The following is a 57,671-nucleotide window of genomic DNA, read 5'->3' on the forward strand; positions in this document are numbered from 1 at the left end:
ATGACTGCGTGTTAGGTTTTCACCAATCGCTTCTGTCTCGCAAGGCGTACTCAGGTCGCCAACAGCCCTTTATCCTTTGACGTGCTTTCGCCATCGGCGGGACGTACCCTCTTGGAACTGTTCCCTTACGTTTAAGGCGTTTACGATCTCCACTCACTAGAACTCACAGTCTTTGACGAAGCACATTCCCTTTGCCTCTGTCTTCCCTCTTTTGGAGTGGAAGCAGGTTATGCGACTTGATTTTTTTTCCACGGCCTTGAACTGCTCCAAAAAAAAAAACTCCGCGCATACTCATCTGAGCTTTATCCTCCAGACTGTTACCAGCTTTCATCGGCTCAGACTTATTCACTACTACGGAATGATCCGCCATCTCGCAGTTCGTCGATTTGGCTTTCCCCTTCGGGTTATACCTCGCCTACCTCACACGCGTTAGCGTAGAGGAAACTACGAGACTTCCCTCAGTTATCTGCGCATTCTGTTCCATCCATCCTGACCCTAATCACGTCGATGAGTCTTACAGGTCGTATCCCTTTCGTGCTTTCCTGTAAGATATGCCAAGGCATAGATTTCCCCGTTTTATCGGCGGGTCACCCAGCATCTCCGCCACCTCTGGTTCACTGCATTCCGGGCTGGACTTTGCCTGCAGGCCCTTCGGATTCCCCCTCGCGGGGGACACCCTGCCAATCCTTCTCCTATTAGAGGTAGGATCTCTGCTTCGGCTACGGCACTTTAAAGGGTAAAGTTACCGAGTGGATTTGAACCACTTAGATTGCGCGACTGTGAGGCGCACGAAAAAAAAGCACCCCAAAGGGTGCTTTTCAATCCAACTATCTGTGCTAACTCGCACTCACTTTCCGATACTTGAGGAAGCTGCCAATCCGCCACACGCAAATGTACAAATACGCCATAACCATCGTTAACACAGCGAATTCCGAGGGATCCAAACCTTTGAAATACTGAGATAATATCAATCGGACCGCGATAACGGCAATGATGACATATTTGAAATTGGGGTTAGGCTTCGAATAGACTAAACCATCCTCCCGCTTCTCATACCTTGTGTGGTACAGCATAATACTGCCTAATGCCACGCCGAGGACGCCTGCACACAGCAACTCCCAAATAGCTGGTATATGAAAAGGATGATCCGGTACATGTGTCAAAGAGTTAATACTAAGCCCAAATACAATGAGCAGCAGGAAGACAGGAATGAGCATGCCTCTCCCTTTGTTGCGAATTGGTTTGGCTTTCCCTCGCGTTCTAAGCCAAATAACTAAAATGATAACTACTGCACCGATTCCATAACCGATGAGTGTTTCAGCATTCATATCCTAGTGCCCCTTTCGATAACAAGTTCTACAGAAATTATACGGTTACTCGTTAGGATTTACCTCCGTCTTAAGACCGACACTACGCAATCCGATATGAGAAAAACTTCTATCGAAGTCCTTCGAGGATGAGCGACCGCGTTTCAAAGGTGGTTTTTATCGCCAATAAGAATTTGTTCTTCCGAGCATCGGAAACTTATCAATTCTTATGTGGTAAAAAATTGGAAAAAGCACCCCTCAGGGTGCCTGTTTAAGTAGCTGTATGTAGCTTTTCCAGATTACGATTGAAACATTTGCTTCACTAACTCTTTGTTCCGCTTCTTAAAGGCTTGATTATGCGAAGAGACCATCCCGAACTTCTCTGCTGTAGGCTGAATGTACTGTTTTGCTTTATTTACCGCATTCGCCGCGTCTTGGAAGGCTCCCGCGATCAGATGAACTTTGCCTGGATGATTAAGAATGTCCCCAGCTGCATATAGTCCTGGCACAGAGGATTCACTGTTCGCGTTACCCGCGATATAGTAATTCTCCGCTCGCGCGATCTCGATTTCACTATTCTCCAGCAAGGTCGTGTCACGATCATAGCCATGGTTGATAATCACTTCGTCCACCAACACAGATGAAATCTCGCCTGTTTCATGATTCGTCAGCTCAACGCGTTCAATCGATGCGTCCTCACCAGCAGCAAATAGCTTCGTAATGGAGCTATTCAAGTGACAGATCACGGAACTGTTCTGTAGCTGCTTCACTTGGGCTTCGTGTCCAGTCAGCTGCTCTTTGCGATAGCTGAGAATGACTTGCTTGGCGACAGGCTCCAATTCATTCGCCCAGTCGACAGCCGAGTTGCCGCCACCTGAAATGACGACAGTCTTGTTCTTGAAGCGTCCAAGCGATTTCACCGTGTAGTTCAAATTCGAAACTTCGTAGCGCTCTGCACCTTCAATCTCTAGCTTTTTCGGGTTAAGGATGCCAGAGCCGACAGCGACGATCACGGTTTTGGAGTAATGAAGCTGACCTGATGTCGTGCGCAGGACGAAGATATCCTCTTCGTTTTTAGCGATAGCTTCAACTTTCTCATTCAGCACCACTTCAGGGCTAAACGTAAGTCCTTGCTCTACAAGCTGATTGATCAGCTTCGCTCCTGGCGTCGGCGTGACGCCACCTACGTCCCAAATCATTTTTTCGGGGTATACATGTATTTTGCCGCCGAGGTGCGGTTGAAATTCAATGATTTTGGTCTTCATTTCACGGAGTCCACTATAGAATGCCGAGTACAAACCCGCTGGTCCCCCGCCAATAACCGTGACATCAAACAACTCGTTCTGTTCCATGCTCATTCCACTCCTTAAGTCACCAATTGCGATTGAGAATCATTATTAATGAATGATACTGCGTTTTGATGATTTTATCAACTGAAAAAATGCTGAACACGGTTGAACGTGATACTACCAGCCGTATTACCTGTCACAAAGAGTGCAGTGAACATCCTAGTCGCTCGAGCTGCAATCGTCGCAACGCAAAAACGCCCAGACACCAACAGTGTCTAAGCGTTCCTCTCTTTCTACACAGGGATCCGCACGCGAAATGTGCTGCCAACCCCCTGCTGACTCTCTACCTGGATCGTCCCTTGCGCGGCATCCACCAGGTTCTTCGCGATGGCTAGTCCCAGCCCATGACCGCCAACCTGCCGGGTCCGAGCCTTATCCTGCCGGTAAAACCGATCAAAAACACGCGGAAGCGCCTCCGGCGCAATCCCCATTCCGTTATCCCTTACATCTAGCGTAAGATAACGAACTCCCTTATCCACCTTGTCCGCTAGGATAATGTGCACGTCTCCACCATCCAGCGTATATTTAATCGCATTATCGATAAGAATCACGAGTAATTGTGTCAATTTACCTCGATCCCACTCCACGTTCAGCTGGTCAGGCACATGCAGCTGCAGCGTCAAGCCTCTGGACTGCGCTGCGGGCAGCAGCTTCGCTATTACGCTTTCGGCGGCTGCTTTCACCTGGAAAACTGTCAGCTCTAACACGAACTCGTCAGCATCCGACCGAGCCAGCTGCAAGAGCTCGCTGGTCAGCTTCGTGATGGCGTTGACCTCATCTTTCATGCCCTTCAACACGTTATTCGTGAAGGGATTGGCCTCATCCGCATCGAGCTGCAGCGCCTCTATGGAGGTAAGCATGACGCTGAGCGGGGTACGAAGCTCATGCGAAGCATCGGCAACGAATTCGCGTTGCCGCTCATACGCTTGGGCAATCGGAATGATCGCTCTACGCGCCATCCGATGACTGAACCACAGCGCGAGCACGAAGAAGAGCAACGCCATTCCTAGCATCAGGATGAGCAATAAGCGAAAAAGCTGATGCTGAAAGGTAACCTCCTTCCCCACATATAAGGTACCAATCAACTGTCCGTTCTTCTTAAGTTCCCGAGTGGTCACTAGAAACCGGGCATCCTCCCCGTTCAGCGGCCGACCTTGCACATCTACCGAGGGTTGATCGAACGTCTGCAATGTCGCTTGCTGAGTCCGCTTTCCCTTAAACTGACCTTTCGCGATGAAAGCCATCATCTGCTCTCGCAGTTCCGGCTGTGTCTCATCACCTAATTGCACATTGCCTGTATCGGATATGAGGTAATAGAACGATTGATCCGCGCTGATCGAGAAAGCATCCTCCACCGAGCGTGGCGGCTGACGCTTCGGGTTGGTGTCCCCATCCACCCACTTCTGCAAAACCTGCAGCTCACTATTCGTTAACTCCGTCAGACGGGAGCGTTGATCGCTCCAAATGAACACATACAGCAACGCATACACAATAACTACAAATAGCCCGAGAAAAATCATCAGCACACCGCTATATTGCAGCGTAAGTTTATTGCGTGTCTGGTCAAATAAATTCCCTTCAGACAGGCGCTTATCCAGCCAGTTCTTGTTACGCTTCAATTTTATACCCTACGCCTCTCACGCTCTGAATGAGCTCCCGTGCATCGGAAGACTCCAGCTTCTTACGAATTAATTTGACGATCGCGTCGATCGATTTTAAATTCACATCAGCATCTAAGCCCCATACTTTATCTAAAATAACCTCACGCGTAAGCGTCCGCCCCTTATTCTGCAGCAGCAGGTCTAGAATCTGAAATTCACGCGGAGACAACTGAATCTCTTGTCCGCCCTGCCGAACAATCTGATTCGTCCGCTGCAGCTCCAGCTCTCCCATGCGCACAACGTCGTCCTGCAAAGGAACGAAGCTTCTGCGCATTAACGCCCGCAAGCGTGCCAACAGCTCGTCCATTTCAAAAGGCTTCACAAGATAATCATCCGCTCCCGCATCCAGTCCATCAACCCGATCTCGCAGCCCATCTTTGGCTGTCAGCATAAGAATAGCTCCGCGATATCCAGCCTGACGCAGCCTAGCACAGGTGTCACGCCCATCTCCCTCAGGCATCATCCAATCGAGAATGACCACATCATAGCTGGAGGCTGTGGCGTAGTCGAAGGCATCGTTCCCCGTTTGCACCCAATCGACGCTGCAGCCTGTCTTCTTTTTCAACATATACGTCGTTAGCTCGCCTAATTTCACGTCATCTTCCGCTAATAAAAGCTTCATCTCCCGCCACCTTCTCTCATTCGCTCTATTACTTTCAAGTATAATCTATCGCCTTCGGGCTTTCACCGTAATTTCACCAAGTGGGGGTAAGATAGGTCTCATGGAACAACAAATCTACGAAAACGAAGGGAAGATCCCCATGAAAACAAAAATGAAAATCATTCTAGCAAGCGCATTTTCCGTTGTATTAGCAGGCAGCAGCGTAATTGCTTTAAGCGCGAATAGCCAAGTATTCGCTGCAACCGACACAACGCAAACGTCTGCCCCGCAGGATAAGCCAGCTAAGCCGAAACCAAGACAAGGAGAAGCCGGCAAGCCAGGCGACCCTCGCGTTAATGGTCACAATCCGCCTCCGCATAACCGTGATGGTGTGGATTGCCTGGGGCAAGAAGAAGGAGCTCCACCAACAACTCCTGCCAACTCTGCTCCTTCAACTGGTGAAGCAACTAGCGGAATTACGAATCCTTCTACCTATTCCGTCGTGATATCAGGTGGTCTCACCACAGATCCTCAGGACAAAGGACGGCCCGTTGTGCTGATTGCCGCCGCTCTTGGCGTACCTACCGAGGTGTTTCGAGAAGCTTTTAGCGGAGTGACGCCATCTGGGTTAGACAGCCAACCGAGTCATGAACTCGCACAGCGCAACAAAGCCGCTTTAATGAAGGTACTTGGGCCTTACGGCATCACCAATGAGCGTCTGGATGAGGTGTCTAACTTCTACCGTTACAACGGGAGTCGAACAGCTACTTGGCAAAAGACCTCCGCAACCGCAACAGCCATCGTCACTGAAGGTGTGGTGACTGGCGTTACGATCACAAATCCGGGAGCCGGCTATTCCTCCACGCCAACAGTTACCATTACCGGGCCTACTGGCACCGTGACGGCTAAAGCCGTGGTGACGTATACGCAAGATTTTAAGACAAATGGCAGCATCACCTCGATTACCCTCGATTAAATGAGAAGGAGCTTGTCACAGATCAACTGTGGCGAGCTCCTTTTCTCGTTAATATTTGGCACAACTGGAACCATTCATTCTCATAACTGCCTTGTTTCCAAACGAAGAATGGTAGTATCATAGGGAGATACTTAAATTAACCAGAGGTAAATTAAATCATGAAAATGAGAGATTGGGACATTAATTTAAAAATCCGCCTCGGCGGAGAAACCGCTTTTAACGTTATTTTTTGGGCATTCTTTCCGTTCTTATCGATCTACTTCGCCAATTCGTTCGGTAAAGGTTGGACGGGTATTCTTCTTGTCTTATCGCAGGCGCTTTCTGTGTTCGGCAATTTACTCGGCGGCTACAGCGCAGATCGGTTCGGGCGCAAAAGAATGATGGTGATTGCCGCTTTGGGACAAGCGCTCGGTTATGGCATCTTCGCACTGGCCGCTTCTCCATGGCTGGCCATGCCAGTTATGAGCTTTATCGGCTTCAGTTTCGCCAGCTTTTGCGGATCATTGTATTGGCCTGCCAGCCAAGCTATGGTGGCGGATGTGGTGGATGAGGAGCATCGTTCGAGCGTGTTCGCTATCTTTTATACAACCGCAAACATGGCTGTTGTTGTAGGACCTCTACTCGGCTCCCTCCTCTATAAGGATAATCCGTATCTCGTACTGGCCGCAGCTGCTGTGGTTTGCGTACTACTCGCACTCATGATGGCACGACGCTTACACGAAACGCTGCCAAAGCAGCTTGCGGATCGCCATCGCGCACAGGGGGACACCCCTTGGTACCATGCCATCGCGGTGCAGCTGCGCGACTACAAAATCATCGCCACGGACCGCGTATTCCTGCTGTTCGTCATCGCTGGCGTGCTGCTTTCGCAGACCTTCATGCAGCTGGACTTACTTTTTCCCGTCTTCTTGGAAGAAACAATGCCACTCACGACGATCTTCTCCTACAATGACTGGGATCTCCAGCTCACGGGTAAACAACTGTTCGGCTTGATCGTCTCCGAGAACGGTCTATTCGTCGCCATTTTTACGGTCATCGTGACCAAATGGATGCTCGCGTACCGCGATCGCTATGTGTTCATCGGCGGAGCCCTCTTCTATGCGCTGGGCATGGTGATGTTCTGCCAGATGTCTACCTTCTGGGGATTAACCATCGCCATAGCTGTCTTCACGCTTGCTGAGCTCATGTCCGCAGGACCACAGCAAGCTTTCGTGTCCAGACTGGCGCCGGACCATATTCGCGGCCAATATTTTGCTGCCTCGAGCTTGCGTTATACACTCGGGCGCACCATAGCACCGCTATCGATCCCGATCAGCTCGTGGATCGGCTTTACTTGGACGTTCATCTTGTTGGCGGCACTTGCTGTATTGTCGGCAGCCATCTATAACATGATGTTTAATCAGTATGATAAGCAGACTGCGGTGCAGTAGGTTGGAAGTTGGAAAAAGCACCCGTGAGGGTGCTTTTTCTTCAACATGTGCATGGTTATGGTATCTGAGGTGGTGGAGAAAAGGGCTACATCTTACTCGTCTGATCAAATAACTGGAAAATAGGTAGTTAATTTCGACGATTTTCTCTATAAATTAACTTTAACTGGAAAACATACAGTTATTTTCGCTCCGATCTCACTTTTCCGACGGAATGGATACATTTAGATGTAGAAAATCCAGCTATTCATCTCAATGTGCAAAAAATCTAGAAATTAGATGGAGAAAATCCATCTAAACAAAGCCCCTTGACCCGCAGCAATTTAACGCTCACAAGCTACGCCATCCCCGTCCCCATCCAGCTTCGCACTGTAGCCAGGCTCACCTTTTTGGATATTATACGCACCAGCCGCGTTGGCCTCCTTACAGGAGTTGTAAATCGCCGATGGTTTCGAAGTCGTTGTTGTCGCCGGTTGCGACGTAGTCACGGGTTTCGGAGTTGTCGTTGTGGTTGCTGACTTCGGCGATGCCGTAGCGCCCCCTTTCACCACACCCTCATGATACCCATCCTCTTGTGCATAATTTTCTACGCTCCAGATGTTCAGAGCCTTCTGCTGAGCCTTCTTCTGAATCTCACGGAACTGATCGACATATTTCACGTTCGGCGGGTAAATGTACGCGACTCTGGCGTAGCCATTTTCGAGCAGGAGTTCGTTGAACATGTGATCCCCAATGTAGAGATAGCACAGTAAACGTCCATATTTATCCCGCTCCGACACATCCAATTCCAGCTGGACGTCTTTACCCGTGAGCATCGTTTTTGCATAGTTGGACGCATCCAATGCAAAAGGCTGAACCGGCTTCTCCGGGTCTACGCTCTCCGGCGTGTCCACTAGGAGGAGACGGATCGTCTCTTCTTTGACTTGGCCACCTTCAGCAAATGACACTTTCATGGTGTCGCCATCAACGACGCGGACAACCTTAGCGGGTATACGCTTGCTGTTCTCCTTAGTCGATGACGCTGATCCTGAAGTAGCTGAGGTCGAAGACTTGCTGCCTTGTGCAGCCGCGTGACTATTCTCTACCTCGGAAGCGCTGCAAGCCGTTGCCAGCAGCATAAGTAGGCTGAGTCCAGCAGCCACGATCTTTCTTTGCACGTTTATCATGAAATCCTCCCAATGATGACTGTTTCTATCTGTCTATGAAAGTATAGCAGACTTCAGACCAGGATGAATTCCAATGCATGAAAAAAAACGGCTTGCGCTGTCGTATCGTACTGGATTTGCCCATTAGGCCACTTATGCACAGAGATACTCTTCTAGACCAATACGCTTACAAAATCACATCATACTTCACATAGATCTGGTGTCTAATACTCTCTCTTAGACTATCTAGCATATGCATTCTTTCGGATTCCAGTTCCAGAAACTCAAAGTTCTGTATATTGTTTAAAGCTTCAAGACGATGCTTCGCCATCCAAATTTCTTCCACTTGTCTGCGCGTTTGCACTTTTTGTCTGCTAGCCATCGTAATCATCTCTACATCTCTCCATGTCTACTTGTCATTTGTTATTGCTGTTGTGACTAGCATACGATGGAGATGTGTCAGACAGATGTCAGGATGTTATTTTTACTAACGTCAGCGTAAAGGTCGAACCTCGCTCGCTACTCTCACGTAAAAATAGCTGCCCTCGCTGCGCTTGGGCTAACATTAAGCTGTAAGGCAAGCCTAAACCTAGGCCTCTCACCTTATGTTTTTTCACGCCTCCACGATAAAATCTTTCGAAAATAAACGGCTGCTCCTCCTCCGGAACGCCCTTCCCTTGATCGGTCACATCGATGCCGACATGGCTAGAGCTATAATCGTAAAGAGAAATCTGTAAGGCGCCACGGCTGGCTCCGGCATGTAAGCTGTTGTTCAACAAATTAATGAGAATCTGCTGGATGCGGCCTGAATCACCTTCGATCTGAATGGTATCTCTCACGCTCTGCACCTGGATGTCCAGCTTCTGATGCTCCTCCTGGGCGATTTGCCACTGATGCACAACTTCTCGTGTAAAAGCATTCAACTCGATCTGCTCGTTCGTAATACGAAGCGCACCTGTTGCAAAGCCATTAAAATCAAGCAAATCTTCGACCATGTGGTGCATGCGCTGCGCTTCTTTCAAGGAAAGCTGAATGAATTCCTCGCTTTCAGCGCCATCAACTACTTTATCCTGAACGGCCTGGAGGAGACCGCTAATTGACGCAACGGGCGTCTTCAGTTCATGGGTAACACCTGCCAGTAGCAGTGTGCGGAGCGATTCCAATTGCTTCAATCGACTCGACATATCCTGAAAGGTTGCAATTAATTGTGCAACTTCCTGCTCTTTGCTGTTGCTTTTGAACGTCACATCATAGTTGCCCCGCATTAATTGCTCCGCTGCATCTGCGACTTCTTTAATAGGCTTGACGAGACGCCGAGTAAGCATATAAATGACGAACCAGCCTAACACAGCACCGCCTGTTAAGAGTGCGTACAGCATGCCGTAATCGACTTTAACATTCGTAACTACCTCAGACGGGATACTGACATAAATGGCGCCAATTATCTTGTCTTCAAATAAAATTGGTGCCGAAAACATAAAAATACTCCGGCCCATTTCCCCTTTTTCCTTCACATAGGTGGAGCTTTCCGGCAGAAGTCCATCGCGCATCTCTTTCGGAAGTAAGGGCATTCCGCTAGGTCCGTCGGGCCCTCCTTCGTCGCGCGGTTGACCCCTAGGATTCGGAAATCCCCCTTCCATGTCTCTTGGAAGAACCTCCTCTCGAGGACCACCACCTGGTGGTGGATCAAAACCTGGAGGCGGGGGAAATACGACGCGATGATCCGCTGCTTTTATATGAGCTTTCACCGGATTTTTGAACTCTAGATCCCGCTGATTACTACGAAGTACTTCATAAATCTCGTCTGTAGGAATAAATTCGCCATTGCTAGTAACAACCTCTTCGGCCATACGTTCCATAATGTGCTGAATGGACTGGATGCGATTTTGTTGCGTGATATACTCCGTCCATTGCACAGCGATAAATCCAATCACCATGATGCCGATTAGCAGGGAAATCAAATACGTACGGGACCAAACTTGCAACAACGATAGTTGCTTCTTACTTGTCATTGACATAGAACTGATACCCCAATCGATGCATCGTTCTGATTTCGCCTTCGCTCGGCGGCCAGTTTTCGAGCGCTTTTCGCACCCTTTTGACTACAAGATCCACAGCCCTGTCGCTCCCGTCATAGTCGATGCCCCACACACTATCGAGCAGATGCTCACGTGTAAACACTTGATTCGGATTCTCTGCCAGCAGCATCAGAACAGATAAATCTCTCGGTGTAAGCAGCACCTTCGCTCCGTTCAAATACACCTCATGGGATTGAAAATCAATCTTCAATGAGCCGTAATGCCGAACATTCTTTCTTTCCATCACATTGGAAAACCGGCGTAACACCGCATTAACACGCGCCACAACCTCGGCTGCCACAAACGGTTTCGTTATATAATCATCCGCACCAAGATTCAAACCGGAGAGCTTCTGCTCTGTTTCGGACAGTGCCGTCAGCATGATTATGGGGCACGCGCTTTTTTCGCGAATATAGGTAAGGATCTCCCAGCCATCCATCCCTGGCAAATTGATATCGAGCAGCACTAGATGGGGTTGTTCCCTATCGAATACGTGGACAGCTTCTGCCCCATCATGCACCGTCACGACTTCGTAATGCTCCTTTTGCAGGTAGGCTGCTATGACTCTGGCGATCGCCATTTCATCTTCAACAACTAATACTTTTTTCAAAAGATTCTCTCCTCATCCAAAATAAACGGCTACACCTTCCTTACAGGACGTATCACAGTGTTTATGGAGAAATATAACCTACTTATTAAGTGAAACATATTATATTTGGCCAAAAATCAAGCTTTCAGCTCATCCTTTATTCCACACGAAGTAGGCGTATTCCTCGTTCTATGTCGAAGTATGTCGATGATCGAGCCCATTCGTCAGCTGAGTATATAGGAAGAAGATGTCAGGGAGATGTCAAGCATGTAAAGAAAAGTGCATAAATAACGGCTACGTCCTCTTAGGACGAGTAAATGGGGGATATTTAGCTGGTGGTGCGTGTTGGTGATGGTGCTGGCAGAGGCGATGGGAGGTTTGGATGGACACTTACGTTAATCATTGTATTAACTGGAAAATATGTAGGTAAAATCGCCCCATTTGTTCCAATTGACTAAAATGCATGAAATTAACTGTAGGTTATCCATCTAATGCGCGTTTGATCGGAAAATCCCGAAATATAACTGTATGAAATCCATTTATTTACATTGGAGCACAGTAGAAACACGGAACATCCAACCTCCAACTCATTAATCTGACTCGGCACCCGGAAATCATAAAAAGATGTAGATGAATACCTCTTTCCTATACACATCATCAAATGTATAATTGTACTAACAATTGAATAATATGATAAGGGGGAATTCCGATGAATAAGGTGATCGATATGGAGCGTAAAGTTACGAAATTCGGAAATAGTCTTGGTATCACTATGACGGAGGCATTGAGGCAAATAGGCCTTGAGCTAGGAGATGCCGTTCAAATTGCTGTAAATGAAGAAAATGGAGAGATCATTCTTAGGAAAGCCAATAAAGTTTCCCTGCCTGTAGGGATAAGTCCAGCCTTTATTGAGACATTATCCAACGTCATGGAGCGTTATGAGGATACACTAAAAGGTCTGAAGGATCGATAGTATGAATGCAATCCGTTATTTGTCCGTTAAAGAAGTTATCGCGATCAATGTAGCTCTTATCCAGAAATATAGCCCTGGGGAGGATATTGGCGTCAAAAGTACACCATTGTTAGAATCTGCTGTTTTACGTCCTCAATCTTCTGCCTTTAGTGAAGACGCTTATCCATCTGTTTTTGGCAAAGCTACCGCTCTATTCGAATCGTTAGGTCAAAATCATCCCTTCCAAAATGCAAATAAACGAACTGCCTTCACAGCTTTCGTCATTTTTCTAGAATTAAATGGATATAGCTTCGAAATGGATCAGAAAATTGCTGAGGATCTTACCGTCGATATGGTAAATCACCATTATTCCTTTCAAGAGCTTACTCAAGTTATCCGTGAGCATTGCCACTCCTTAGCGGAATAAATTTACAAACCAAAAAAGCACCCCTCAGGGTGCTTTTTCTTATGTTTACGGCGTTCCGCTTCGAAACGAAAGCGCCAAATCCAGCACATGCTCCGTTTCATTATAAGAGCCAATATCCAGCTTCCGATTGCCGTCAAAATCAGCGACCATAGCCCGTCGTTCCTTCCCTTTTGCCCAAGGGCCGAATTCGTTATCCAGCGGCTGAAAATGGTTCTCTCCCTCATTCTGGAATACCCGCCAAATGCCCGTCTCGGCCGTATAAGCAATTAATTCGCCTCGTCCGTCGCCATTCGTATCGCCGACCAGCAGTTGGTCGCTATCACCAAAGGAAACCCCGCCTGCCGTCTGGGGCTCAGAGAACCCCCCTTGCCCTTGATGATACATAATGGATACGCGCCGATCCTTATGTGAGACACACACGATATCATCATCTTCATCCGTATCCTGCATTGGGGCCGTGAAAATTTCTGTATCCTCGGGCAGCTTCGTATTTGACTCTGTATACGTTAACTGCTGATTTAACAAGTTAACTTGCACTAGTCCCTTGTCACCTTTGGCAATTAAACCCATGCTATGCCTAGATCGGAGCGCGCGAACAGAAGAAAGTCCCAATGGTAAAGCACCGATTGTGCGGACTGGCAGGAACTGTCGCTTATCCGCTATGGCCACCCGCACATTCCCCGTTTCAGTGTTATACGCGAGCAAATCTTGCTTCCCATCGCCATTCACATCGACAAGCAGAAGTGACTCATCGGGCGAAAACGTTTCTCTTAACCACACTTGTGAAGCTTCCTGCTGGCGATTTCGTGGCATATCGTAATTTCCCGGAATAACTAGAACACGATGCAGCTGGCGTACAACGACATCCGCATGTCCGCGGCCTGTAACATCACCAAGCATGACGTTTTGCAACCTCGTTCTAGGTGGCAGCATCACGCGATGCGCTGGGGTAAAAGGGACGATATCATGCAGGGACATCCAGCGATAGTCTAGCTTTTTGAAGCCAGTAAGCAATTTATGCAAGTAGGAGCTTGTGTTATCTCCCTCTTTATATTGATAGATGGGAATGCCATCCTTCTCTTCTGGATTTCCATCTCCGGCCATAACAGGCTCTAGGTGCGAGAATTCCAAAAACGGATGGAAGTAAAAGGAAGCGAGTCCATCGTCCTTCGCTGCCTTCTCCAACATCTGGTCGACCGATTGGGCATCGCTTATATAGCGATAGGGTGCAGGGATATAGACTGAGCCCAAACTATCTTGTCCGTACGTATTGATCGTATCATAGGCATTCATATCTTCACGGGCATTTTGAGCGTAGAGATCCGGTTGATACATAAGGCCGACGAAGGAACGAAACACGCCTTGCTGCTCATGGGTATCTTTATAGTGGGGGGACTCCCAGAACGCTGGGTGTAAATCCGCTCCGGCAAAGGCAGCCAAGCTTTCTTTCATCCGTTCCGCCGCATACGACAGCTCTTGCGTTTCCGGTGCATCTTTAATGTTAAATTCTGAGCCAATTCCAGAATTTTGTTCGCCATCTGAGCGATATGTCTCACCATATTGATGTCGGTATCCGTGCATACCCAATACGCCGCCTTGATGCTCTGCCTGTTGGAGTAGCTTAATGAATGCGCTTACTACTTCGTCTGGATTTGGGTCGTCGATCCCCTTTTCCTTCCAGACACCGTCATCTTGCAAGCTCATCCTTCTTGGAATCACAGCGACATGAAAAGGTACATGCTCAGACTCTAAATAGGTCATGACGGCCCGCAATTTCCCTAAGCCTTCGAGCGTGTTATAGTCCCCGCCAAGTCCGACATCCTCCAGTCGAATCATAGCATGACGCTTACCCATATTCGGAGAATTATTCGTCTCTGTAGTCGAAGGGATATATGCGGCAAGAGCAATGGCTGCAATAATACCACCGACAATTCCTATTCCGATTTGCTGCCATAATTTACGTTTCACGCTAGCCTGCTCCCCCATTATGTAAAACGTAGATTATATCTATGATTTCGACATTTTTCTCCTAAATTATATATGAATCTATGACTTCTTTCTATAAGAGTTTGAACAGGTGGCAAAATGAAATAAACCAGGACATTTTAGTTCGAAATTGCCGAATTAATTTCCCTGTCTGCCTCCTTACATGTCTATTAGTCCTAAATAACCCAACTAAATTGACCAAAACACTCTCACACAAGGAAACCGGGTAATTAGTTCGGCTAAATCGGACTATTGGCCTTCTTTCACAAGTAATCCTCGTTTTAGTTCGGCTAAATCGGACTAACGGAGCTTACAGCCCCTTTTTGCCTCTGCCACGCACCTGTTAGCTGATGATTTCGACGATCTTCTGCTTCTTTGTTTCACTTCTGGTAAGTTGGGTAAGAATAATAGTACATACAAACTCTTTACTTCCAGCTAATACTGCCATGACATACGCAACGTATGATGAAAATATCTTATTGTAACGGAGGCATCCGACGATGATAGCCAAAATAGGTTTCGTATTTTTCTGTATCGTGTCCCTATCGGTTCTAGGTGTTGCTGCCAAAGAGACTCAGCCCGATCAGCTTATGGATCAACGTACAGACAAACATATTATTCCTCCCTACTCACCAGCCCTTTATGACTCCACGGAACAATTCGAGTATGAATTCGAGTGGCAAAACGGGAAGATTATTGCGAATCCACAATAAGAGAATTCACCTACATAGACGTTAACTTGACTAGTTAACCCAAATAAACCCCCGACTCTGGCAGTCGGGGGTTCTACTAATAGATCAATTGTGGCGGATTCTATTCCTCACTCTTCCTACTCGTCATCCCGTACTTCTTCCCCCACTCTCCCATGCTCTCTAGGATCGGTATAAAGCTACGTCCTGCTTCCGTCAGTGAGTATTCAACCTTCGGAGGGACCTCCTGATAGACCTTCCGATGAACCATATCATCCTTTTCTAACTCTCTCAACTGCGACGTAAGTATGCCTTTGGATACCCCTGGCACCAATCGTTGCAGCTCACCAAATCTCTTCGTTTCCCTCAAATGCCACAGAATAAGGATTTTCCATTTCCCTGCAATGACATTTTGGGTTGCGGTAACGGGGCAAACTTCGATTTGTTCCTCTGGAATTTCTCCCTGAAACGTTGTCCGAGACATGCACAATCTCGCTCCTTCCTTGATGGTTCTATTTTTATGACTAGGTCACTTTATAATGACTACTTACATATTTCGAGCTACTATAATAATATATGACTATGCCGAATTATCCAACACCATTTTATATAAATAGGAGGACATTTAATATGTCAAAAATCATTGTTTCCGCAGCAACAGGTGAATTAGGGAAATTAGTCGTCAAGCATTTATTAGCAAGAGTTCCAGCAAGTGAGATTGCTGTGAGTGTTCGTCATATAGAGAAAGCTGCTGAAATTGCAGATTTAGGCATTGAAGTTCGATATGGTGATTGGGATGTTCCCGCATCACTGGAGCAAGCTTATGCGGATGCATCCAAGCTCTTGCTGATTTCTTCCCCACAAGATGAATCGATCAGTCGTGTTCGCAAACATGTTAGTGCGATTGAAGCCGCCAAAAAAGCTGGCGTTCCACACATTGTCTACACGAGTTTCGCCTTTGCGGATGTTGATGCTTTCGCCCCTCTGGCTAACGTACATCTAGCAACCGAATTCGCGCTGAAGGCATCGGGCATTCCAACAACCATCCTGCGCAATACGTGGTACCAGGAGCTTTACATGAACCCAAGCTTGCAAGCTTACATCGATAGCGGCAGCATCATAAATTCAGCAGATACAGGGAAAATTAATACAGCGACACGTGATGATTTAGCATTGGCTGCGGCAACTGTTCTGGCTGAAGACGGACATCAAGACCAAGTCTACGAGTTAGCCTCATCCGAATCATGGAGCTATGTGCAATTAGCCGACATTTTATCCCACGTATCTGGTAAAAAAGTAACTTATCAATCTGTCTCTGACGCTGACTCTTCCGCTGGTATGATTCAGGCTGGACTGCCTGAAGGATTAGTTCAGTTCTTAGTTGCCATTGACAGCAAAATGGCCGCAGGGACTGAAGGGCGCACCTCCACAGACCTCGAGAAGCTCATCGGGAAAAAACCGACTTCCATTCATGAAAGTATTGCGCTATTATTCAGTAAATAGTCGTTATATAACCCAATAAAGAGGTGAACCTCATGCAAGTTGAAATTTGGTCGGACTTCGCTTGTCCGTTCTGTTACATTGGCAAACGCCGCTTCGAGCAAGCTCTAGCAGGCTTTGCACACCGCGATCAGGTTGAAGTTATCTATCGCAGCTTCGAGCTAGACCGTCACGCACCCAAAAGCGTCCCGCATGACGTCTATGATATGCTCTCATCCCGCTACGGCATGAGCCGTCAGGAAGCCATCGCCATGAATGAGCAGATGCGTCGACAAGCTGCGGCAGATGGGCTCGACTTTCAATTCGATAGCCTCGTGCTGACGAACACATTCGATGCTCATCGTTTACGGTTATTTGCCGAGAAATATGGCCATGGCGCTGCGGTATCCGAGTTGTTATTCCGCGCCTATTTCACCGAATCTAAGAATATCAGCGACCACAATATCCTTGCTGACATCGCTGCAGCCGTTGGGATTGATCGGGAAGAAGCGATGTCCGTTCTCGCGAGTGATCAGTTCGCCGATTCGGTGCGGACCGAAGAAGAGAATGGCAGCCGCATGGGAATCCGCGGCGTTCCGTATTATGTCATTAACAGCAAACATGCCATATCCGGGGCCCAAGCAAGCGGCGTATACTTGAACGCGATGCAACAGCTCTGGGATGCTGAGCAGCCACCACAGGTTGTAGAATCAACCAGCGATGATGAGGCTTGTCTGGACGGCACATGTGTGGTCCCGAACAAACCATAAGTCGCGGCGTTAGCACTTATCACAAGAAGAAGCACCCTCGCGGGTGCTTCTTCTACTTTTATTATTTCGCTGTAACCTAGAATATTTGATTAGTGTGGCTCCGAGCGCGCTTCCATAATCAACTTCACTTTATTCAAGTCCTTTTGATTAGCCCTTTTCATCATCAAAGACATAAACGGAGAAAATAACGTGGAGAAGCCTGTCGGATTTCCTTTATTGCGCAAAGTCATCCGTGTGGTACGACTATTCACTGAATCCCACGTATACGTCGTTTCCATGGGAAAAGGGCCGTGGGCGGTACGCATCACAAGTTTATGACCAGGGCTATATTCCGCGACTTCATACACATAGGCTAGTTGTCTGCCCAAGAAGTTGGCTTTAAAAGCAATTTTTGACCCTACCTGGAGAGGTTTAGCTGTGTGCCATTCGGCCGAATTAATATTCACATACCATTCCGGTGCCTTATCTGGGTTAGCCGCATATTCCGATACTTGCTCACGAGGACAATTGATTGTTATTTCTGTGAAAACATCAACCATATTGACAACCTCCATTTTAATATAAAAAGCACGCCAACTATCAGCGCGCTTCTTCACTCAATTAAGCTAATAATTTCGCTATCGGCTCCCAATAATTCGTATACCAACCTGCTGCAAGATGCTCGCTTTGCTCTTCCGGGAAGGCAGAATGATCAAATAACAGCAACGTCTCAGAACCTTTCTCTTGAAGCTCGAATTTAACTAGCGAATACATACCTTCCGGCCAATTCGCTACACGCCACGCTTGTACAACACGTTTGTTCCGCACAAGCTCAATGTTACGACCGAGAATCATGCCTCCGAAGCAAGAGAAGGCCCCGCCTTCTTCTGTGCTAATCTCCGTAGGAGCTCCGCCGCTAGCTTTGCTGAACTGTTCGCTGCTCGTAAGAATTTCGTAGATACGTGCAGGGTCAGCTGTAAATGTCACTTCTTGACGAATCGTTCCACTCATCATTTCGCACCCCCTCTATTTTCTAATTAGCGTAATCATTTTTATGATATATGCCAATGCTTAATGCATAGCTTGCTCTGACCATGGATCGACACCTGGATCTTGGCCTTGTGCGATCGCTTGAATGCGAGGCATATAATGCGTCCATCCTTGTACATGCGAAGCAACTTCGGTTGCTGGCAAATCATAATGCGTCAATTCCAAAAGCGTCCCGTTATCTTTCGGTGTCAGTTTAAATTCAACCGTACTTGCCCCCGGTGGAACCATTTTCGATTTCTCCCAACCCCACGTCATCACGATTTTCTCATTCGGAACCAATTCCTTATATTCCCCCATCGCAATGTCACTGCCATTCACATCAATGCGATACTTGCCCCCGATACTTGGATCAAGCAATACGTGGCGTCCCATCCAACGAACTAATTTCTCAGGATCCGTAAAAAATAAAAACAACGTCTCCGGACGGCATTCGATAAAAATTTCTTTCTTAATCGTGTCACTGCTACTGATTTGCGTCATGTTTTCTCCTTTCCTCCTCTTCCGCGGCTTCTTTCAATCGCATCAAGCTGTCATCCCAGAAGCTCTCAATGTACAGCATCAACTCAGCAAACCCTTCCCTCCTTATGCCATAAAATCGTTTAGTTCCATCTCGTCTAACTACAACGAGTCCTGCTTCTTCCAGCACCTTCAGGTGCTGTGAAATGGCTGGTGCAGATACGTCAAAGTGTGACGCAATCGCGCTGGAGGTCAGTTCTCCATCACGGACAAGATGTAAAATATCTCTGCGCCTAGGCTCCGTTATCGCTTGAATGGCTTTATCTATCATGACGTTAATTTAGCACAGACTAAATTAAGTGTCAACTTAAATATGGTTTGTTGTACTGCTTCCTTATTTGATATATTCTGTACATGCGTACAAATAATAATCAGAGGAGCCATTCCAATGTCGACAGTGATCGGTACAAAAGAACATCCGTGGCCATTACAAACACCCCCACAAACCTCCGAATTTGAAATGTATAAAGATGAAAAAGATGGCAAAGATATCCTTGTTTGCACGGTAGGTAAAACCGTTCTGCATTACGACTACCGTTGCATTAATGACTTACACGCGATGCTCAAGCAGCATGGAGATTGGATTGAGCTGGGCAGCGCTGATGAGCAGAAGCCAGCCAAAGAAGGCACGGTTGAAGCTTGGGGGCGTTCTCCTGAAAACCCAATTGGTGGTTGGTATGGCTTGAAGAAAGGTTTACGCGGCAGATTCGGCATGTATGTCCCCCCATTAATGGAGGCACTCGGTCTTGCGGAAGTCGAACACAATCCAAGAAATAATCGGATGCGGGCGTTATAAAATACACAAGAGCTACTCCGACTTAAAGAAAGAGCCTGTCACTCTACTGAAGTGACAGGCTCTTCTAATTCTATTTATCGATTCTAGCGACAATGTTCGTATTTTTCCTATCTAACTTCAAAGAATACATATCGAGATCTGCGGCATGTAGTAAATCATCCAAGGTCCGTGCCTCGTCAGGATACACAGCCGTTCCGATCGACACGGATATTTCCAAATTGAACTCTCTCGAAGCTTGCTTTAATTCGTTCTGAATATGACGGATCAATACTTCTTTCTTGGACGCATCCGTAGTTGTAGAAAGAATCAAAAATTCATCCCCCGCCCACCGTGCGGCTAAATCCTTTTTCTGTAAATCGAGCAATAAAACATTCGCGATGCGCTGTAGCACTTGATCACCGATCTTGTGCCCGCGAGAGTCGTTAATTAATTTGAAATTATCTACATCAATGAAATATAAAATCAATTGCCCTTGTCTTCGCTCCACCGAAGTAATGAGCTTAGGAAAAGCCTCGAGGATGAATCTTCTGTTATACAGCGTCGTGAGGTTATCTTTTTCAGAGAGGAACTTCAATCGATCATACTGCGTGCCTAGCACCCAACTTGCCAATAAAATGAATACGCCAACGACAGGAAATTGAAGAGAGGGGAAATTATAATACAGCGTACCGTAGGCTCTTAAGGCTACAATCATGACTATAACGACCGAAATTATAACGATTCGTCCCGAGTAGTTCATCCCATTCACCATCATCCAATTTATGTATATATAGGTCTATAGTGACACACTTGTTCCATACATTTCAAGAAATATTTGGACTATACCGTCGAATTGGCTCGAAAACTATCACAATGAGAAAAACTTCTATCGAAGTCCTTCGAGGAAGAGCGACCGCGTTTCAAAGGTGGTTTTTATCGCCAATAAGAATTTGTTCTTCCGAGCCTCGGAAACTTATAAATTCTTATGTGGTCAAAAATTTGAAGCAAATCGCTTCAATTATATGGTAAAGTATTTGTATTCGACATTTTTTGATAACATCCAATACTTCTAACAGTCAGATGAGGTTCGAAATGGGTCTACTTTTGGATATGAAAACCATCCTGGTGACACTGGTCATCGGCCACCTATTTACAGCCGTGTTCATTATCGCTTACTGGCGTCAACATAAGAACGAAAGCACAATCAGATACTTTTTATATGGAAAATGCTTACAGGCTGCTGCGTGGGTGATCTTAATTCTTCGTGGCGGCCTTATGGATCCACTTACAATCTCTCTTGTGAACTCTTCACTTTTTATCGGTTATACCTTTGAAACTATTGCCGTGCTAAAAATTCAGAATATCCTGAGCAAGCTCGGACGAAATGTATATATTGCGCTGACCCTCTTCAACATTGCCGGCTTCCATTCCATCCTATTTTTCGACAATGACGAGAAGTTTAGAATTTCATTTACTTCCATAGCTATAGCTGCAGGACTCTTCCTACCAGCATACAAAATGATTCAACGACGAGCCGAATCCATGGTCAGCTATGTCCTCGGTTATCTTTATCTTACTATTCTCGTATTTCTTCTAATTCGTGCCTTCAGTGCCGTATTCTTCGATACATTGATCAGCTTTTATCATCTCAACGGGAATCAGAGCATGGTGCTGCTAGGCCAATATTTCGTCATGATTGCGGGAAATACGGGATTCATTCTCTTGATGAAAGAACAAACCGACCAAGCCCTTCTTCGGATGGCCAATTATGACGATTTAACGGGTGCATTGAACCGCAGATCGTTTATCACACGTACCAATCAATATCTTACCGCCTACGCGAAAATGCAGAAACCCATCACCCTGCTGCTGTTTGATATTGATAATTTCAAGTCCATCAATGATACATTCGGTCATGATACTGGCGATCAAGTACTTGTTGACCTCACGACACGAATGAAAGGGCAGCTCGGCGCTGATGATCTCTTCGCAAGATATGGCGGAGACGAATTTGCCATTGTCGTACCCGGCATGGATGAACGAGATTCCTCGCTTTATGCTGAGAAACTTAGACAGGCTGCAGAAGGCGCACAAGTTCCTGAATTACAACTCTCCTATACTATCAGTTTAGGAGTTCTCACGATCATTCCGGATGAGGGAACACATCTCGAGGAGCTTTACTCCACGTGTGACAAGGCCCTTTACCAAGCCAAGAGGAACGGCCGAAACGGTGTATTTCGCGGCTCTGTAGATAACCATTTGGTACATTCTCAGAAAAATTTATGTGAGTAGGCTGTCGCTATGATGCGGCGGCCTTTTGTTGTTTTCGTGCTCATCTCGAACTGCCTGGCCATGGTTTGTGACAAACTATCAAACAATCCCTATTTTGAACGTATCGACGACAATTTTCCTGATACTTTTCAACCCATTCTTGTTAATTTAATTCTAAGTCGCAAATAACCCTCACAGAGAGTAGGTAGGTAAGATGATTTCTCTAAATGATACGCCCATGTATTTAGCACAATTCGCGAAGCTAATCCAAATGGATGAACATCGGCTATTTCGTATATGTAAAGGGATCGAGGAAAACGGATATCAATTAAACCGAAACGAACACGGGCATATCGATCTAACGGAGAAGGATATTACGGTCGTGTTGAGTTTCTGTTTGTGATTTTCACACAACTATCGAACGGAATTTCAGACGGTGTTGGTAGCGTTGGTGGCGTTGGTGGCGTTTGAGGGGCCACGTACGCTACACATTTGTATTAACTGGAAAATATACAGCTATTTACGAGGAATTTCTTCGAAAACTCGATTTAACTGTAAAATATGTAGTTAAAACTGCCCCTTTTGGACAGATCAGCCAAACTGTATAAAATTAACTGTATTTTCTCCATCTAATAAGCTTTTGATCGGAAAATTCCGAAATATAACTGTATAAAATCCATCTATTTGCCTGGAGCACCGTATAGTTAAGAAACTCCCAACCCGCATATTGCCGCCTCATCATGTGAAACTTATACATGTTTATGTGGTAAGAAAAAACCCGCTCCATGAGCGGGTTTTTCCATCCTAGTGGTCTTTTGAATCTTAGGCTCCTTTAAGCTCCTTTAAGCTCCTTTAAACTCCTTTAAACTCCTTTAAGCTCCTTTAGGGTCCTTTGGGTCCTTTGGGTCCTTTGGGTCTATTGGATCTTTTGGATCTTTCGGTTTCTTAGGCTTCTTATCGTGATGCTTATCGGTATAATCGACTTTAGGCGCCTGCAATCCGCCTGCCAGGACAATCTCTCTGATGTCTTCACCGAGGTAGAAACTTAAATGCGGCGGCTGATTGTACGCCGTGTTCTGCCATGCAATTCCGTTTCTGTATACCGGGTCATGCATAAGTGTATAAATCCGGTACTCCGTAGGAATCGTTGTACTGAAGATCCTAAGTTCCGAGCTGTCTGTTGTAGGCAAAAGAACTTCTTCGCGCCAGTCTCCTAAGATATCGGCCTGTAAGGTCGGAGTCGCCTTCGTTCCATTGTTGCTGACTACGTCTGCGAAGCTTTTGAAGGGCTCCGATTTCTTCGTTACTGGATTAAACTTTGAAATGGATGTATTATCCAGTAATTCACTCAATAAATCCCCATCCCAGTAAAGGGCGAAATTCACAGATACGCCTGCCGTTCTAAAGCTATCCGCAACGACCTGCCCCTGTACGTTGTAAATGCCTCCGCCCGACGCTGGTGTGGTACCTCCTGTGCCCCAGAACTCAAAGCCTGGGCTTGCGGTAATATTGGCCGCCAAGCCGCGTCCAGTATCCACGTAACCATTGTAGGACATCAATGTTTCCCCTGTTGCAGCATCATGCAGTTCAACCGATGCAACAGATGGGACTTCATGTACCGCCATGACCTGCAAACCTTCACGGGCTGGGTCAAATGCCCCTACATGAAGCGCATCGCCATGCGAACCCTGTTCACGCTGCATCTCGCCATTCATTTCATAGAGGATGGTGCCGTCCTGATCCAGGGTCAACGAACCTGCGATAATTTCGTCGAAACCATCATTATCAACATCCGCTGTGGCCAGATTGTGGAAGCCTAGACCTGCCCCCCTGCCTGCTTGTGCGGAGTCGAAGGTCCACTCTTCTTTGAGCTTGCCATTCACTAAGCTATAGGCCACATACGTCGTCCGTTCATAATAGCCTCTGCCATAAATGGCGCTCGGTTTCTTACCGTCCAAATAAGCCAGCCCTGCAAGGAAGCGATCCGAACGATTATGCCAAGTGTCTCCCCATGAAGCTACATCACCCAACGGGAATGCATAATCAATGGTGTCGATCTCCTTACCCGTTTCACCCTTGAAAACGGAAATGTACTCTGGCCCCCCGAAAATATGGCCGAACTCATTTACCCATTTGCCATTATCCGCCGCATTGCCAATGACACTGATTACCTTGCTGCTGTCAAATTTCCCATCCGTTGTCCCATAGACGGTCGTTGCATCTGCCGTTTTAATGAGGAATTCGCTTTTGCCATCCCCATCATAATCGGCAATGATAAATTGATGATAATGCGCTCCTGATGTGAGGTTAAGCCCCATATTCATCCGCCACAATAGTGTGCCGTCCATTTTATAAGCATCAAAAACCGTCGGCCCCGTCATCGCGTTCTGTGAGCTGTCGATGGCGTTAGAAGGGTACCATTTCACAACAACTTCGTACTCACCATCACCGTCCAAATCTCCTACACCAGCGTCATTAACACTATACGTGTAGCTGCCAGTAGCCGTTGTTCCTCCTTCAGGCTTTTGCATAGGGATTGATAGATAATCGTTAGCTGCTGCTAATGTTTCCTCTCTGCCCTTTATTGCCTTTCCATTTACAAGTGTCTCCACTTCGTAGGCGTCACCTGGGACACCAGCTGTATCCACATAATTCGTAACAGACAATTGTGATGTATTCAGCTTTTGCCCGTTGCGGTAAATATTGAACTTCACATCGCGATCATACTCGTCTGCAAGCAGACGCCAGCTAACGAATATGCCCTCATTTGATTTCAATGCGATTATGCCTCTGTCCAGCCACTCTGTCTGTCTTGCCGTGTTTGGCGGTGTAAGACGGTTGTATACGTATTGGGTTGCATATCGACCAAAACCGTTTTCCAGACTCGCAGGAACCGCTAGTTCACCCTTGAACGTGTATACGCCCGCTTCATGCGGATTCCAAGGCTTGCCAACGTTAACCCACGAACTTACAGGCACGATTCCCTTACTATTATTTGCTAGGGTAACGCTAACCGATTGCGGTAAACCAATGGAATGGATATCCGACGTAGTTTGATCAACATACACCGTATGATAGGATAACTTATCTACTTTCGTAATTCGATTTTCTGGAATCGGCATATGATACACACCGAAGTTATCAAGGTACGTCGTCCAAGCGATATTATTGCCAGATGTCCGCATGCCCACCAATTTAACCGAAGCGACGGAACCGTCAAAAGCTACACCATTCAATGAAGACGTAAATTCTTGACTTGTGCCCGCAGCTTTATCGGTAAGCTTGAATTTGACAACCTCATTTTCCACATCAAGATTAATCCCTACCCTATACCACGCTTGAGGATTCGTAACACCCGTACTCGCGGCAGGCTGCTTTCCTGCAAAATATTGCAAAGGTGCGTTATTCGTATTGTTTACCGTAAATACCGTATTGCCCGTGCTATCGAGGATCCTAAACTCACCGCCGTTTTCACTAGGATTGCTCGCGGATTTATCATTCACCTTGCCAGGATACCAATCAAATTCAACAAGAATTTGGCTGCCTTTCACCGAAGTGCCGAAGCTCTTAGTCGCTACGCGCCCCCCGCTTTGGTTCGTCTGAGTGAACTGCAGCATGGGAGTGGTATTCCCCATCACTTCATATGTATTAATCGATACCGTAGCATTCGCTGTTACAAATCCCCAATTAATAGGGTCCGGCGCGACTGAATCACCGAAATCACTATAATAAACGCTATCGAGTTCAGTCCCGTTGTTACCAACAGCGGCGGACGCCACCAACCAGTTCGGTATTAAGAGAGCGCTTGCAAGAAGTAACGAAACGACTTTTCTCCATTGTCTGTTAGTTCGCATTGTTATTTTCACTCCTTCTGTTCGAGCTATGAGAGTATTGTGCATTCTCTCGGTAATTCCTCATCGTGCAAGGTTTTGCATATCCTAAGAATCACTTGCTGCCATCCGTCAGAACTGCTCCCTCTTCCCCCCTCGCCAAACAGAATCCAAAGCGTTGACCCCTACAGCTCATACCTGTTGGTATGATTGGCCCGTGTACTAACTGTAGGACTTGGCTAGCTGCGCCGTCTATTAGACATTTCTTTAAAAATGAAATTCTCTTGCAGGATACCATTTGGCAGATATATGACATTTTTGACTAAAGTTCTCTTTTCTTGATCTCGTATATAAAAAGGGTATAAAAGCATGAAAAAATAGACCTCTTAGCCATTTCGTTGGCAGGTGAGGTCTATTCCTTAGTAATCCCTAGCGACTACTTGGCATTCGCGAGCTCGATCATCTTACCTTGCGACTCTTTGAATATACGTACTAGGGATTGCACCTTATCAAACTCATAATCGCCAGGACCATAGTTGTCCATGAACATTTTCTTCAACAATTCCCCATAAAAGGTAACTCTCTGCTCAAGCAAATCATGCTCAATCTGAATGATTTCCTCAATAGAATGATTGCCAATGAATTCTTCTGTTTCATCAATAGGAGCGTCCCGCCTGCCCCCTCTACGTTCCGCAGGATTCAATCCCTCAGGCTCGCTCGATGGATCCAATTCAATCGATGTTCGTAAGCTCGATAATGCAATATTTTCTTTGGCCAGCATGATTTGAAAATATTTATTTTTGAATAAATCAATGATGACGAGTTTGCATAGCTCTCGATTTTGAAGGAGCATTCCGTCAAAGGGATGGATGGTCCAGTACCCATTTTTCAGAAAAAGATTTAACTTGAACAGTTCGCTGCCATAGATATATTCGATGTTAATATTTGAATCTGACATGATTTCAAAAGAGAATTCTAACATAGACGGACCTCCCCGAACGATACCCTTGTCTTACGCCATGACTTGGTTTATTTGCTTCCTACAACCCATCTTAAACCCCAGTTATAGGCTTGATCCATTTCGGGATGACCCTTAAAATGCCGTACAATTCGCTCAATACTCAACGTTTCATCCTTCACATTCTGAGACAAGGCGATGGCACACATCGGGAGATCGTTGTCGTGTTCATCGAGTTTAACAATGATGTCAGGTCCGCCATTTTGCTTTATCGTGACAATGCCATCCGCCTCAGACCATCTCGACACACCCTCGTATATGAAGGTAAAGATGAGTATGCGTTTGAAATTTGCCAGCTTGGTTCCATTAATTCGAATGTTCTCTCCCGTTTTAACCGAGCCAGTTCGATCATCACCATCGAGAGCTATATAAGGTTCACGCGTAAGCGATCCGAATGTGTTGCCTAGCGCCTGAACTAAACCTTTTCTGCCATCCTTAAGTTCATACAGACAAGCCAAATCAAGATCGATTCCGTTTGGTGAATCCACCCAGAAGGCGACGTCATCTTTTGGTTTTTGATTCCAGTTCAGGTTGATTAAGATTTCCCCTAGACCGCCCGATTTCTTCTCGAGGTTGATCTTATCCCCTTTTTTCGCCAATACAATCTTGGAAAGATTAATCTGTGGCTCTGGTTTCGGTTCTGGTTTCAGTTCTGGTTTCGGCGGCGCGATCTGAATGTCCGGTGCTTTCAACGTTGGCTCATCATTTACAACAACACCATAGCTTGCACATAGCGCTTTAAGGCCTCCAGCATATCCAGCACCGATTGCGCTGAACTTCCACTCACCGTTGTATCTATATAATTCTCCTATAACAATGGCCGATTCTACGGAGAACTGATTACCCAAGTCATAACGAAGTATTTCTTGCCCTGTTGCTCCATTCACGAAACGGAGATAGACGCTGCCCACCCCGCTGAAGTTTTGACGCCTGGCTTCACTTTCATAGATCGTCAGTGTAAAAGCAATCTTATCAACGGCCGTCAGCACACGTTTCAGATCGATATTCAGTTGTCTTTCATTTGTCTGCTTCTCGATGTATGTCATAAAGCTGTTACTCGGATTTCCGTAAAAAATAAGATCTTCATCACCACGAACCTTACTGTTCTGCGCAAGCAAAAAGGCCGAAGTATCGAGCTCAATTTCTTTGGGGGCCTGCCAACCGATAAAGACAGTTATATTGGAAAGTTCTGGGTGCGTTTTCGTTACATCTACCTTTTGTCCTTTGATTACAGCAACGACGGTCATGTTGACTTCACCCTTCTTCATAAAATATGTAAACCTAAGGGTGGCAACCAGAAGGCAACCACCCTTTACAAGCCAACATCTAACTCAAGCCATAGTTCGTTACTAGCGCAGCCAATCCGCCTGCGAAACCACTACCTACCGCTTGGAATTTCCAGTCGCCTCCATGACGATAAAATTCACAGAAGACGACCGCTGTTTCTATGGAAAAGTCTTCACCTAAATCATAGCGAAGAATCTCATTCTTATTCGCTTCATTCACTACTCTTACGAAGGCATGGCTCACTTGGCCAAAGTTTTGGGCACGTTGCTGCGCATCATGAATCGTAACGGTTATACCGATACGAGAGATCGCGGCAGGTATTTTGGAGAAATCGATCAAAATCTGCTCGTCATCACCATCGCCTTCCCCGGTGCGATTGTCACCTGTATGAGCAACAGCGCCATCATACGCTTTAAGGTTATTATAAAATACAAAATCAGCCGCTGATTTCGCTTTGCCATCTTCATGCAGAAGAAATGCGGAGGCATCGAGATCAAAATCTCCACCGCCATTATATCTATTGGTATCCCAGCCAAGTCCTACAATTATTTTGGTTAGACCTGGGTTCGTTTTGGTTAGGTCAATGCGTTGACCTTTGGATAAATCAATCGACATAGTTATCTCACCTTTCACATCATATATTGGACATGCCTATATAGAACAGTTTACCATATTTAAATAGATTTGTTACTCTGTGTAGAAGAAGCAAAAAAGAAGCATCCTCAACGAATGCCTCTTCTTGTTTGCAAAGGGATATAGCACGGTGTCGCGGATGTCGCGGACTACTTTTTAAGCGCATCTGCAATGGCAGGCAGGGATTTATCCGTTTAATTGAAGTATCCTAGGAAAATATAATCCGGATTGATCTTAGTTAAGCCTTCAAGGCTAAGCTGTGCGCCATCTCCATTCGCTTGCTCTGGTGGCTTCAGACCGAGCGGCTCGTAGTAATGACCGACATATTTGGTGCCTTGCAGCCACATCGTTTTCTCTCTAACCTGTGCGTAAGCAACGGTTCCTTCCACGCCTTTAATCCGATCCTTCGCTTGAGCAAACGCCGTGGTGAACTGCTCGATTGCTTTTTCGCAAGCTCCTCCTGCCCCAGCATTTCACCGAACTTTGTCATCACACCTGACCAATCGTTCCAAACATCCATCTTTGTTTCATCCAGGAATACGAGGTGGGGGTTGCTCAATGTTGGACTGGAGGCGGGATTCACTAACCAAGTCTGCTCTCCGACGACTGATTTAGCCGAATTTTATCCGGGTTAATAACGAAATAGACACGTTGGATTTGAGAAACCTGCGAATCCATTTCCAACATTAGCAACGAAACTGGCGTATCCTTCTCATAAAACACCACCCCTGGCTGCCCGTTCCACATCGTCATAGCATACGTCAAGTGCGTATACCGCTTGGCCGAAACTCCAATCAAGAATGACACCACACGCTCCCTGCCATAAATCGGATTAATCGCTGTGCTAACTTTCCCGCCTCCATCGGATATCAGCCTCGAAGTATCGGTCAATAATCGAACCAATGCATGCGAGTCTCCTCTTTGGAACGCAGTCACAAACTGCTCAACCAGCGAAGCCTGCTGCGCTTGACTGACTGGTGTTTGTAAGCGATTAGGGTTTAGCTTCTTTTTAGCGCGACTATATATCTGGCGGCAGTTAGCCTCTGATTTGTCCAACAGCTGAGCAATCTCTGCATACGGATAATCGTAAGCCTCCCGCATCACAGTAATCGCTCTTTCTAGCGGTTCCAACTGCTCAAGCATGATCATAAAGGCATACGATAGCGATTCACGTTGCTCCGCCAACTGATTCGGCTGCTGCCAAGCTTCAGAGGTTGGTTCCGGCAGCCAGGTTCCGGGGTATACCTCCCTTTTCTTCCTAGCTGATTGCAATATGTTCAGGCACCTATTCGTCGTAGCACGCGTCAGATACGTCTTCACATGCTCAATCCGATCCAGCTTGTCGTGAACGTCCAAGAATAGTTCTTGAACGACATCTTCCGCGTCCGAAACCGATCCCAGTAAATGATATGCCACGGATTTCAGGTATGAATAATACGTAGTATAAACCGTTTGGAAGTGTATAGTCACAATATTCCCCCTTCTGCTCTATCCCCATGGAATAGCAGATGCAGACCTAGTATATCAGCGAAAAGAAAAATTTTCCATATAGCAAATCCGTCTATTCCGAAAGGCTTTTGTGGATTTTCATAAAAAAGAAATGTTTGTTGTCACGAAAAGTTACCCTCAATTGTCTAGATCACGCGTAACCAAAAAAAATACGGAAAGAGGAGATTTATCATGAGTACACGATTTGATTATTACAAGGCCTGCCCTGAGGCGACAGACATGATGTTAAAGCTAGAAGCGTTTATCAAAAGTAATGGACTAGATGCACATTTATACGAGTTAATTAAGCTAAGGTCGTCTCAGATCAACGGCTGTTCGTACTGCATTGACTCTCATACGAAAGATTTAGTTAAACTAGGCGAAACGGACCAGCGGCTCTATTTGCTTCCTGTATGGAGAGAGGTACCTTTTTATACCGAGAAGGAATGTGCCGTGTTGGCATTAACCGAAGCAGTGACTCAAATCGCAGATGCAGGAGTACCGGATGAAGTATATGAACAGGTGAGAAGAGAATTTGATGAGCGACAATTCATGGTGCTGCTTATGGCCATAAATACGATTAATAGTTGGAATCGAATTGGAATTGCGACACGACTGCTGCCTAGTCGGAAATAGAGGTCTAGTGTAGGATGCAGTACAGTCGACAGCTTGGGGCTGCTCCTAGGTTATAATCTACTCAGGAGCAGCCATTTTGCCACGTGTCTGCGTGCATGTTAAGCATCATTTTAAAAGGAGTTCCTCCAAGCTGTGCAGAATTCCCCTCATAGAGCAGACCGACAATGATCGGCATACAAAATGGGGGATGAAGATGAATATTTCGACCGTGTTCAACACGCACAATTCAAAGCAAGAATCACATGTTTCGCTTCGTGACCAAGACGTCATCCGACGGAACTTTATTGTTTTTCTGGCTATTACTGTAACTGCTTTTCTCATATATATGAGTGTGCTTGCCTTAGGCGCGGGTGCGATGGACTCTAGTCTTAAGTTTACGCTTATATTTGAAACACTCATTTGGTTGACGTTTGCCTACTTGCATTTCTCCAAAAAGTTTATTCATTATTTATGTTATTTCGCGGTCATTACCAGCGGCATTTCGACTACCGTGCAGATGACAGGAACATCGGATGTCACCAACGTCTTTTCCGTCTATTACATGATGCTCATGGCGCTTATTTTCATGAAAATGCTGCCTTGGCTCATCTCTGCTGTATGGGGACTTGCTCTGGTACTCTACCAATTCGTCGGCCAAAAAGATGCGCTGCAAATAGATCCACAAACAGTACCTACTTATCTCATTTATTTTTTCTTAATTAGCCTTCTGATGTTCGCCGTTTTGAAGGTTACTGGCTATATGAACAAAAGCATGGAAGAAGCCCGGAAGCAAGCGGAGCAGTTCCTTGCCCTTCAGCAGGAGCAACGTGAAATCTCCGCCAAGCAAGTTACGTTGGTCACCGAGCATCTGCATTCCATCACACAATCAGCCGAGGAAGACAGCTCTTCCTTTGATGAAATGAACAACGCCTTCCAGGATATTGCAACAGGCGCAGGCGACCAAGTCGACTCCACTCTATCCATTAATGAGTCCGTGAATCACATGAATGAGCTGATCAAAGAAATGTCCGACTCGATCTACAACTTGCTTGGAAAAACATCCGAAGCTGCTACGCTCTCCGACCAAGGTCTCGGCCGTATGGAGCAGCTTTCGGATACTTTCTCAGCTTTCACCAAAGATATTGAGGCGGTTTCGCACGACACAACTTCCCTGATCGAGCGTTTAGATGAAACAAGCCAATTCAGCGACACCATTCAGGATATCGCGAATCAAACGAACCTCCTTTCGCTCAATGCCAGCATTGAGGCGGCAAGAGCAGGCGAACATGGCAAAGGCTTTGCAGTCGTCGCTAATGAAATCCGTAAGCTGGCCGATATGACAGCTAAATCTGCGATTCGCATTTCCGAGCAATTGAAGGAATTCACTGAACTGTCTAGCCAAACCCGTGCCCGCATGGATCAAGTCTCTCTGCGCATGCAGCAGAGCACGGAGATTACAGGCCAAACAAAGCAATCGTTCGAGTCCATTACCGATTCCGTCACGATGCTTAAGGTACTCTCCACGAGTTATGGCGAGCTTATGGATCGGATCACCAACTCATCCGTAACGATCAGCGATTCCACGACCAACTTGGCGGCGATCTCTGAGGAAGCATCTGCGACACTCGAAGAGTTGTCCGCAACCTTGCAATCCCTGCTCGTCAACAATCGCAAGAACTTGGCTCGTATTAAGGAAGCCGAGCAAAACTTGCGAGTGGTCACTCAATAACGCCATATATCAAAAAGCTATCCTCCGGTTGGGGATAGCTTTTTTGTGCATGCTCACTTTTCTTATATTATGAATTCTTTAAAAAAGTGAATTAATCCGTTTAGAGAACTAACAACAATAACAGGAGATTCCTCTCGTGTCTTAATTTTTATCCGGATTTACTATCAACTTCCCTAATGGATCAGTCCAGTGCTTGTAACCACTATTTGACCCTTCGTCATGAACAGCTACTTTCGTCCCGCTTACCGATCCTTGAAATGCCTTTAAGACCTTAAACTGCCCATTTCCAATCGCACTAATATGGCCAGTAGTTAACATTTCCTCTATTTCATTCGGTAACCATTCACCTTTGTGTGTATTAGGCTTCAGATTAGGTTTTAAGATAGAATTAGGTAATACTGCAATCCTCCGCATTTTATCGCCTGTTTTATCGAACCAACCATAAGCCTGATCGCCTATACTAACAAGGACTCCTGTATTGACCAACGTAATATCACCTTTATGGAACACCTGAATATCATTCATATACAATTCCCCCATATCTTTGTGAACTCGTTATTATGACCATAACTCAGAAACTTCACTTGCCTTTAGCAGCGCATCTAGACTCGAATACCGCGCTTTCCGAACCTCCATCACATCACTACTACCAAGACCTACTTTTTGCTCTAATTCAATAGCTGGTCCCTTGAAGTAAATAATGTATTTGTTCGTATTTTGAAAATGTTTAATCTCCTGCACCTCTGCGTAGTGTGTAATTCCACTGTACGGTGCTCCACGATAGCAAGCAATATACTTAATGGTTGGAATACGCCACTCTGCGATACGAACTGAATACCATTGTTGCTTTTTAAGGAACACTTGTTCAAACCCTTCATTTCTAGCCGGAAATATAGCTAGATCTCTCGTCCCTTTAGCCTCCTCCCCTAATCTTTGTTCTTCTAACTCATCTTCACCATTTTTATCTTTAGAATCGAGTAATTCCTCAATGTTAATAAAATGATCCTGCAGCAGTACTTCCGCAGCCGCTTTAACATATTCCTCCACAGCTGTCTCAATCAATTGATTACGCGAAGTTACCAGTTTGCCGCCTGTTAGACCTTTGAACTGTTCAACGACAACATCAGTCATTTGAAGTACTCTCTCATCAATCATGAGAGAAATTTGCCTCTTGGCTCCTTCCTCTTTGCTAACATTCAATGCTTTTCTAATGGTTTCTTGAAGTGATTTGGACATTCGACCCTTCCTCCAATCATTATCTTAATATAAGATTATCATATGTAATACAATATGTAAATACATACTACACGACATATGGTTTAACATTTTAACTTTAATACATTCTAACTAGGCCTCGAAAAGCGAAAATACCGTCAATAGCGTCAATGGGACGCAACTGACGGTACTGACGGTACTGACACAGAGACAATATCCTTGGAGTGACTGAGGCTTTATCCCCTGTTACGCACTACCTGTTGTGGTTTTGCCTCTTTTTGCTTATTCCTCCCTATTCCAACTTATTTAATAATCTCCTGATCACGACAACGGCTTGCGCACGAGTCGTTATCCCTGCTGGTTCAAATGCTGCGTCACTCATACCTCGGATAAGTCCTTCCTTCAACGCGAGCTCTACATCGGCTCTTGCCCAGTTCTGAATTTTATCGCTATCAGCAAAGTCATCTATTGAAATTGTATCTATAGACGAACTTCTGTCGAGACCCGTAAATACGAAAGCTCTACTGATCATAACGGCCATTTGTTCACGAGTAATCGTCTCATCTGGGGCAAAAATTCCCGCTTCCAAACCGTTAACAAGACCTTTGGATGCAGCCGCCAGTACGGCCTCGCGGTACCATGCATCTTTATTTACATCCGTAAATTGTTCGTCTTGACTGTTCCCGTTTACCCCAATACCCAAAGCTCTAACAAGCATGGCGGTGAATTCAGCTCTTGTGACGAAGCCTTCCGGTCTAAACGCTGTCGGTGATACCCCGTTCACCAACAAACGCCTTGCCATCCAATCGATATCCTGCTGAGCCCAATGTCCCGTAGTGTCCCCAAATTGATTGGTAAAGCTCATCACAGCGTACGGACCCGGAGCGTTGATATCGAACAGCAAGCCCTTGCCATCCGCATTCTTTTTGCTTGGGACATAGATCCAAGATTTGGAGTCTGCATCATAGCGATATACCTCTGCAGATTTTTCGTATAGTTCAGGATACTCCCCTTGCAGCATGTTTTTCTCGGACAGGGAAATCGGTGTAACTTGATCTCCTTTAACCGCTTCTACATGCAAGAACACCGCACTCGTCAGCATCTTCACCGCATCACTTTGTGCGCGTGCCGCTTCTGTCGCGGCTTTTTCCAACTGCTCTTCAGCTTTGACAATAACCAAACGAATCTTCGAACCTTCAGCCAAGCCACTGGTTTGAACGGATCCCGCATTCAGTTTCACATGCATAAGCTTTGTCTTCACGATTAACTCAGCTTGTGCTGCATTCAGCTCACGCATGCTTTCCACTGGCAATTGAAGGATAAGCTCATCCAGAGACTCTTGCACCTCGACATACAGCTGCTTCGATTTCTTGCCATCTTTTAAGGCTTCGGCAACAGCATCCTGGCGGATATCCACAACTAGGGCGGTTCCACCGTTTGAGGCTGTCTTTTTCTCCATACGGGCCGTCTCACCTAAGTTTAGAGGGTCCTTCGTTGCCGGAACTGAACCTCCGGAACTGCCAGTACTGTCACTACTGTAGCTAACGTTTAACCTATACGTCTTCACAAGCTTCCCACCATCAAGCGAAACCGTAATAGGAATTATATAATTTTCCGGTATCGTTATGGTCCTCGGAATCCCGCTCAATACCGCATCTGTGCCAAATTTCAATATAGCATTGCTATGCGCTGCAGTTGCAGTCACTGTAAGTTCCTTCGTTCCCTTAGGGAGCAGCAAGCTATAATCAACTTTAGCAGAATCGAACACAGGCGATAGTGTCCCGCTTCCAACCGTCAGACTGCTGAGATCTGCGTTAACATCAGAAGTCAATGACACGTTCCCCGCTGTCGAATTGTTCCCTTTACGGTCTTTTACAGCTCCGTCTAACAAGGCGAGGGTGGACTGCTCGATAATAGGTTCACTCATTGTCAAGAGCAACTCAGGCGTTTCTGTTTCATCTCGCTTCATTACAGCAACAGCAGAACTTACGATATCCGCCACCATGCCATTCACTTGGAACTTGGCAGGATCAGCAGTCATTTGGATGGGCTCATTGAACGTCAGTCGAATGATCCGGCCGCCGCTCTCCACTTTGGCTCTTTCCACAATAGGCCCGGTAGTATCAAGTTTCACCACTGTGAAACTACGCGGATCTGTATCACCCTGTAGAATCCCCGTATTCGCATAGCTGGTGTAGTAGCTTTTGCTTAGTTTCACCTTGTAAGTTCCACCTTCTACAAACCGGTTCTTCGGAGTGAAACGGACCGTTCGGGACAGCATAACACCGGCTTCACTTGCACTTTCTTCGATCTGTATGAACTGAGCAGCCCCCTCCACTTCAGCATCGCTCACATCAGTGATCTTCACGGCAGTTCCCGTAAGATCTGTTACTTTGAGGTATTTGGAGAATGTAAGATCAACATAGCTGCCCCCATTGTAAGTCACACCGGTTACCGTTGTGACTTTAGGTGAGACTCGTGAAACCAGTCCGGCATTTACCTCCGTATGCGGAGGTGGCACATCTAATTCAGCACTTGTAAGGGGCTCGTATGGGTCTCGGTCTCCATCTCCATCTTCGTCTTCGTTTTTACTCCAGCGAACTCTCCATTTCCCAGGCGGCACATCCCACCCGTACTTACCGGCTTCATCGGTTAATTGCGGATTAATCTGATCATATTCCTCAGCTTTCCAAACCTTCCATTCACCGGAGTTCGTATCCAGATATTGAACGGTTGCCGTTACACCCGCAAGTGGGTTGCTCTTTACAGCTTCATAGACATATCCGCTCGGGTCATAAATCCACTGAGGATTGGCTATTAGGCGGCCCTTCCTCTTTTTCTTATCCGGATTATCGTCGCATTGATTGTATCCCGAACCTACGGCATCGATCTGTTCATCAACATAATTATCAATCTTGTCTCCCGCAACACTCGTAGCTGCACCGGCAACCACTGCGCCAGGGCCTGTTAATGCCATAGCTCCGGTCCATGCACCTAGCGCGGTTTTCGCAACTTCACCAATGACCACTGCTGCTAAAGCCTTACCGGCCAGCTTTGCGGTCGTTGGCATTTCTTCGATACAGTCCATCCCGCTCGACTCAACGTTGTACATGATTTTGTTAATCTTCTCGGCATAGCCTTTATACCCCTCGTACTGCTCCTTGATGCCAGAGACATGTTCTTTCACGCCATCCACATCGCCTTTTATTTCCATAAAATACTCCGCGGTATGACCCCAGTCCCCCGATTTGGTAGCCGCCATTGCGCTGCTTCCAGCCAAAGGCTGCAACTCATTACCTACCAGATCTCCTGGCATATATCCACTCATAGCAATCGTGAACGATGTATCCGTTTCGGTGACCTCGACGTTCTTCTGTATAGCTGGCACCCCGGAGCGTACAGCCAGCGCTTTTTCCTCCTCGGAGGGCTTGTAGGTCGAGTTAGGATCTAAAGTAAGCTTAATGCTCATCTTCTTATTGTTAAGCTGCGGAAAGCTAAGTTCTACCGTCCCCGCGTAGACACCATTGATTTTCTCAAAAGGAGTCGTAGATACGACCTCGAAATCCCTCATTTTCGGAGGAAACGCCGTTCGAATCTGCTCCATGTTCGGCAGTGCACCATCGTAGGTGCGTTGTGTTTTTTTGACGTCATAGTCAACATAAATACCACCCAACGCGTCATGCGTAGTAGGCACAATCGCTCGGAATAAGCTGCCCTCTCTTAAGGCGAATATCGGCTCCCCTTCCTGACCGTCCATATAAATGCGAACATTCTCCACCAGATCTGGGTTAGTAAACTCGAAATCGAATTGGAACGGATGGCCTGGAACTACGGTATATGAAAAATTCGGAGCTTCCTTGCCCGCTTCAACAGTCACCCATTTCCGGTCTGGCATTTGAGCGAAAGCCATTTTAAGCAACTGCGGCCCTCCATTGTCCATCTGGACATATTCCTTTTCCGATTGTAGGTCCACATTGTTCACGGTTGTTGTTGCCCACAATGCGTGCATACTTGGATTGCCCAAATCCGCAAGCGTCGCCATAGTCTTCCAGATACCTGCGGCATTCGTAACGGCTCCGCCTACTTTGACATCAGTATCATAGATGCTGATGGTACTTCCGGCAGGCGCATAGCCGCTAAGCACCGTTTGCATATTGGCATCCGAAACACGTTTCGGAGCATCCAACGTCACTTTTGGTGTATCCATTTGCACAGCGCCGATGATTTCGTCGACCGATTCGGTACCAAGCATCGTTTTCATCCTCGCGGAGACAGAAACGCTGCTTTTATCAAAAGAAGGAGATACCGCTAGCTTGTAAGTAACCATCCCGTTATCATTTTTAGCCAAATCACCTAACTGAACACTTATCGTACGTTCATCCACAGTAATAGGATTACCGTTTCCTCCGGTCACCGCCTTATTTCCATTGGAATCAGATACCAATGTCATTCCCTCAGGAATTTCCAGCTCCAACGCGGCTTTAATGGCCTTCTGCTCATTATTGTTGCGATAGGCTGCTCTTAGCGTGATGGTACTGCCTGGAATCGCACGTGAAGGTTGAGCCGAGAAATGATTACCCGCTTTGTTAAGGAAGTAACTGGATGTACTAAACGAGATCGAGTCCAAGTTCAAGATTTGATTCTCTGCAACTACAAAATCTCTTGTTGCATACTCGTACCGATATTTATATCCCTGTTCTCGTATACTTTTGTAAATTTCCATGCGGTAACTGCCGGCCTTCGGAACATTCACATTAAAGGGCGTTGTGCGGAAATTATCATCCCAGACGTTAGCTACCGTCACCTTATTCCCGTTTGCCTTCAGTTCATAAAGTGTAGCGCTATAATAAATATTACGGTCGAGCTGCACTTTCCCCTGAACACGAGCGCCTTTTTCTTCTAACCGAATTTCGGCCGTGGCATTCGAGTTTTCATCCATGATGACATTTTTACAAACGCTCACGAAAGCGTATATCACACCGGATACACACACATTCACCGGAGTGCCTGGCGTTCCGCCTAGCGTAACTGCATTGGAATAATACGTATGAATCCATCCATAATTGGTTTTAATCGTGGACGAAAGATTTTCGTTTTGCATATCGAGCGGACCTTGCCACTCGGTGTCCAGCGCCTTTTTGAACACTTTGAGGTTAATAACCCCTTTCTCCGGCTGTTTCACCGGAATGTCCATCTTTGTCGTAAGCTCGGCAGGAACTTGCGCCGTGATCAGACCGGAGCTGTACCCGTACGAATACTCTGCTGCTTCCAGCACCACTTCCCCAGCAAAAAGCTCAAACTGCACTCTACCGTCTAAGCTGGTGCGCGCTTTGGCCACGACAGGTTTTCCCTTGTAGATTTGGGTAGCCGTTACATACGCATTGAATACCGGCTTATTATCCGGGCTCTTCACGGTTAGATCCAAGCTTCCTCTATCGAGAGAAACAACATTGACAGTTAATACATTGTCTCCGCCATCGAGTTTCATACTTAGATTAGAGCCGGCAGGAAGTTCATAGTACAAATCGCTCAGGTCCAGTTCGGCCGTAATCGTCTGCCCCTGAAGTAAACCTTCACGCCAATCTGTCATACCGTCTTCCCTTGTGGCCCTTGTATCCAGGAGCTCATGTTTCTCATCCCACAGTGTAACCGGAACATAAGGCACCGGCTTCCCTTCGAAGTTCAACACCTTTACCCTGAACTGTGCCGGCATCGAAACGGGAAGCGTTATCGAAGTTGTTCTACCCGGCTCAACGCGAACATGGTCTAAACTGCCCATCTCGTACAGATAATCCTGTGTTCGGAGGACAACACGATACTCATCGCTTGGCCAGACTCCGCTTAGCGTTTCAATTCCAGTGTCACCTATCGTAAAGGTTTCCTGTCCGGTTTCAGGGTTGTCAATACTTAGAATCGCGCCGGCCAGATCCGCCTGCGAGACTCCGGTAAAGTTAATTTGGAGCCCTCCGCCTACCGGAATCGGTAGATTATCAGCAGCTTCTTCTTCCACGTTCCCCGCTCTGGTCAGCGTCAATCTCATAGCCGTTAGTTCTGTCGCTTCCGATGAAAGAGTGAAAAAGCCCGAATAATAACCACCAAGCCCTAGTGATTCGCTTAAAGGTATCGTTATGGTTTTCGACTTCTGGACATTTCCTTCCCATTCCTTAAAGGATACATCCACTTTAGCTTCGCTTCCGGGAGTCCCTCCTGCATAAATGGTGATCTTGCTTCCTTTCACTAAGGCACCTTGGCCATTGCCCCGTTCCCCCAACCACGTAAAAAACTTGCCAGGATTTCCGTCTCCGGCCCAATTATAAGTAGGGCCGTTCATGCTCATGTGATAACGACTGTCAATAGCCTCCACTTGGAATAAGTAATCGTCGCCATCCTCACGCACCTGATTGGTCAACGTTATCGTTCTGGCTTGAGATGCCGGTACATAGGCAATAGGCTTGCTGTTCTTATAAATCGCGTATCCCGTCACGCCATCCGGATCAGAAGCTTGCGGCCAGCTAAGGGTAATATGATCCGCACCTTCGTTGGTTGCCACCAAGGTACTTCCAGACGGCCATACCGGAACTGTTCCGTTAGCTGCAATGAAATAATCGTAAAGCTTAATTTCCACCGTACCGATTTTCTCTAAATAGGTGGAGAAAAAAGATACCGTTTTTCCCGTATCCCCTACCGTAGGTCTCTTACTAGCCGTTGATAGCGGGAAGGTAGAGCCTGGGACTTCCATTTTCGTAGACGCATAACCTTTATTGTCCGCCACATAGATATCCGAATCGTCTTGGCTTTCATTCGTTTTTACCTCGTAAGCGACATATCCACCATTTCGGCTAATGGAAGGAAACTGGCTGTCTCCCGGGTGTTGAGACCCATCGGCACGATTGGAAACCCTACTGAAACTTTCCTCGATATGATCATACACATAGATATCTGCTTTGTTGTTGTTATCCCCTGGGGCCAAATTACTGCTGAGCGTGGCAAAAGCCACATAACGGCCATCTCCACTAATCGAAGGCGAGTTTCCTTCCGAGATACGCTGCAGTGTTTTTCCTGCCTCGGCATTTCGATCGTATATATACACACTGTTCGTCCCGACATGATCCTCAAGATCCGTCAGCTTCGCCTTCGAGACAAAAGCGATTTGCTTGCCATCCACGCTGATGGAAGGACCCCAGCTGTCATTGTTGTAAGTATCTTCTTTAGGAATACTGATACGTTCCAACTTCGAACCTAATCCTGAGTGGTTATAGAGATACACGTCACGGTTATCGTTCGTATCTCCTGGCACCAAGCCCTTGGCCTCCGTATCAAATGCGATATATTGGCCATCGGCACTGATGGATACATAGTCCCTATCTTCTAATCTGTTCTCATTCGCAGAGATGGTACCATTAACCAACTCCAACGTATCCGCAACGCGGTCGTACCGGTAAACTTTAACCTTTGCGCTTGAAATGTCTTCTGCATACGTATAAGCAAAATATCGAGCATCGGAAGACATCGCAAAATGAATGACCGTTCCGGTTATATCCGGCGTACGAATGATCTGAATTATACCCGTACTGCGGTCCTGTAAAGCTACTACCTTCCGCCTGCTCGCCTGCTCGTCATCCAACGGGTAGGTCATCATTGCCAAGTACTTTTCATCCGCGCTGAGCATCGTAATCGGTGTGTCATAGGTGGCGTAGATCATGGAAAAGAACCCATGGTTCAGCTTATTAAGCAAATTCCAGGAAAGTGGTGTTCCTGTGAATTCGGGTATTGACGTAACTGCTGCGTTCTTTCCGCCAGGGCCGTACACGGCCTCAGTTATGGATGGTGATGGACTGCTGCCTGAATCCGTCGCACCGACCGCAACAGGCACCACACTGGTTGCCAGCAATGTCACAACCAAAATAACAGAAAGCTTTTCCCTCAAAGATTTAAAAAAACCTAGTCTCATATACAAGATTCCCTCCACCAATTGATACACACTGTATCATTATAGCAGATAATTATTTGGAAATCTGTTAGTTGACACACATTTATTTACGACAAACCAGCAATATGTAAAAAAAACAGCAACCTGTAAAACTAATAGTACTAAAGTGAACCCTCTAGGGGTTCAACTCTCTGTTTGTCCCACCATGAAAACAAAAGACACCCGAATGGGTGTCTTTTGAGGTGAGGGGAGTATTGAAATGTCCATTTAACTTGCTCCGAAGCCCACTCACCGATGACTACCTTAGCGGTACATTTCAATGCCGTGCTCCCTCCGCATACGCTCCGGTCCGCGCGGACTGAACCCGGTATTCCCAATTCATTGGAACCGTGCTTCGTTGCTCTTACAAGTAAAATTATGGGGCTCAGTTAATAAATTTCACTGCAGTCAGCATCCGTTTCAGCATTGTCACCGCTTGGGCACGGGTCGCTTGGCCACTTGGATCGATGGTCGCATCCGTCATTCCAGAGATCAGGCCAGCTTGAACAGCAGCTGCCATCTCCGCTTGCGCCCAGTTGATTGACTTGGCGTCTTGATATTGACCCAACAAAGTGCTTTGCTCGTCGGCGGAAACTGCAGTGGTGGTGCCGGTGTAATTGATGGCACGGATCATCATCGCGGTCAGTTCCTCACGCGTGATCGATGCATCCGGCCTGAACGCGCCGTCTTCGTAGCCGTTGACGAGGCCGGCATTCACCGCTGTCGCTACTGCTTGCGCATACCATGCAGTGGAAGCCACGTCCTTGAAGCCGTTAGAAGCCACAGAGCTGGTCAAACCCAACGCGCGAACAACAAGTGCAGCAAATTCGGCGCGGGAGATGCTGCGGTCGGCGTCAAATGTATGACTGCTTACACCGTCGACTATCAGCTTGTTCGCCAGCAGCTCAATGTCCGCTTTAGCCCAGTGATTTTGAATGTCATCGAAAGTCTTGTTGTTCTGAACAACGGTGTAAATGCTGTTGCCGTTACGCTTGAATGTCGCTATAGTCGATCCGTTTTTCGTTTCGAAAAAAGTCGGCACGAACACAAGAGTTTTCGTTGTTTCGTCGTACATAACCCCGGTGAACTTGCTGAAGTCCTGAATCACGCTTAAAATGACCGTACGCGACACGTACGTCTTGCCGAAGGCTACCGTTTCCGACTTCCCATCTTTGCTCACTGCTTCAACTCTAAAGTCGATAGGATCAGCAAAAATTGTCAAGCCGGTTCTGGAAGCCGCCGCGGTGACGAATTTCACGCTGTCTCCGGTTGGCTTCTGAACGGTTATTTTAATCGTCAAATCCGCTGTGCTAACGCCAAGGTCTTTTGCAAGTGCATCCAAAGTCAGCACGGCAAGCGGGAGCGTATAAGACCAAGTGCCTGAAGTAACCGTGACGCTTCCGCCGGCTTTCGAGGCATCCGACAGCGCTGCCGCCGGCATGCTGATGGAAGTTCCGGAGGTCGAAATCGTTACATTGCTGGCAGTAGAGAGAGCTGCTTTCAGTATGCTGGAATCTACGTTACCGTTCTTATCCGCTGTAACCTGGGCTCCACTACTTGTCGAGGCAGGGGGACCTGATGAACCGCCGCCTACAGCTCCTGCCGGTGTCGTTCCGCTGCTCGACTTGATCGTAGTAACCGCAACAGTGAGGGCACTCGATGCGTTGCCGCTCAAATCCTTAGCTACAACTGAGAACGTATATCCTGTACCAGGAGCTAAGCCGGTCACTTCGTAGGAGGAGTCGTTAACCATTGCCAGCAGAGTGCTGCCATTATACACCGCATAATTGACCTCACCGGAGTCGTCCGTAGCAGCCGGCCAATTAAGAGTCAGGCTGATTTGACCAAGGTTCGAGTACGTCAATGCTGCATTTTGCGGCCAGACCGGCGCAAGCCCACTTTTTGTTGCGCTTAACAAGTTTCCAGCAGGGTCGTAGGTGTAGTTAATGGTTGCTCCGTTTTCATAAGTAACGCTTATCAGACGGTTCAATTCATCGTAAGTATAGGTAGCAGCTTGAGTCACGGTATTGAAGGTGAAAAAAATGACAAATAGGAACAACCATAATCGAAACGTCTTTATCGCTCTCACCTCGAGTATATAAGAATACTTTCTAAAGTTTGAATAAACTGTGTAGGTTTATAAAGCATCACTGGAAGAACCAACAAATAGCTCAACAACATACTTAATATAAGCTCTAGAAATAACGTACACCTTATCACCGCTTAATAGCCAATAGAACACCTGAGGAAAGTGAGCTCATTGCGCTCTAACGCGGTAGCCGTTAAGTCATATTCTCGAACGATATCGCTACGGGACTTTCCACTCTCGTACAACCGTACCATCTAGCTTTTAAATTCGGTCTTGAACTTTCGTCTTTGTTGGGGCATAGTAGATTCGCTCCTTGTCTGGTGAGTTCATTCTACTAGCCCTCTTTTGATGATCTCTCACTTCGTTGCATCTTCATTGGCGATGCTAATGTACATTGATCACTCATCCCATGATAAAATCACTTCACTAATCCCTCTCGTAAGTGTGTCTGGAAGATTACCACCAAATCCTTTTGCTATCGTTTTAACACTAATATTTTTGTTATTCTTATTGTTTATTACTGAGTTATAACTACCTAGCCAGTTATTTACCTTATTTACTTTCCCATCATTTACACCTTTTATTTTCACTGTAATAAAGGTACCTACAACGGTATCTTTAACAACATCTGTCCATGTTACCTCTTCACCCATAATTTTCTTAACCGAATTATCAACTGTACTGTCTACTAATTTATTAGCAAATCTACCTACCAATTCATTTTTGAAGATGCTACCTATTGGTCCAATTGACCGGGTTATGACCGCTGTAGTAGCACCACCCAAAGTTGACACCGTATATTCCTTCCAACTACTGCTTGGTTTTAGAATTGACCAACCTTTTTTTCCATCCGAAACATTCTGCACGACATCACTAAAATATTTTTCAGCAGCACCTGATACCCCTCCAACTACAGCCACACCAATAACGATAGGAACTTGTCCGCTAGGGTCGATGTTATTGACCGGATCACCGTTTACATAGGCGTATCGATTCAGACTTCTTCCATCCAGTATGCTGCCTTGAATGATGTCCTGATTCATAAATCTCTTTATCTCAGGATTGTAGTATCTGGCCCGCATGTAATACAGCCCGGTGTCATCCGTCATGATGCCATCGCGACCACTATACAGAAAAGGAGTCGAAGTTGTTCCCGTCCTTTCGATCAACTCACCGTATGTCGTATACGTAAATCGATCTGTAACCATACCTGTGTCATCTGTAATAGCGGTTGTGCTTCCACGCACGTCGTAGTGATAGGTGCTAAACGCGCCACTAGTCTCTTGATGTCCGATTAATCCAATACCATAAACAAACCACGTTGCGTTGCCCTTGGCATCTTTCATAGCTAGAACTTGACTTAACTCAGGCTGAGGATTATTGATAAATTCAATCCTCTCATCGTTGTCGATCACCGCTATTCTGTTATTTTCGGCATCATATTCATAAGTCGTGTTACCAGCCTCGATAAGCCGATTTCTGGAATCATAGTGGAAATTCACCATAACTCCGTTTAACGGTCCATAGGTCATGTTACCATCGGCATCATACTTGACTGTTTGACCGTTAAAGGTGATTAAGCGGTTATTCTTGTCATAGGTCATGACTGCGTTGTTCATTGTAATCGGCTGCGGATCATTGGATGACTCTTCAACAGTGATATTGCCGATCGAATTATACGAATAATCATTCTGATTAATGACATTTCCTTTGGCGTCGATTTCCTTTTGCCTGAGGATTCGACCCATTGCATCATAGGATTGAGTCAGTACGGAACCGTTAGCATTTACGGTCTTGGTGAGTCTACCATTGTGATCATACTCGTAGCGGGTAATTCTATTATCCCAGTCCGTTACCTTCACAAGTCTGTCTGCTTCATCATATTCATAGTTGACATCTTTACCGTCAGGATAGGTCAGGGTTGCCAAGTTACCCACCGTATCATAAGAGTACTTCGTTGTATTACCTTTACTATCCGTATATTTAACAACCCTGTTTAATTCATCATACTCTCGGGTAATGGTACCCTTACCATCCGATACAGTGAGCACATTTCCATTAGGATCATACGTATAAGCTACGTTTCCTACAGGGTCACTAAAGTTTATTAACCTTTCTGCATCGTCATATTTGTGGGTGGTTTCTTGCCCACGTCCATTTTTCATGGAAGCCATCAGGTTCAACGCATTATACCCATAGGTTTTCGTAATTCCGATGGCCATTGTTTCTGAAACAAGCCTTCCAGCTACATCAAAACCATAGGTTGTTGTATTTTCGTTAGGATTCGTAAGCGTTCTTTGATTTCCATTTGCATCAAAAGTCTGTTTACTTTCGCCTCCCAATTCATCAACTGTGGAAACAAGCCTGTTCACTTTGTCATAAACATACTTTGTGCTTCGGTTCATGGCGTCAATCGATTCAATAAGCCGTCCCACTTTGTCATAGTGGTTAATCACCTGATTGTCAAACGCATCTTCAACAAGGACAGGAAGATTCGTAGAGTCATAGGTTGTCGATTGGATTTCATTTCCGTAAGCATCCTTAAGTTTTACCGGACTACCTACAGCATCATATTCCATCGTCACGGCATGGCCAAGCGCATCTGTGATTGAAACTAGATTACCTGAATCATCATATGCCATCGTCTGCGAGTTTCCTTTGGCGTTCGTGATTTTAGTAAGTCTGCCTTCGTTATCATAGTTGTATTCGGAGATATAATTTAATGCGTCCGTTATGCTTGTCATTTTACCATTAGCGTTATATGTATATCTGGTTGTGTTCCCTCTGGCATCTGTCATGGTAATTCTATTACCACTATTATCGTAGGTATAGCTAATTTGATTTTCAAGCGGATCTTTCACGCTAAGAAGGTTACCCGCCGAGTCGTAGGTAAAGGTACTCGATTTGCCCGCAGCATTTGTAATCTTGCTTATTCTCCAGGCTGCGTCATAATCGTAGAACGTTTCTCCTCCTGCTGCATCCGTGACCTTCTTCAGCTTTCCGTTCTTGTAGTACGCGTAACCCACCGTGCCTTGGTCTGCTGTGGTCTTGCTCAGTAAATTTCCAGTGTTGTCATAAGTGAGTGTCGTAACATTTCCTAAAGCGTCTATCGTTGTCACCACACGACCTGCAGCATCGTAGGTGCTTCCGCTCGTATTCCCCGACGCATTTGTCACCGTTGTAAGCCGATCCTCGCCATCGTACTCGGAGAAGGTCTTGTTACCCTTTGGATCAATGGCTTCAATCATCTTTCGGTTACCGTTATACGTAAATCGTGTCGTATTTCCTCTTTGATCCGTTTCGGTAAGGACATTGCCGCGGCTATCATAGGTGTAAGAAGTTTTATGGCCGGCGGAATTGGTTCGGGATAATTCGTTTCCTGCCGCGTCATACTCATACAACGTCTTTTTCCCTTCTCTGTCCGTTATGCTGATTACCCTGCCGGCTGAATCATATCCAAATGTTGTTGTATTTCCGAGATAGTCGGAGATACTTATCAATCTACCATTCTCGTAATAGTAGGAAATGGTGCCTACTCCATCTACGGTTTTGGAGAGCAATTGACCGTACTCAGTATAGGTATATACGGTTGTAATGCCCCGCTCATCAACACTCGACATGAGGGAGTTCTTTGAATTATAGGTATTCGTCGTCCGTTCTCCGATGGCATTTTCGACAGTCAATAGATTTCCATTCGTGTCATAAGTCATCGTAGTAGCTCTACCTTCGGCATCTGTAACGGCCAAAAGATGACCCATGCCATCATAGGTATAAGTGGCCGTATTCCCATTTGAATCCGTCAGACTGGTGCGGTTGCCATTGCCATCATACGTATAGGTAGTCCTATGACCAAGCTCGTCTTCGATCATTAACAGTTGACCATACCGGTTACTTTTATGTTTTCTCGTATTGCCATTTCGATCGGTTATGGTAACGGTTATCTCCCAGCTTTCAGATGTGTCATCATAACTGTAGAGAGTCAAGAGGTTCCCTTCTACGCCATCATCCTGTGTAACAACCCTGCCCTTGGAATCATACGTATTGGTTAAGAAGATAACTCCCTCAGCAGATGTTTCTGTAAGGACGCGTCCTTCCGAATCGTAGGTATAGGTAGTCGCCTTACCATTCGCATCCGTTATTTCCGTTAACATGTGAGTGGAGTCATAATGGAAGTTGACCGATCTTCCCAATTGGTCAGACACACTTTCAACCAATCCAAGAGCGTTGAATTTTACAGTTAATGTCTGACCCGATTGCGGCTCGGTAATAAGAAGTTTCCCTTCCATGTTTGTTACCGTAACGGTTCCGCCATTCCTGTCTAGCATTTTCGTCAGATTACCTGATGGATCGAAGAAGTAAGTGTTCTGGTCACCGAATGTCAAAGTATACGTTCCGTCTGCATGTCGCTTTAACGCATTGTCATTGGCATTGAGCGTTTTGGAGTAGTATTCCTGCTCAACCATTCCTTGCTCATTTGCAAGCAGAATAGCACCGTCCGCTCTCTTACTGCCATGTACCTTACCTTCTATTGCGTCCTTGCTAAAGAACTGGGTGTAGCTTGAAGCTGACCAACGAACCCCGATCGTTCCATCTTCTTGGAGTTCAAGTCTTGTCTCGTAGTTATGGCTCCAACCTTTCCCTAATTGACCTTCGTTTAATAGCAAGGAGTTGTACCGGAGGCTGAAGGGGACTACATTTGAACCAAAAGCGCTAAGCGCTTCTCTTTCAAGTACATAAGCTCCATTGGTTGTATCTACCGGGTCTCCCCACAGTGAACCATCATCGATATATTGAATCTTATACTTGGTTACATGGCTAGGTATGGTTGTTATGGTCACGGGAACTTCCGTGGTACTATCGCCTGATGTGACCGAGAATGCTTCTTTCAGCCTGTAATAAACTTCATCCCGGTCTCCCACAGCACTAAAGTTTGTAACGTAAGTTCCGTACAAGCTTTCTCCTGGATTGAGCACGCCAACTCCTACCGAGTCGCCTGTCTGTAGGAACGGGAGAGACTTCTGTGCATCGATTGATGTTATGTAGAATGATGCGCCGCCCTCATATCTTTCCTTCTTTTTATTCCCATCCGGATCGATAATAACTACTTCATGTACAGTTGTTGGTTCGCTGTATGCGCCAAAGTTTGTCTTTAGGTTATAAATCGGTATGTCAGACTCATTCGTAATTCTGAACTGTGCATAATACAGCTCACCAATATAGGCTGAATCTTCCGCCTCTACATAAATATGCAGTGCATCCCCTCCCCAAACACGGAGTGGTTCTGATGTCTTAAAAGTAGTGCTTACAGGAGCGGAGAACGGCATCAATGCTCCGTTGAAATCCGCTTCAAGATTGTAGCTGCCCTTCTTATCTCCTCTAACAATCCATTTAACTTCTTTTGTTTCCTGTCCCGCAATATCTCCTATGTGAATTGTTGGGCTTTGTTCTTCCTCTGTTGGAGCAAGTGTAAGTCCATCTGGAAGCTTTAATGTAGCTGCTGAGTCCGCAATTACAAACTGCGGATCTGCCATATTATACATGGATAGCCCTACTTCAAAAAACTCTTTTAACCACGAGACTTCCTTTGGAATGGTAAGGAACGCAAGGGTTGGCGGTATTTCAGGATGGTTTTCATACGCAATAGCTTTCGGATAAGCGTATCCTACACTCCCATTTCCGCCGACTCCCCCATAGGATATAGGACCACTGCCGCCTAATATGTTTCCATATCCGTTTAATATGATATATTCTACAGGCAGTGGCTGCTGGGCAAACGTCAGGTGAACCTCAAATTTAAATACATGTTGGTTTTCAGGAGCGTTAACATCGATACCTTCAGCTACGATTTCTTCCAATGACATACGATGAACATTCAGATCTCCAACAACAAGCTTTGCTTTTTTGATTCTTACTGTAACCTGAGTTCCCTGGTACTGTTTAACTTCCGACATGACTTCAGCTGGCAAATACCCCGTTTTGTATGCAGAAACCCCGTACTTACCTGGTATAGCTACAACTGTAGCCATACCGTTACCATCAGTAATAAAATTCTTCGGCACATTATCAGGGAAATTAACATACACATTTGCCCCGGGAATGACCGCTCCGGTATCGCTATCAATTACCCTAACTTGTAATGATCCAACCTGCTGCCCTGGATAAACAGTCAAGATCATAGTATCGCTTGCTGTATTTCCAGAAGGGTCTGTAACCGTCAAAGTTACGGTATAACTCCCTGCCGATGCATAAATGTGTGTCGGTTGGGATAAGTTGGAGATTGTCCCGTCTCCCAAATCCCACAAATAGGCAGCAACCCTGTCATTGTCTTTAGATCGCGTACCATCGAAAGCTACTTCCGCTCCGGCAGTTGCAGTTCGGTCGTTACCCGCCTTTGCCTCCGGGGCAAAGGGATCCTGACTAAGCGGAGAGGCGGCCGTTTCTACACTCATGCTTGCATTATGGTACCGATCCACCGCTTCAACTTTGTAGTAGTAATCACTTCCTGGAGAAAGTGGGACATCCGTATACAAAGTTAACATCGTTTCGGTAAGAAGACTGTATGGCCCCCCCGGTGTTAGGCTCTTATATACCCTGAACCCGGCAAGGTCTGTTTCATTACCGGATGTCCATGAAAGATCTACCTTCCAACCGCCAGGTGAAGTGGTAACAATGGGTGTGGTTGGAGGGTCTACATCAAGACCATATGTAACATTTATCGGCGCACTTTTGTTACCTGCCTGGTCATACGCCGATGTACGCAATTTGTAAGTACCACTTATTAATGAAGATGTGTTCCAAACTAGTGATACAACATCACTAGAGACATCCAAATCCTTAGTTCCTAGCGCATTCCATTGGTCAGCCTGTGCCCCGACTTTCTGGTATTCTATTGTTACTTTTGAAAGCTTGTAGTTATCCAAAGCAAGTACATTTATTACAGGATTTGCAGGGAGCATTGAAGATTCAGCGGGATTTATACTAATAACTCTTGGTGCCTCACTATCTATTGTAAAATCGGCGGTTGTCGTCTGGCCAGCCGTGACGACGATGTCCTTCCACTGCTCTGTGTACCCTTCCACTACGACCCTTACCCGATAATTGTTCGCATCAAGATCGGAAATCGTGTAGTTTCCTTCTACATCCGTGACCGCGTTGCCCCACTGGTCCGGTCCTTGATTTGCAAAAACAAGAGCGTCTTGAATCGGTTTATTCCCACTATCTGTAACTCTCCCTGAAATTATCCCCTTCGGTAGCCACTTCGCATAAAGCGTCAAATTCGCCGCGCTCATCGTTATCGATGCACCAGGGGAGTAGCTCATTCCGCTACCATCCGCCGACGTGTTCCATCCAGCGAATGTATAGCCCGACTTTGCCAGATTTCCTATGTTATCGTACACTGGAACTGTGACTCCCGGTGTATAGAAATTGTTGTCGATCGGTACCTTACCGGTCGTAGCATTATTACCGTTATAACTGACTGATAAGTTAGGTTGTGGTGTGACGCTCACTTCGTTGGAGTAGTCGCTGCTTCCCCCTCCGTTGTTCGCCTTTACCGCAAAATAGTATCCTGTGCCGTTCACCAATCCCGTTGCCATATAATAGGTCGAGTCAGTCACCGTTGCGACGGGAGTCGTACCATATGAACCGGAGGCCGTTCCCACAAAGACATTATACGTTACTCTTTCTCCGCTTCCTGATACGGGGCTCCAGGCTAATTTTACTTGTTCATCCCCGGCCGTTGCCGTCAGGCCCGTAGGATTATTCGGTATAGTTAAGACATTAATCGCGCCGCTCTGATCCGATTCGGTTCCATTGAAAGCACTCACCCTAAACGTATATGTGGTATTCGGAGTTAATCCATCCACTGTATATATAGGACTGGTTACGGTGGCAATCGCTGTAGTGCCCTGGTAAATGTTGTAGACAGTCGCTCCAGGCACAGCATCCCACGTCAGCGTAGTGCTACTGGCTTTTAGATTAGTTAGTTGTAATGAGGCCATTGTAAAATCGACAGTAGTCGTTTGTCCGTCTGTAACGGTCACATTACCCTTAGACTGAGTTGTATAACCGTTCGCTGTGACATAGAGCGTATAAGTACTTGCATCGAGGTTCGAGATATTATAATTCCCCTCTGCATCTGTCATTGCATATACGTTACCATTTATTTCAACCTGGGCACCTTGAACCGGAAGGTGGTTAGTATTTGTAACCTTACCCGATACTGTACCTTTGATTGGCGACGCTACCGGCCCTTGGATCGTAACTTCGTATCCGCCTAAGTTGTTGCCATACGCTCCTGGGTCATCATTGTAGGCTAGTAGTAGTCTGCCATTCTCCGTAGCAGTCCAGTTATAGCTGCTGCCCACGAGGAATGTTGCTCCGATATGGCCGCTTCCGCTATTAACGGCACCGAGCAGAGCACCAATTGGGGCAGACGGTGCAAAAGCGTTTGAATCCATTTTTTGCTGTGTCGTAATACCTCCACTGCTAGAATAAAAATAACCGTCCGGATTCGTGCTCCCACCGGGAGTAAACATGCCTGAACCATTGCTGCTAATCGTAATGAGGGAACCAGCACTAATGTCGAAACCGGTATCCGTCCATTTACCTATGCTCGGATCCTGACTCGCGCTAACAAATACTGATCTACTGTTGTAAATGACTGAAGAGTTGGGTTGTGGCGTTACGCTCACTTCATTGGAATAGTCACTGCTTCCCCCTGCATTGCTCGCCTTTACCACGAAATAGTATCTTGTGCCGTTCGCCAATCCTGTTGCCGTAAAGGTCGAGCCAGTCACCGTTGCGACGGGACCCGTACCATACGAACCGGGGGCTGTCCCCTCATAGATACTAAAGTTTACCGTCTCTGTTCCTGATACGGGGCTCCAGGCTAACGTTACTTGTTCGTCTCCGGCTGTTGCCGTCAGGCCCGTAGGATCATTCGGTATAGTTAAGACATTAATCGCGCCACTCTGATCTGATTCGGTTCCATCGAAAGCACTCACCCTAAACGTATATGTGGTGTTCGGAGTTAATCCGTTCACTGTATATATAGGACTGGTTACGGTGGCAATCGCTGTAGTGCCCTGGTAAATGTTGTAGACAGTCGCTCCAGGCACAGCATCCCACGTCAGCGTAGTTACTGCACTGTGTAAATACAGTAGTTGTACTACTCCTTCAAGTCCCCCCGCATACAACATACCGTTGGTATTCAGCAAGGATCTTACATAGGACGGCGAACCGCTCATCTGCGCCCACGTACCGTTATTGTATGACCATATGCCACTTTCTTCTGTCCCCGCATACAACGTACCGTCAACATTCTCCAAGGCTTGTACGTTGCCCGGCGAGCCGCTCATTTGCGTCCACGTGCCGTTATTGTATGACCATATGCCACCTGCCAAATCATGTCCTGAGCCGCTGCCATATGTCCCCGCATACAGCGTACCGTTGACATTTAGCAAGGTTCTTACATAAGGCGGCGATCCACTGACCTGCGTCCACTTACCATTCCTGTACGACCATACGTCATTGATGCCGTTGAATGTCCCCGCATACAGCGTACCGTTGGCATTCAGCAAGGAATTCACCATGAACGGCGAGCCGCTCATCTTCGTCCACGTGCCGTTATTGTTTGACCATACGCCTCCTGGCATGTATTCCTGGCCCATGCCATATGCTCCCGCATACAGCGTACCATTGACATTTAACAAGGAATTTACATATGGCGGCGAGCCGCTCATCTGTGTCCACGTACCGTTACTGTATGACCATACACCATCATTCCCTCCCCCTTCATACAGCGTACCGTTGACATCCAGCAAGGAATGATTTGCATTATACAGCGAGCCGCTTATCTTCGTCCACGTGCCATTATTGTAAGACCATATGCCATCGCTTGCCCCCGCATGCAACGTGCCGTTGACATCCAGCAAGGAATTCACAATGTCTGGCGATGATAGTCCCACCGACGACCAAGTTGGCGAATTTGCATGGCCGGGGTCCGATGGGACGGGTTGTGGCAGCGTTACACTCACTTCGTTGGAGTAGTCACTGCTCCCCCCTTCATTGCTCGCCTTTACCGCAAAATAGTATGTAATGCCGTTCGCCAAACCTGTTGCTGTAAAGGTCGAGCCAGTCACCATCGCGATGGGAGTCGTACCATACGAACCGGGGGCTGTCCCCTCATAAATACTATAGTTTACTGTCTCTGTTCCCGATACAGGGCTCCAGGCTAACATTACTTGTTTGTCCCCGTCCGTTTCCTTCAGGCCCGTCGGATTATTCGGTGTAGTTAAGACATTGATTGCGCCGCTCTGATCCGAGTCGGCTCCATTAGATGCAGTCATCGTAAACGTATATTTGGAGTTCGAAGTTAATCCACTCACTGTATAGGTAGTATTGGTTACGGTGGCAATCGCCGTATTGCTCCCATTCATGTAGATATTGTAGACATCCGCTCCAGGCACAGCATTCCACGTCAGCGTGGTAGATACGGACGTCGTGCTACTGGCATTCAGATTAACCGGTGTACTGGAAGAAGATATTGTCAGTTGCACTACTCCTCCAGGTCCGCCCGCATACAGCGTACCGTTGACATTCAGCAAGGAAAATACTTTGCTCGGCGAGCCGCTCAATCGCGTCCACCCGCCATTACTATAAGACCAAATGCCGTAGCCATACGCCCCCGCATACAGCGTACCGTCTACATTCTCCAAGACTTCCACTCTGTCCGGCGAGCCACTCATCTTCGTCCACGTGCCGTTACTGTATGACCATATGCCGTTGACATCCGTCCCCGCATAAAGCGTACCTTTGAGATTCAGCAAGGTAATTACACCGTCAGGCGAGCCACTCATCTGCGTCCACGTGCCGCTACTGTATGACCATACACCGCCTGGCATACCATTATCCTGGCCCATGCCATACGCCCCCGCATACAGCGTATCGCCTACATTCAGCAAGGTATATACTTTACTCGGCGAGCCGCTCATCTGCGCCCATTCGTCGTTTTTATACGACAATACACCATAGTCATACGTCCCCGTATACAGCGTACCGTTGACATTCTCCAAAGCTTTCATACTGTACGGCGAGTCGTTCACCTGCGTCCAAGTACCGTTACTGTATGACCATAAACTGCCGTAACCATATGACCCCGCATATAGTGTACCGTCAACATTCTCCAACTCTTGTACTCTGTCCGGCGAGCCGCTCATCTTCGTCCATGTACCGTTACTGTATGACCATATGCCGGTGCCATCTGTCCCCGCAAATAGCGTGCCGTTGACATTCAGCAAAGTAGTTACATCGTTCGGTGATGATAATCCCACTGATGACCAAGATGGCGAGTCCGCATGAACTACTTTTACTGTACCCGGGAAGTCTGGCAACATAAATGCTAGTAAATTAAGAATTAGATAAACTGCTAATAGCTTTTTTAAGAGATACCTCATTTTACCTTTCCCTCCGGTTTCTATATTGCCATTCGAATACTTAGGACCTTTCTACTAACTCTTAGGACCTTTCTGCTAGGTCCCTCCTACTAACAATATCTTACATTTGGAATAGGGATAACTGCAATATAAATAAACCGACCTCTTCCGACACAGTAAGCACGTTTTTTACGCATATTGTCACAATATAACCTTATTTCTCTAAAATTAGTTGAGCTCAATTACCCTAAAAGGTAAGAGATAATAAGTTAAATGTGGGGGAGCCGTAGCGTAAAAAAAAGTCCAACGAAGTTGAACCATACAACTTTCAGACTATCTAGGAAATCCCCAAAAGCTAACTAGCAATGAGGCAGCTTCTTCCGTAATTTCATCCTTTCGTTAAACACGCAAGCCGTGTCTCTTGTTTTACACAAGAGAGTATTTAAAATTTAAATCACTTAGATGAAGATAAATGGATTCCAAAGACATGGAAGAAAAACGAAACAGCAACCGGCATAAGTCCCATGAGGACGTAATCTGCGTGGAAGGCGGCATGCCCACCATCATATCAAAAGAAGATTTTCTGAAGGTACAGGGTAAAAAGCAACAACCTACTGCCTTGCCGACTATAATTAAAAAAACCACTCAGTGAGCGGTTTTTCTGAATGGAGGTGAAGCGTGGTTGGGTAAATCCACTATTCGCCGTAGCGTTATGTTATTTTCATGCTCGATGAAGCAAGTGTGGCTGCAGAATCATCCATGCTAGTGGAAAGAAGAGCCAAATACCAGACGCCGGAGAGAAAGCTACGCCAATCAAAGCAAAGAGAAGCACTCCCCATCCAAGAAAAGAAGGCAACGGTTTTTCGAATGTTCGCAATATACTTTGCCAATGGATACCCGTTCCAATCCAAACGAAACCTATCGCTAAAAACCAAAACAAAAAGTTACGATCATACTCCATGTTAACCGTGTTGATTACTCCATCGGCAAGCATCTCAAGCAAAATGTCTTGACCAAGCAGCAGTCCAACAGCATTATGGATTACACCAATTACAATCAAGTACCAGCCACTGTACTTCCAAACATTTTTCATTCCTTCTCCTCTCCCCTTCCCGTGAAAATTCCAAACTATTTTCACAAAACCACTCTCATTAAATGAGCAAAACTGATCCGCATTAAGCTCTCGCAAATCACCATTTGCCTTCCACGGTCTACCCACTTCAGCCAATACAATTTCTTCTCTGACTCTCTCGGTTAGTTTGATGAAGCCGATATCTAAAAAACCTTCCAGCGTTAATTTCTCAAAATCGGCTGCCTCCATCACACGCTCAGTCAATTCCTCACCGGAAGCCCCCCACACTTCAGGTATAGGAAGAAAGGGGTCAATTAATTCATCCATCGTTCCTTTATAAAAATGTGAAAAACAGCCCGGTCGGAACCTTATAGCTACAAAACCAATCTCTTTCCCCTTGGGAAGCGACAATGAATAGGCCTCACGCATCCAAAACACAAAGTGACTTTGCGGCAGCCGATGACCGTCTCCCTTACGATCCGAAATGGAAAACGGCTCTTTATAAAAAAGTATCATTTCCATATTCATGCTTGGAATGATTCTTGGGAGATGGTGCAGTTCATACTCACAATTATCACTTTCCCAAGACCAATAACATTCGATAAACGGCTGCAAAAGCGAACAAGGATACTCGAACCTGATATTCATCCACATTCAACTCCGGAACCAGGTATGTTTAACGACATCTTTTCAGCCGCCTTCCCCGTTCAATATGTACGCTAATACGCTTGCTCCTACTATAACGATATTATCAAGCAAAACAGCAAAAATCCACAACCTCATGCGGTTGTGGATTTAGCATATGGAGGCGAGGGGAATCGAACCCCGATACATTAAATTCAAGTGTATTTGCATCTCAGCTAAACGGGTGTCTATTAATAACCTACCGAATCAGGATCCTTCTCCCTTCGATACGACACAACCTTGCAGATTGGACGACCTACAAAAGTAAAACCGTCTTCAGGCAGTGAATGAGTACTTACTGTGGTTCGTTTGACGATGATTATGTTTAGCTTTCATGATGCGGTAAGAGAGCTTTATAAGATTCGGCACGGAAAATACTTTTTCTATAAAATATGAGAACGCTGAACGGTTCCCCCGCTTCGTGTTGCACTCCACACAAGCAGCGAGTAAGTTTTGGGGCAGATCTGAGCCGCCTTTACTTGAGGGGACAATATGATCTACCGTCGTTGCGGGACGTCCGCACCACAAACAAGTGTATTTATCCCGTTTTAATGCAGTTTTTCGATAGTCTCGGAATGAG

General features: G+C 46.3%; 40 protein-coding genes (1 of these 40 only partly in view). 11 read left to right on the forward strand and 29 right to left on the reverse strand.

What is annotated here, in order from left to right; all coding sequences use genetic code 11:
- Positions 1-163: 163 nt before the first annotated feature.
- From ASG89_RS37525 to ASG89_RS08485, 5 genes are all read right to left on the reverse strand, one after another.
- Positions 164-370, reverse strand: a complete 207-nt coding sequence (locus ASG89_RS37525; protein WP_057310164.1) for a hypothetical protein — start codon at positions 368-370, stop codon at positions 164-166.
- 466 nt (positions 371-836) lie between these two features.
- Positions 837-1,328 carry a CcdC protein domain-containing protein gene (locus tag ASG89_RS08470; RefSeq protein ID WP_057310165.1) on the reverse strand — a complete coding sequence of 164 codons (492 nt, stop codon included), beginning with the start codon at positions 1,326-1,328 and terminating at the stop codon, positions 837-839.
- A gap of 278 nt (positions 1,329-1,606) precedes the next feature.
- Positions 1,607-2,659 carry an NAD(P)/FAD-dependent oxidoreductase gene (locus ASG89_RS08475; RefSeq protein ID WP_057310166.1) on the reverse strand — a complete coding sequence of 351 codons (1,053 nt, stop codon included), beginning with the start codon at positions 2,657-2,659 and terminating at the stop codon, positions 1,607-1,609.
- A 230-nt stretch (positions 2,660-2,889) separates the two neighbouring features.
- Entirely contained in the window at positions 2,890-4,275 is a 1,386-nt protein-coding gene (locus ASG89_RS08480; protein ID WP_082592902.1) for a sensor histidine kinase, read from the reverse strand.
- Positions 4,265-4,939: a response regulator transcription factor gene (locus tag ASG89_RS08485; protein WP_057310168.1), complete on the reverse strand. Its 675-nt coding sequence runs from the start codon at positions 4,937-4,939 to the stop codon at positions 4,265-4,267. Before ASG89_RS08485 ends, ASG89_RS08480 begins: the two co-directional genes overlap by 11 nt.
- A 139-nt stretch (positions 4,940-5,078) precedes the next feature.
- On the opposite strand from ASG89_RS08485, the gene ASG89_RS08490 reads away from it, so the two are divergent.
- Together ASG89_RS08490 and ASG89_RS08495 are read left to right on the forward strand one after the other, a co-directional pair.
- Positions 5,079-5,894 carry a hypothetical protein gene (locus ASG89_RS08490; RefSeq protein WP_157276568.1) on the forward strand — a complete coding sequence of 272 codons (816 nt, stop codon included), beginning with the start codon at positions 5,079-5,081 and terminating at the stop codon, positions 5,892-5,894.
- A gap of 158 nt (positions 5,895-6,052) precedes the next feature.
- A complete protein-coding gene (locus ASG89_RS08495) occupies positions 6,053-7,324 on the forward strand; it encodes an MDR family MFS transporter (RefSeq protein ID WP_057310170.1) in 1,272 nt (423 codons plus the stop codon).
- 320 nt (positions 7,325-7,644) lie between these two features.
- Here the strand turns inward: ASG89_RS08495 and ASG89_RS08500 are convergent, their stop codons facing one another.
- The 4 genes from ASG89_RS08500 to ASG89_RS08515 all read right to left on the reverse strand — a co-directional run bounded on the left by ASG89_RS08500 (position 7,645) and on the right by ASG89_RS08515 (position 11,154).
- Positions 7,645-8,487, reverse strand: a complete 843-nt coding sequence (locus tag ASG89_RS08500; protein ID WP_057310171.1) for a thermonuclease family protein — start codon at positions 8,485-8,487, stop codon at positions 7,645-7,647.
- Between the two features lie 166 nt (positions 8,488-8,653).
- Positions 8,654-8,857 carry a hypothetical protein gene (locus tag ASG89_RS08505; RefSeq protein ID WP_057310172.1) on the reverse strand — a complete coding sequence of 68 codons (204 nt, stop codon included), beginning with the start codon at positions 8,855-8,857 and terminating at the stop codon, positions 8,654-8,656.
- 79 nt (positions 8,858-8,936) lie between these two features.
- A complete protein-coding gene (locus ASG89_RS08510; RefSeq protein ID WP_057310173.1) occupies positions 8,937-10,484 on the reverse strand; it encodes a sensor histidine kinase in 1,548 nt (515 codons plus the stop codon).
- On the reverse strand, positions 10,468-11,154 hold the full coding sequence (locus tag ASG89_RS08515) for a response regulator transcription factor (RefSeq protein WP_057310174.1): 687 nt from the start codon (positions 11,152-11,154) through the stop codon (positions 10,468-10,470). Before ASG89_RS08515 ends, ASG89_RS08510 begins: the two co-directional genes overlap by 17 nt.
- Positions 11,155-11,842: 688 nt before the next feature.
- On the opposite strand from ASG89_RS08515, the gene ASG89_RS08520 reads away from it, so the two are divergent.
- Positions 11,843-12,106, forward strand: coding sequence for a hypothetical protein (locus ASG89_RS08520; protein WP_057310175.1), 264 nt, complete (start codon positions 11,843-11,845; stop codon positions 12,104-12,106).
- 1 nt (position 12,107) lies between these two features.
- Entirely contained in the window at positions 12,108-12,512 is a 405-nt protein-coding gene (locus ASG89_RS08525; RefSeq protein WP_057310176.1) for a type II toxin-antitoxin system death-on-curing family toxin, read from the forward strand.
- Positions 12,513-12,557: 45 nt separating this feature from the next.
- Here ASG89_RS08525 and ASG89_RS08530 read toward each other — a convergent pair whose 3' ends face one another.
- Positions 12,558-14,480, reverse strand: a complete 1,923-nt coding sequence (locus ASG89_RS08530; RefSeq protein WP_057310177.1) for a DUF2334 domain-containing protein — start codon at positions 14,478-14,480, stop codon at positions 12,558-12,560.
- Positions 14,481-14,998: 518 nt separating this feature from the next.
- Between ASG89_RS08530 and ASG89_RS08535 the strand changes: the two genes are divergently transcribed.
- On the forward strand, positions 14,999-15,211 hold the full coding sequence (locus ASG89_RS08535) for a hypothetical protein (RefSeq protein ID WP_057310178.1): 213 nt from the start codon (positions 14,999-15,001) through the stop codon (positions 15,209-15,211).
- Positions 15,212-15,311: 100 nt separating this feature from the next.
- Here the strand turns inward: ASG89_RS08535 and ASG89_RS08540 are convergent, their stop codons facing one another.
- Positions 15,312-15,671 (reverse strand): winged helix-turn-helix transcriptional regulator, encoded by a 360-nt coding sequence (locus ASG89_RS08540; protein WP_057310179.1) that lies wholly within the window; start codon positions 15,669-15,671, stop codon positions 15,312-15,314.
- A gap of 146 nt (positions 15,672-15,817) precedes the next feature.
- Between ASG89_RS08540 and ASG89_RS08545 the strand changes: the two genes are divergently transcribed.
- Together ASG89_RS08545 and ASG89_RS08550 are read left to right on the forward strand one after the other, a co-directional pair.
- Complete coding sequence (locus tag ASG89_RS08545) at positions 15,818-16,690, forward strand: SDR family oxidoreductase (RefSeq protein ID WP_057310180.1); 873 nt, start codon at positions 15,818-15,820, stop codon at positions 16,688-16,690.
- Between the two features lie 32 nt (positions 16,691-16,722).
- Positions 16,723-17,436 carry a DsbA family oxidoreductase gene (locus tag ASG89_RS08550; protein WP_057310181.1) on the forward strand — a complete coding sequence of 238 codons (714 nt, stop codon included), beginning with the start codon at positions 16,723-16,725 and terminating at the stop codon, positions 17,434-17,436.
- A gap of 89 nt (positions 17,437-17,525) precedes the next feature.
- Here the strand turns inward: ASG89_RS08550 and ASG89_RS08555 are convergent, their stop codons facing one another.
- The 4 genes from ASG89_RS08555 to ASG89_RS08570 are packed head-to-tail and all read right to left on the reverse strand — an operon-like array spanning position 17,526 to position 19,252.
- Positions 17,526-18,032: an SRPBCC family protein gene (locus ASG89_RS08555; protein WP_235549664.1), complete on the reverse strand. Its 507-nt coding sequence runs from the start codon at positions 18,030-18,032 to the stop codon at positions 17,526-17,528.
- A 4-nt stretch (positions 18,033-18,036) separates the two neighbouring features.
- Positions 18,037-18,429 carry an SRPBCC domain-containing protein gene (locus ASG89_RS08560; RefSeq protein WP_235549665.1) on the reverse strand — a complete coding sequence of 131 codons (393 nt, stop codon included), beginning with the start codon at positions 18,427-18,429 and terminating at the stop codon, positions 18,037-18,039.
- Between the two features lie 57 nt (positions 18,430-18,486).
- Positions 18,487-18,945: an SRPBCC domain-containing protein gene (locus ASG89_RS08565; RefSeq protein WP_057310184.1), complete on the reverse strand. Its 459-nt coding sequence runs from the start codon at positions 18,943-18,945 to the stop codon at positions 18,487-18,489.
- Positions 18,929-19,252, reverse strand: coding sequence for an ArsR/SmtB family transcription factor (locus ASG89_RS08570; protein ID WP_063867786.1), 324 nt, complete (start codon positions 19,250-19,252; stop codon positions 18,929-18,931). Before ASG89_RS08570 ends, ASG89_RS08565 begins: the two co-directional genes overlap by 17 nt.
- A gap of 117 nt (positions 19,253-19,369) precedes the next feature.
- Here ASG89_RS08570 and ASG89_RS08575 point away from each other — a divergent pair, with 117 nt between their 5' ends.
- Positions 19,370-19,777: a DUF6855 family protein gene (locus tag ASG89_RS08575; protein WP_057310185.1), complete on the forward strand. Its 408-nt coding sequence runs from the start codon at positions 19,370-19,372 to the stop codon at positions 19,775-19,777.
- Positions 19,778-19,847: 70 nt separating this feature from the next.
- Here ASG89_RS08575 and ASG89_RS08580 read toward each other — a convergent pair whose 3' ends face one another.
- Entirely contained in the window at positions 19,848-20,471 is a 624-nt protein-coding gene (locus ASG89_RS08580; protein WP_235549666.1) for a GGDEF domain-containing protein, read from the reverse strand.
- Positions 20,472-20,866: 395 nt separating this feature from the next.
- On the opposite strand from ASG89_RS08580, the gene ASG89_RS08585 reads away from it, so the two are divergent.
- Positions 20,867-22,048: a GGDEF domain-containing protein gene (locus ASG89_RS08585; protein WP_235549667.1), complete on the forward strand. Its 1,182-nt coding sequence runs from the start codon at positions 20,867-20,869 to the stop codon at positions 22,046-22,048.
- A gap of 851 nt (positions 22,049-22,899) precedes the next feature.
- Here ASG89_RS08585 and ASG89_RS36980 read toward each other — a convergent pair.
- The 6 genes from ASG89_RS36980 to sigJ all read right to left on the reverse strand — a co-directional run bounded on the left by ASG89_RS36980 (position 22,900) and on the right by sigJ (position 30,265).
- Positions 22,900-25,881, reverse strand: a complete 2,982-nt coding sequence (locus ASG89_RS36980) for a rhamnogalacturonan lyase (RefSeq protein WP_063867787.1) — start codon at positions 25,879-25,881, stop codon at positions 22,900-22,902.
- Positions 25,882-26,293: 412 nt separating this feature from the next.
- Positions 26,294-26,839 carry a hypothetical protein gene (locus tag ASG89_RS08600; RefSeq protein WP_057310189.1) on the reverse strand — a complete coding sequence of 182 codons (546 nt, stop codon included), beginning with the start codon at positions 26,837-26,839 and terminating at the stop codon, positions 26,294-26,296.
- A gap of 47 nt (positions 26,840-26,886) precedes the next feature.
- Positions 26,887-28,143, reverse strand: coding sequence for a TerD family protein (locus ASG89_RS08605; RefSeq protein WP_082592913.1), 1,257 nt, complete (start codon positions 28,141-28,143; stop codon positions 26,887-26,889).
- Between the two features lie 58 nt (positions 28,144-28,201).
- The gene (locus tag ASG89_RS08610) at positions 28,202-28,777 is read right to left on the reverse strand and encodes a TerD family protein (protein ID WP_057310191.1); all 576 of its coding nucleotides are present in this window, start codon (positions 28,775-28,777) and stop codon (positions 28,202-28,204) included.
- A gap of 212 nt (positions 28,778-28,989) precedes the next feature.
- A complete protein-coding gene (locus ASG89_RS08615) occupies positions 28,990-29,184 on the reverse strand; it encodes a hypothetical protein (protein WP_057310192.1) in 195 nt (64 codons plus the stop codon).
- Positions 29,185-29,377: 193 nt separating this feature from the next.
- Positions 29,378-30,265, reverse strand: coding sequence for an RNA polymerase sigma factor SigJ (gene sigJ / locus ASG89_RS08620; protein ID WP_057310193.1), 888 nt, complete (start codon positions 30,263-30,265; stop codon positions 29,378-29,380).
- A 210-nt stretch (positions 30,266-30,475) separates the two neighbouring features.
- Here sigJ and ASG89_RS08625 point away from each other — a divergent pair, with 210 nt between their 5' ends.
- Both ASG89_RS08625 and ASG89_RS08630 read left to right on the forward strand, forming a co-directional pair.
- On the forward strand, positions 30,476-30,919 hold the full coding sequence (locus tag ASG89_RS08625) for a carboxymuconolactone decarboxylase family protein (RefSeq protein ID WP_057310194.1): 444 nt from the start codon (positions 30,476-30,478) through the stop codon (positions 30,917-30,919).
- A gap of 193 nt (positions 30,920-31,112) precedes the next feature.
- Positions 31,113-32,627, forward strand: coding sequence for a methyl-accepting chemotaxis protein (locus ASG89_RS08630; protein WP_057310195.1), 1,515 nt, complete (start codon positions 31,113-31,115; stop codon positions 32,625-32,627).
- Between the two features lie 141 nt (positions 32,628-32,768).
- On the opposite strand, the gene ASG89_RS08635 is transcribed toward ASG89_RS08630, so the two are convergent.
- From ASG89_RS08635 to ASG89_RS08675, 7 genes are all read right to left on the reverse strand, one after another.
- Positions 32,769-33,152 (reverse strand): hypothetical protein, encoded by a 384-nt coding sequence (locus tag ASG89_RS08635; protein ID WP_057310196.1) that lies wholly within the window; start codon positions 33,150-33,152, stop codon positions 32,769-32,771.
- A gap of 33 nt (positions 33,153-33,185) precedes the next feature.
- The gene (locus ASG89_RS08640) at positions 33,186-33,863 is read right to left on the reverse strand and encodes a hypothetical protein (RefSeq protein WP_057310197.1); all 678 of its coding nucleotides are present in this window, start codon (positions 33,861-33,863) and stop codon (positions 33,186-33,188) included.
- Between the two features lie 271 nt (positions 33,864-34,134).
- A complete protein-coding gene (locus ASG89_RS08645; RefSeq protein WP_235549668.1) occupies positions 34,135-41,769 on the reverse strand; it encodes an S-layer homology domain-containing protein in 7,635 nt (2,544 codons plus the stop codon).
- A 427-nt stretch (positions 41,770-42,196) separates the two neighbouring features.
- On the reverse strand, positions 42,197-43,900 hold the full coding sequence (locus ASG89_RS08655) for an S-layer homology domain-containing protein (RefSeq protein WP_082592921.1): 1,704 nt from the start codon (positions 43,898-43,900) through the stop codon (positions 42,197-42,199).
- A 398-nt stretch (positions 43,901-44,298) separates the two neighbouring features.
- A complete protein-coding gene (locus tag ASG89_RS08660) occupies positions 44,299-55,356 on the reverse strand; it encodes a fibronectin type III domain-containing protein (protein ID WP_057310201.1) in 11,058 nt (3,685 codons plus the stop codon).
- A 700-nt stretch (positions 55,357-56,056) separates the two neighbouring features.
- Positions 56,057-57,022, reverse strand: coding sequence for a DUF6463 family protein (locus ASG89_RS37530; protein ID WP_235549669.1), 966 nt, complete (start codon positions 57,020-57,022; stop codon positions 56,057-56,059).
- A gap of 345 nt (positions 57,023-57,367) precedes the next feature.
- A protein-coding gene (locus tag ASG89_RS08675) for an HNH endonuclease (protein WP_057310203.1) crosses the window boundary here: on the reverse strand, positions 57,368-57,671 show its 3' portion. Its footprint extends 131 nt past the window's final position; only the last 304 of its 435 coding nucleotides appear in the window; its start codon lies beyond the right edge, outside the window; the stop codon is at positions 57,368-57,370.

This window comes from Paenibacillus sp. Soil766 (assembly GCF_001428105.1).
GTDB lineage: Bacteria > Bacillota > Bacilli > Paenibacillales > NBRC-103111 > Paenibacillus_E.

Excerpts from the sequence above, each read along its gene's own strand:
- ASG89_RS37525 (WP_057310164.1), bottom strand. The coding sequence starts at position 370 with ATGGCGGATCATTCCGTAGTAGTGAATAAGTCTGAGCCGATGAAAGCT.
- ASG89_RS08470 (WP_057310165.1), bottom strand. The coding sequence starts at position 1,328 with ATGAATGCTGAAACACTCATCGGTTATGGAATCGGTGCAGTAGTTATC.
- ASG89_RS08475 (WP_057310166.1), bottom strand. The coding sequence starts at position 2,659 with ATGGAACAGAACGAGTTGTTTGATGTCACGGTTATTGGCGGGGGACCA.
- ASG89_RS08485 (WP_057310168.1), bottom strand. The coding sequence starts at position 4,939 with ATGAAGCTTTTATTAGCGGAAGATGACGTGAAATTAGGCGAGCTAACG.
- ASG89_RS08490 (WP_157276568.1), top strand. The coding sequence starts at position 5,079 with ATGAAAACAAAAATGAAAATCATTCTAGCAAGCGCATTTTCCGTTGTA.
- ASG89_RS08495 (WP_057310170.1), top strand. The coding sequence starts at position 6,053 with ATGAAAATGAGAGATTGGGACATTAATTTAAAAATCCGCCTCGGCGGA.
- ASG89_RS08500 (WP_057310171.1), bottom strand. The coding sequence starts at position 8,487 with ATGATAAACGTGCAAAGAAAGATCGTGGCTGCTGGACTCAGCCTACTT.
- ASG89_RS08505 (WP_057310172.1), bottom strand. The coding sequence starts at position 8,857 with ATGATTACGATGGCTAGCAGACAAAAAGTGCAAACGCGCAGACAAGTG.
- ASG89_RS08510 (WP_057310173.1), bottom strand. The coding sequence starts at position 10,484 with ATGTCAATGACAAGTAAGAAGCAACTATCGTTGTTGCAAGTTTGGTCC.
- ASG89_RS08520 (WP_057310175.1), top strand. The coding sequence starts at position 11,843 with ATGAATAAGGTGATCGATATGGAGCGTAAAGTTACGAAATTCGGAAAT.
- ASG89_RS08525 (WP_057310176.1), top strand. The coding sequence starts at position 12,108 with ATGAATGCAATCCGTTATTTGTCCGTTAAAGAAGTTATCGCGATCAAT.
- ASG89_RS08535 (WP_057310178.1), top strand. The coding sequence starts at position 14,999 with ATGATAGCCAAAATAGGTTTCGTATTTTTCTGTATCGTGTCCCTATCG.
- ASG89_RS08540 (WP_057310179.1), bottom strand. The coding sequence starts at position 15,671 with ATGTCTCGGACAACGTTTCAGGGAGAAATTCCAGAGGAACAAATCGAA.
- ASG89_RS08545 (WP_057310180.1), top strand. The coding sequence starts at position 15,818 with ATGTCAAAAATCATTGTTTCCGCAGCAACAGGTGAATTAGGGAAATTA.
- ASG89_RS08550 (WP_057310181.1), top strand. The coding sequence starts at position 16,723 with ATGCAAGTTGAAATTTGGTCGGACTTCGCTTGTCCGTTCTGTTACATT.
- ASG89_RS08560 (WP_235549665.1), bottom strand. The coding sequence starts at position 18,429 with ATGATGAGTGGAACGATTCGTCAAGAAGTGACATTTACAGCTGACCCT.
- ASG89_RS08565 (WP_057310184.1), bottom strand. The coding sequence starts at position 18,945 with ATGACGCAAATCAGTAGCAGTGACACGATTAAGAAAGAAATTTTTATC.
- ASG89_RS08570 (WP_063867786.1), bottom strand. The coding sequence starts at position 19,252 with ATGATAGATAAAGCCATTCAAGCGATAACGGAGCCTAGGCGCAGAGAT.
- ASG89_RS08575 (WP_057310185.1), top strand. The coding sequence starts at position 19,370 with ATGTCGACAGTGATCGGTACAAAAGAACATCCGTGGCCATTACAAACA.
- ASG89_RS08580 (WP_235549666.1), bottom strand. The coding sequence starts at position 20,471 with ATGATTGTAGCCTTAAGAGCCTACGGTACGCTGTATTATAATTTCCCC.
- ASG89_RS08585 (WP_235549667.1), top strand. The coding sequence starts at position 20,867 with ATGAAAACCATCCTGGTGACACTGGTCATCGGCCACCTATTTACAGCC.
- ASG89_RS36980 (WP_063867787.1), bottom strand. The coding sequence starts at position 25,881 with ATGCGAACTAACAGACAATGGAGAAAAGTCGTTTCGTTACTTCTTGCA.
- ASG89_RS08600 (WP_057310189.1), bottom strand. The coding sequence starts at position 26,839 with ATGTTAGAATTCTCTTTTGAAATCATGTCAGATTCAAATATTAACATC.
- ASG89_RS08605 (WP_082592913.1), bottom strand. The coding sequence starts at position 28,143 with ATGAAGAAGGGTGAAGTCAACATGACCGTCGTTGCTGTAATCAAAGGA.
- ASG89_RS08610 (WP_057310191.1), bottom strand. The coding sequence starts at position 28,777 with ATGTCGATTGATTTATCCAAAGGTCAACGCATTGACCTAACCAAAACG.
- ASG89_RS08625 (WP_057310194.1), top strand. The coding sequence starts at position 30,476 with ATGAGTACACGATTTGATTATTACAAGGCCTGCCCTGAGGCGACAGAC.
- ASG89_RS08630 (WP_057310195.1), top strand. The coding sequence starts at position 31,113 with ATGAATATTTCGACCGTGTTCAACACGCACAATTCAAAGCAAGAATCA.
- ASG89_RS08635 (WP_057310196.1), bottom strand. The coding sequence starts at position 33,152 with ATGAATGATATTCAGGTGTTCCATAAAGGTGATATTACGTTGGTCAAT.
- ASG89_RS08640 (WP_057310197.1), bottom strand. The coding sequence starts at position 33,863 with ATGTCCAAATCACTTCAAGAAACCATTAGAAAAGCATTGAATGTTAGC.
- ASG89_RS08660 (WP_057310201.1), bottom strand. The coding sequence starts at position 55,356 with ATGAGGTATCTCTTAAAAAAGCTATTAGCAGTTTATCTAATTCTTAAT.